Raw genomic sequence first — 56,181 nt, forward strand, 5'->3', positions numbered from 1 at the left:
CGACGATGACCACTGCTGTGATCCACCAGTTCTACCGGCTCGTCGACTCCGGCGACGTACCCGGTCTCGTCGCGATGTTCGCCCCGGACACCACGTACCGCCGTCCCGGTTACCCCCCGGTGCACGGCCGGTCGGGAATCGAGCACTTCTACACGCACGAGCGGGTCATCCGGGAAGGGCGACACGAGCTCGACTCCGTGGTGTCCACCGGCGACGAGGTCGCCGTGCGGGGCTCGTTCGAGGGAGTGCTGCACGACGGCACTCCCGCCGAACACCGCTTCGCCGAGTTCTTCACCCTCACCCCCGACAACCTGATCGGCCGGCGCGAGACATTCTTCTCCGCCCCGCTCGTCTGACCACGCCGCCCGCCCGTCCCGCCCCCGGTCCCAAGGAGATCATCATGACGTCGCTTCTGGAGAAGCCCGCCTCACCCGGCCACGGTGACGCCTTTACCCGGCACCTCTACACCATGAGGTACTCCCCCGAACGCGGGTGGTACGACGGCTCGCTGCGGCCGATGGAGAGCCTGTCGCTGCACCCGGCCACCATCGGCCTGCACTACGGGCAGGTGATCTTCGAGGGGATGAAGGCGTTCCGTCAGGCCGACGGGTCGATCGCGGTGTTCCGGCCCTGGGAGAACGCCCGCCGCTTCCGTCGCTCCGCCGCACGCCTGGCCATGCCCGAACTTCCCGAGCACCTGTACATGGCGGGCGTCGACCAGGTCGTCGCCGCCGACCAGGGCGAGCTCTCCGACCACCCCGACCACAGCCTCTACCTGCGTCCGCTGATGTTCGGCACGGACGTGAACCTCATGCTGCGGCCCTCGGAGGACTACCGGTTCCTGGTTCTCGCGTTCACGGCCGGCGGTTTCTTCGGGGACGAGGTGCGCCCGGTATCCGTGCTGATCTGCCGGTCGCAGAGCCGTGCGATGCCCGACGGTACGGGTGACGTCAAATGCGCGGCGAACTACGCTCCGTCGTTCGTCGCCCAGCGCCAGGCCCAGGAAGCCGGCTGCCAGCAGGTGGTGTGGCTGGACTCCGCCGAGCGGCGCTGGGTGGAGGAGATGGGCGGCATGAACCTGTTCTTCGTACGAGGCAGCGGTCCCGACGCCGAGGTGTCCACCACGCCGCTGACCGGCACCCTGCTGCCGGGGGTCACCCGCGACTCGCTGCTCCGCCTTGCCGCACGCCTCGGCCACCGGGTCAGCGAGCGCCCCGTGACGGTCGACGAGTGGCGCGCGGGATGCGGCTCCGGCGAGATCACCGAGGTGTTCGCCTGCGGCACCGCCGCGGTCCTCACCCCGGTCGGCACCGTACGCGACGGCGACCGCGGCGACTGGACCGTGGGAGACGGCGAGATGGGCCCGGTGACCCGGACACTGCGTCAGGCGCTGGTCGACCTGCAGCACGGCCGTGCCGCTGACCCGGACGGCTGGCTGCACCACTTGCGCTGACCCTTCGTTCACGTCCCGTGGCGGGCAGCACGACCGTCCGCGAACGTGCCTCGTGCCGGAGGCACGGTTCGCGTCCCGGGTCGCGCCGACCGCGTCGCAACGACCGCTCGCGCAGCATGCCGAACGGTTTGGTGCGGACGCCGACGACGTGGATGGTGTCCCTTGCCGTGGCGCAAGCGATCAGCGGTCGGGAGTGCGCGGGCCTCTGCCCGGGGTGGCTTCCACAGGTGAGTGCCGCTCCCCGAACACGGGCGGGCCGTGGTGCTCCGAGCCCGGCCGCCCTCGGGCCGCCGGGCTCGGACTCCGGGCTGCTCCCCCCGCTCGGACTGCCCAGGGGAGGCGTCGACCGCAACGCGGGAGAAGTCCGGACGGCCCGTCGCCCGCGACCGGTCCGGCAGCACCCCCTGGAGTTCCTCCCGCATCCCGGCCTCCTGCCATTCGGCCGGCCGACGCCGGCAGGCAGGCCCGGAACCGGGGCCCACCTCGTGCGCGGGTACTCACCCTGGACGCCGGTGCAGAGGACGAACAGCAGACCCCGCAGTGTCCTGCGGTCAGGGAGATCAGCGCGTCGGCCAAAACCCCCGGATCCCCCCAGGGCCGACCGTGGCCGACTTCTCGGAGCACGGGGGTCTTGGGGAGGTCATGGATTGCAAGGTCAGGAGATCGCGTAGCCTGGCGAAATGTTGACCGAGGTCACCGCCACTCGCTACATCACACCCCTGCGCGAGGGCGGCTCGCTGCCGGGACTGATCGAGGCCGACGACCTCGGCGCCTACGTGCTGAAGTTCACCGGCGCGGGCCAGGGCCGCAAGACGCTCGTCGCCGAGGTCGTCTGCGGGGAACTCGCCCGGCGGCTGGGATTCCGGGTGCCACGCCTGGTGACGGTCGAACTCGATCCGGTCCTGGGGCTGGGCGAGCCGGACGAACAGGTTCAGGAACTCCTCAAGTCCAGCGGGGGCACCAATCTGGGCATGGAGTTCCTCTCCGGCGCGCTCGGCTTCGACCCGCTCGCCTTCGAGGTGAGTCCCGAGGAGGCCGGGCGGGTCGTCTGGTTCGACGCGCTGGTGAACAACGTCGACCGTTCCTGGCGCAATCCCAACCTGCTCCGCCGGCGCGGTGACCTCTGGCTCATCGACCACGGCGCGACCATGATCTGGCACCACAACTGGCCCGGCGTGGAGCGCTCCGTCGCCCGGCCCTACGACGCCTTTGACCATGCCCTGAAGACCTTCGGGCCGGACGTGGCCGCCGCGGCGGCGGAACTCGCGCCGCACGTCACCGCGGACCTGCTCGCCGAGGTCACCGCGGAGATCCCCGACGCATGGCTGGCCGGTGAACCCGGATTCGACACACCGGACGAGCTCCGCCGGGCCTACGCGCGTGCCCTGCTCGCCCGGGCCGGCACCGTCCACGAGCGCGTCCGCGGCCTCGGGGAGGAGGACCAGTGAGCGATCGCGGCGACCGGACCGGCCGCCATGTCTTCGAGTACGCGCTGCTGCGGGTCGTGCCGCGGATCGAACGGGGCGAGTGCGTCAACGCCGGGGTGCTCGTGTACTGCCGTCACGAGGCGTTCGTCGGGGCCGGTACGCACCTCGACGCGTCCCGGCTGCTGGCACTCGACCCGCACGTGGACCTGGCCGGCGTCCGGGCCGCGCTGCGTGCCGTCGAGGGGGTGTGCGCGGGCGGGGACGCGGCGGGGCAGGCCGCCCGCGACGACGCCGGCCGGCGTTTCCGCTGGCTGATCGCCCCGCGTTCCACCGTCGTCCAGCCCGGTCCCGTGCACACCGGGCTCACCGCCGATCCGGCGGCCGAGGTGCAGCGGCTGCTCGACCTGCTCGTGCGCTGACCCGGCGGGCCGGCACGGCGAATCACCACGGCGAATCACCACGGCGGGCCGCCGCAGCAGGAGGCTGCGGCGGCCCGCCGCTCACAGGTGTCCGGGAGCGGGGGCGGCGTACGGAGGTACGGGTGCCGGCCCGCGCGTCAGCTGCGACGACGCTTCACCAGGTAACCGGTCGCGGCGAGGGCGCCGGCCGCGAAGGCCAGGCCGATTCCCGTGTCCCAGCCGCTCGGTCCGGTGGCCGACGAGCCGCCCAGCCCGCCCTCCACACCGCGCGTCGGCGCGATCGTGGCGGGGGCGGCCGCCGCGGGGGCCGTCGTCGACGCGAGGGGAGTCGCGGGTGTGGAGGGTGCGGTCGGAGTCGCGGATGCGGTGGTGGCCGTCGGACGGGGAGCACTGGTGGAGGAGGTGAGGGAGCCGTCACGGCGGGGGAGTGCCTCGCAGGCGACGTTGTCGTCGGGGCCCTGGTCCTCGTCGAGTCGGTTGGGATCGCTCCGGTCCAGGTTGAACAGGGCCTGTGCTTCCTCCTGGTAGGTGAAGTCCGCGCAGTCCAGGTCCTGGGCGTGAGCGGTGTGGGCCACCGGCAGTGCCGCGGCGAGCGCGACGAGTATGCCGAGGGCACCGGTGCGTCGGCGCATGACGCGCCTCCTTTCCGGCCACGAATGGCTCGCGCTCCGACGCTAGGCGCGCCCCCGTGCCGGGGCGCGCAGCTGTGGGCCGATCGGGTGATGAACGCGGGATCCGGGCAGGGGGCGGCACCAGGTGGACGCAGTCCGCCCGGGGCCCGGCGGGCCGGGGAATGGATCACACGGCAGGGCGGACCGTTGACACCGGGTGCCAGGGCTTCTAGCGTCACGTCTGCTGAAGGTACTAAGCGGTCGCTCACCCATCTGGGCGGGTCGCAGGAGCCGCATCCCAAGGTCGAGGAGAAGCAGCGATGTCCACCACTGAGCAGCAGCGGGTCGCCGTCGTCACCGGTGCCGCGCGCGGTATCGGCGCCGCCACCGCCGTACGACTGGCCGCCGAGGGCCGCGCGGTCGCCGTGATCGACCTCGACGAGGGAGCCTGCAAGGACACCGTAGAGAAGATCACCAACGCCGGCGGCAGGGCGCTGGCGGTCGGCTGCGACGTCTCGGACGAGGCGCAGGTCGAGGCCGCCGTCGCCAGGATCGCCGAGGAGCTCGGCGCGCCGACCATCCTGGTCAACAACGCGGGCGTGCTGCGCGACAACCTGCTCTTCAAGATGAGTGTCCCGGACTGGGACACGGTCATGAACGTGCACCTGCGCGGTGCCTTCCTGATGTCGAAGGCCTGTCAGAAGCACATGGTGGACGCCGGCTTCGGCCGCATCGTCAACCTGTCCTCCTCCTCCGCGCTCGGCAACCGCGGACAGGCCAACTACTCCGCCGCCAAGGCGGGCCTGCAGGGCTTCACCAAGACCCTCGCCAAGGAACTCGGCAAGTTCGGCGTGACCGCCAACTCCGTCGCCCCCGGCTTCATCGCCACCGAGATGACCAAGGCCACCGCCGACCGCGTGGGCATGGGCTTCGAGGACTTCAAGGCCGCCGCCGCCACCCAGATCCCGGTGGCCCGGGTCGGCGAGCCGGAGGACATCGCCAACGCCATCGCCTTCTTCACCGGTGAGGCCGCCGGATTCGTCTCCGGCCAGGTGCTGTACGTGGCGGGCGGACCGCTCGACTGAGGAACACCGCGACCCGGGACCGCTCCAGCTCGCGCACGACCGCGCTGCGCGGCCCGGGACGGTCAGGGCCCGCCCGCGGGCGGGCCCGGGGACGACAAGGCACGACTAGGGGACAGGGAACATGACTTCAGTGGAACTCTCGGGCAAGGTCGCTCTGGTCACCGGGGCCAGCCGCGGCATCGGGCTCGGCGTCGCCGAGGCGCTGGTGGCGCGCGGTGACCGCGTCTGCATCACCGGCCGCAACGAGGACACCCTCAAGGAGGCCGTCGAGAAGCTCGGCGCCGACCGGGTCATCGGCGTCGCCGGCAAGGCGCACGACGAGGAGCACCAGGCCGTCGCCGTCGAGCGCACGATGGAAGCCTTCGGCCGGGTCGACTTCCTCGTCAACAACGCCGGCACCAACCCGGTGTTCGGGCCGATCGCCGACCTCGACCTGAACGTGGCGCGCAAGGTGTTCGAGACCAACGTGATCTCGGCGCTCGGCTTCGCCCAGCGGACCTGGCACGCCTGGCAGAAGGACAACGGCGGGGCGATCGTCAACATCGCCTCCCTCGCGGGCGTCGCGCCCTCGCCCTTCATCGCCGCGTACGGCGTGAGCAAGGCGGCGCTGATCAACCTGACCGGGCAGCTGGCGCACGAGTTCGCGCCGCTGGTACGGGTCAACGCGATCGCCCCGGCCGTGGTGAAGACCAAGTTCGCCCAGGCGCTGTACGAGGGCCGGGAGGAGGAGGTCGTCGCGTCGTACCCGCTGGGCCGGCTCGGTGTGCCGTCCGACATCGGCGGGGCCGCCGCGTTCCTCACCTCGGACCAGTCGGACTGGGTCACCGGCCAGACCCTGGTGGTCGACGGCGGCATCCTCCTGAACGCCGGCGTGGGCTGAGTCCGGCGGGCGGTGTGCCGGCGGGCGGTGCGCCGGCACGTGTGGAGCCCGCGTGCGCTGAGCCGTTGTGGTGCGGGCCACAAAGAATTCCGGTACGGGTGTCCGTTGACGAAACGGCGCCCGTTCCGGTGTTTTCGAAGACGGGTGGACCGATGACAACGTAGTCAACGCAGAGTAACAACATGATCTACAACGAGTTGATCTCAACGAGCGTACGAAGGAGGGTGCGAGAACGGAATACCGCGGTATCGTCTGCCGACTCTTGGGACGGCAGATCGAGGAGCGTGCGCGTGTTCAAGCGGAACCGATGCCTGCGAGGGGTGGCGGCCATCGCGTCCATCGCGTCGATATCGTCCTTGGCCACCGGCTGCGGTGTGCTGACGTCCGACACTGCGGACGACGGCAAGCCGATCGTCGTGGGGACCACCAGCTCGCCGAGCACCCTGGATCCCGCCGCCTCCTGGGACAGCTCCTGGGAACTGTTCCGCAACATCTACCAGACGCTGCTGAGCTACCCGGTCGGCGCGAGTACGCCCCAGCCGGACGCCGCCAAGGGCTGCGAGTTCTCCGACGAATCCCACCAGGTGTTCCGCTGCGAACTGCGTGAGGGGCTGAAGTTCTCCGACGGCAGCACGCTCGACGCCAAGGCGGTCAAGCACTCCGTCGACCGTATCCGCAAGATCAACGTCAACGGCGGTCCGGCCGGTCTGCTGGGCAGCCTCGAGCGGGTCCAGGCGCCGAGCAGCCGCGAGGTGGTCTTCCACCTCAGCAAGCCCGACGCGACGTTCCCGTTCGTGCTCGCCACGCCGGCTCTGTCGATCGTCTCCCCGAAGGCCTACCCGGCCGACGCCCTGCGCGAGGACTCGAGCATCGTCGGCTCCGGGCCCTACGGCCTCCAGTCCTACGACGAGGGCAAGGAGGCCCGGCTCGTCCGCAACGAGCAGTACAAGGGCTACGCCGAGCGGCAGAACAGCGCCGTGACGATCCGCTACTTCCAGGACTCCGCCGAGATGGTCAAGTCGCTGCGGGAGGGCGGGGTCGATCTCACCTACCGGGGCCTCGCCGCGGACGACGTCGTCGAATTCCAGGGCAAGGCCTCCAAGGAGGAGGAGATCAGGCTGGTGGAGGGCACCAGCACCAGCATCAACTACCTGGTGTTCAACCCGAAGGACCCCTGGGCGGGCAAGAAGCCGGTGCGCCAGGCCATCGCCCAGGTCGTCGACCGGAGCGCGATCGCGCACAAGGTCTACCGGGACACCGTCGATCCGCTGTACTCGATGGTCCCCAAGGGGCTGACCGGCCACACCACCGGCTTCTTCGACGACTACGGAGACCCCAGCGTCGACAAGGCCCGGCGGATCCTCACCGAGGCGGGCATCACCGAGCCGGTGCCGCTCACCCTCTGGTACACCACGGACCGCTACGGCTCCGAGACCAAGCTGGAGTTCCAGGAGCTGGAGCACCAGCTGGAGGCCTCCGGGCTGTTCGAGATCACCCTCGAGAGCCGCCCCTGGAAGACGTACGTCGAGGGTTACCAGAAGGGCGAGTACCCGGTCTTCGGGCGCGGCTGGTCCCCCGACTTCCCGGACGCCGACAACTTCATCGCCCCGTTCATCGGCGAGCAGAACGCGCTCGGCACGCCCTACGAGGCGCGCGAGATCAGCAACGTCCTGCTGCCCCGGTCCCGTCGGCAGAGCAACCGCGGCAACGTCGTGAAGGACTTCGAGGACGCCCAGCAGATCCTCGTGAACGACGCGCGGCTGCTGCCGCTGTGGCAGGGCCGGCAGTACGTCGCGTCGAGCCGGGACATCTCGGGCGCGGAGCGGGCGCTGGACCCGTCGACGATCATGATGATGTGGCTGCTCTCCCGCAAGACCAGCTGGTAGACGGTCCAGGGAGCGGATTGTCAGTGGTCGCCTGTAGGTTCTGAGGCCTGAAAGCGACCGCAAGCGTGAGGACGTTGACGTGACCGACACCGCCATGCTGCCCGAGTCCTGGCGCGGGATTCTGGGCGACGAGCTGCAGCAGTCCTACTTCGAGGAGCTGACCGAGTTCGTCGAGGAAGAGCGGGCGAAGGGTCCCGTCCACCCTCCCCGCGAGGAGGTCTTCGCCGCGCTCGACGCGACGCCGTACGACAAGGTGAAGGTCCTGATCCTCGGTCAGGACCCCTACCACGGCGAGGGCCAGGGCCATGGGCTGTGCTTCTCGGTGCGTCCCGGCGTGCGGATCCCGCCGTCGCTGCGGAACATCTACAAGGAGATGCACGCGGAGCTGGGCACCCCCGTCCCGGACAACGGCTATCTGATGCCGTGGGCCGAACAGGGCGTGCTGCTGCTCAACGCGGTGCTCACGGTGCGCGGCGGCGAGGCCAACTCGCACAAGGGGCGCGGCTGGGAGCGGTTCACCGACGCGGTCATCCGCGCCGTGGCCGACCGGCCCGACCCGGCGGTGTTCGTCCTGTGGGGCAACTACGCGCAGAAGAAGCTGCCGCTGATCGACGAGAGCCGCCATGCAGTGGTCAAGGGGGCGCACCCGTCGCCGCTGTCGGCGAAGAAGTTCTTCGGCTCCCGTCCGTTCACTCAGATCAACGAGGCGGTGGCGGCACAGGGCCACGAGCCGATCGACTGGACCATCCCGAACCTGGGCTGACGCCCGCCGGCCCGGGGCACGCCCGGTCCCCGGTGGCAGGGGCGGTCCGGTGCGTCGCGGAGCGGCTCGGCCCGGATCGTCCCCGCCTGCCGTAGCGTCGGCAGCGACGATCCGGCGAGCGGTGCGGAGGGCGTGGTGGCGGACGGACAGGAGCAGGCGGCGCTGGATTCCGTACTGACGCGGATCGGGCAGGTCGTGATGCTGCACCACGCGGGGGACCGGGAGGAGGCGAGGCACCGTCTCCTCGGGCTGTGGACGGAGATCGGCGCCCACGGCGACGCCCTGCACCGCTGCACGCTCGCCCATTACCTGGCCGACACCCAGGACGATCCGGAGGACGAACTCGCCTGGGACCTGAGGGCGTTGGCGGCGGCGAACGAGGCCGAGGGCGAAGCCGCCGGTGACCGCTCCGCCGGGTACGAGGGCATGCCCGCGGTGCGCGCCCTCTATCCCTCCCTGCACCTCAACCTCGCCGCCGACTACGCCCGGCTCGCCCGCCCCGACGCCGCCCGCACCCACCTCCACCGGGCCCGCGGCGCCGCCCGCGTCCTCGCCGACGACACCTACGGCGACAGGGTCCGGGCCGCCATCCGGCGCATGGAGATCCGACTGGAGGAGGAAGGCGGCCCGGCCGGGGGGTGGGGGCCGCCGAGACAGCGTTCGTAGGGCAGGGCAGGCCCTGCGACGGTCAACGCCCGTAGGTCTCCTCGCAGATGGCCGCTTCCGGGCTGTCCGCGGGCCAGCGGCCGTATTCCCTGCCCAGGGCGCAGACCTCCGCCCGCCCGCGCAGGTCGCGGCGGACCGCATCCGCGACCTCGGAGACCTCCGCGGCGGGTGTCCGGGGTGAGGTGGCCCTGCCGTCGGCCGGACCACCGGGGGCCGGCCGACGGTTCCGGCCGTCCTGCGGAGCGGCCCCCTGCGGCGCGGGTGCCGTGGGGGCGGCACGGTGCGAGGGGGACGCGGGCGACTTCGTGGGACGCGACGGATCGATCATCTCCAGGGCCTCGCGCGCGGGCGCCTGGACCACCTGCCGCGTCCGGGCGTCCGGGCGCGGCTCCGACCACCGGGCCGCGCCCGCGTCCGGGCCGGGCGCGGGGGGACGCTGAACCGTCACGCAGCCCGCGAGAGCGGAGACCGCCACGGTCACCAGCAGTACTGCTCTGGTCGTCTTTCGATGCACCCACGTCACTCTGCTCCCTCCGGCCGCCCGGGCGCCGGAGGACGGGCGGAGGATGCCCCGCAAGGGTGATCTCCGACCCCGTACGGGGGTCATGGGAGTGCCGAGGGTGACGCGCGGTCGGGCCCCGGCCGGGGAACGGAGGGGGCGGGCGCACCGCGATCAGGGGCGCACCCGGCCGGTCCGGTGCCGCCGTCAGTCGCCGGTGGCACCGTCGAGCCGCTCGCGGAGCAGGTCGGCGTGACCGTTGTGACGCGCGTACTCCTCGATCATGTGGGTGTGGATCCAGCGCAGGGTGATCCGTTCGCCGGACCGGTGCCGTCCCTTGGCGAGATCGTCCAGACCGAAGCCGGCCGCGTTGCGCCGGGCGATGTCGATCTCGGCCTGCCAGGTCGTGTACACCTCCTGCCAGGTCTCCGTCCCGGTGAGGTGGAACTCGCCGTCCGGGTCGGCCTCGTCGTAGTGGAGCGGGTCGGCGTCCTCGCCCGCGAGCACCCTGCGGTACCAGCCGCGCTCGACGTCCGCCATGTGCCGTACCAGCCCCATCAGGGACAGCTCGGACGGCGGCACCGAGGCGGTGCGCAGTTGTTCGTCGGTCAGGTCCTCGCACTTCCAGGCGAGGGTCTGGCGGTGGTAGTCGAGCCAGCCCTCCAGCATGGTGCGGTCACCGGCGTCCATGGCGGGTTCGTGGCGCTGAGTCGTCATGCACACATCCTTTCCGGTCGCGGCGGCCCGACGCCAGAGCTTTTCAGCCGTCGGGCGCTCGGCGGGGGGTGAGCATCCCGTCCAGCAGTTCCCGCAGGCTCGCCCGCACCTCCTCCAGGGTGGGCACGCGCGCGCTGAACGAGCCGGCCACGCAGGAGAACATCAGCCCGTCCGCCCAGGCGATCAGCGACAGCGCGTGCCGGTCCGGGTCCGTGGAGCCGAGCCCGGTGACCAGGCCGGTGAGCAGGTCGCGGAACTGGGCGCCGACCGCGTCGAAGTGGGTTCGCAGCTCGGGGCGGCGGGTGGCCTCCAGGGCCAGTTCGTAGCGGGCGAGGGTCAGTTCGCGGTTCCGGGTGAGGGCGCGGTGGGCGGCCAGCGCCATCGCGTCGGTCAACGGGCCCGCCCCGGCCCGCGGGTCCGGCATCTCGTGCAGTCCGAGCACCCGCGCTTCCCGCTCGGCGAGCCGCCGCACCGCCAGCTCCAGCAGTGTCTGCCGGGTACGCGCCACGTTCGAGGTGGACCCCTGGGGGAGCCCGGCCGCCTCGTCGACCGCCCGGTGGGTGAGGCCGCGCATCCCGCGCTCGGCGAGCAGGGCGAGAGCGGCGTCGGCGACGAGATCGGCGCGGGAAGCGCCCGCGGTGCGTGCGGTGCGTACGGACATGATGGTCAAACTACCCGCTTCACTACGGCTGTAGTACAGTCGGTCCCGGTGGTTACTACAGGTGTAGTGACCGTGTGCGGGAGCCGGCCGACCGGGAACCGAGGAGGAGCCATGGCGCAGGCACAGGTGGAGCGGGCTGTCGTGATCGGCGGGGGGATCGGTGGCCTGACCGCGGCCGCCGCCCTGCACCGGCGCGGGACGAGGGTGACCGTGCTGGAGCGGTCCGGCTCCCTGGAGCCGGTCGGCTCCGCCATCTCCCTCGCCCCCAACGCGCTGCGCGCACTGGACGTCATCGGGCTCGGCGACGACATCCGCGCCCTGTCCGCCTGGCAGGGCGACGGGGGACTGCGCGCACCGGGCGGGCGCTGGCTCGCCCGGACCGGCGCGGACGCCGCGGCCGAGCGCTTCGGCGGACCCCTCGTCCTGCTCCACCGCGCCACCCTCATCGACCACTTGGCGGGACGGCTCCCGGCGGACACCGTCCGCACGGCCGCCGCCGCGCACCTCGTCGATCCGGGAGACCCCGGCGACCCCGCCCGGCCCGCCCGGGTGGGCACCGCCGACGGCGAACTCGAGGCCGACCTGGTGGTGGCCGCCGACGGCATCCACTCCGCCGTGCGCCACGCGCTCTTCCCGCACCATCCCGGGCCGGTGTACTCCGGCTTCACCACCTGGCGGACGGTGGTCCCGCTGCCCGGCGTGCGGTTCGCCTCGCACGAGACCTGGGGCCCGGGCCGTCTCTGGGGCACACATCCGCTCAAGGACGGCCGTGTCTACGCGTACGCCGCCGCCCTGGCCCCCGCCGGGGAACACGCCGCCGACGACGAGCGTGCCGAACTGCTGCGCCGCTACGGGGACTGGCACGATCCGATCCCCGCCGTGCTGGACGCCGCCCGGCCCGGGGACGTGCTGCGGCACGACGTCCACCACATCACCGAGCCGCTGCCCGCCTACCACCACGGCCGGGTCGCCCTGGTCGGTGACGCCGCGCACGCGATGCCGCCCACCCTGGGCCAGGGGGGAAACCAGGCCGTCGAGGACGCGGTCACCCTCGCCCACCACGCCGGCGACCTGTCCGCGTACACCGCCGACCGGCTGCCCCGCACGACCGGCATCGCCCGCCGGGCAGTGCGGGCGGCCCGCCTCAACCTGATGACCAACCGTGCCGGGATCGCCGTACGCGACACCGCGATCACCGTGCTCTCGAGGACCGTCCCGGCACTGCTCCTGCGAAGCTTCGACGAGGTCGCCTCCTGGCGGCCGCCGACGTCGGACGCCGTATCCTTCGGGGCAGAACCACGACAGTGATCACGGCGGTGACGATCACGGCGGAGCCGGTGACCGCCGGCCGTGCCCATGCCCGTGACAGGCAACCGCTGGAGGAGAACACCCCGTGAAGGTCGGCTGCATCGGACTCGGCGACATCGCGCAGAAGGCCTACCTTCCGGTGCTCGCCACCCGGCCCGGCGTGGAGCTGCACCTGCAGACCCGCACCCCCGCGACGCTCACCCGCGTCGCCGACGGCCTCCACCTGCCGCCCGGACAGCGGCACGCCGACCTCGACGCCCTGCTCGCCCAGGATCTCGACGCCGCCTTCGTGCACGCCCCGACCCGGGTCCACCCGGAGATCGTGACCCGGCTGCTCGAGGCGGGCGTGCCGACGTACGTCGACAAGCCGCTCGCCTACGAACTCGCCGACTCCGCCCGCCTCGTGGCCCTCGCCGAGGAGCGGGGAACGAGCCTCGCCGTCGGCTTCAACCGGCGCTACGCCCCCGGCTACGCGCAGTGCGCCGGCCACCCGCGCGAGCTGATCCTGCTGCAGAAGAACCGGACCGGGCTGCCGGAGGAACCGCGCACGATGATCCTCGACGACTTCATCCACGTCGTCGACACCCTGCGCTTCCTGGTTCCCGGCCCGGTCGACGACGTGACCGTGCGGGCCCGCACCGAGGACGGGCTGCTGCACCACGTGGTGCTCCAGCTCGCCGGGGACGGCTTCACCGCCCTCGGCGTGATGAACAGGCTCAGCGGCTCGGCCGAGGAGGTCCTCGAGGTCTCCGGCCAGGACACCAAGCGGCAGGTGGTCAACCTCGCCGAGGTGATCGACCACCAGGGCCGGCCCACCGTGCACCGGCGGGGCGACTGGGTGCCGGTGGCGCGTCAGCGCGGAATCGAGCAGGCGGTGCTCTCCTTCCTCGACGCGGTCGGCGAGGGCAGGACGCTCAGTGCCCGGGACGCGCTGGCGACCCATGAGCTGTGCGAGCGTGTGGTGCGTGAGGTCCAGGAGCGGGCCGCCGCCTGAGCCGCACGGCCCGTACGCCCTCGATGGCCCCCCACGCGGCCAGGACCAGCAGTGCCGCGTGCAGCGGCCAGTCGCCGAAGCGGACGTAGGGCGTGGTGCCGTGGGCGAGCGGGACGTCGTACACCCGCGCGGTGCTCGCGTCCGTGCCGAGCCACGGGCCGACCCGCCCGCCGTCCGGGCCGTGGACGGCGGAGACACCGGTCAGCGTCGCGTGCACCATCGGCCGCCCGGTCTCGGCGGCGCGCAGCGCGGCGAGCGAGGCATGCTGCCGGGGCGCCCAGCTCTGCTGGAACGTCGACGTGGACGACTGGGCGAGCAGTACATCGGCACCGTCCTCGGCCAGATTCCGGCTCATGTCCGGGAACGCGGACTCGAAGCACACCATCGGGCCGATCCGCAGCCCGCCGCCCGCGTCCATCACCACCTGCTCGGTGCCGCGCCTGCGGTCCTCGCCCGCCGCCTCACCCACGGACGTCGCCCAGCCCAGCAGGGAGCGGGCCGGGACGTACTCCCCGAACGGAACCAGGCGCATCTTGTCGTACCGGTCCCCGGTGAGACCGTCGGGGCCGACCAGCACCGAACTCTTGTGGATGCCGGGCCGGTCGGAGCGCCGCGCGTCCACGTTGACCAGGATCCCGGCGCCCGTCGCGCGGGACAGCGCGGCGAGCCGCCGCGCCAGGCCGGGCCGGGCGCCGAGGTCGAATCCGACGCTGCTCTCGCCCCAGACGACCAGGTCGACGCCTTGGCCCGCGAGCCGGCGGGTGAGCCGCTCCTCGCGGTCGAAGCGCCGGTCCGCGCTGTCCGGCCCGGAGACGACGCCCGGCTGGACGACCGCGATCCTCGTCCGGCCGTCCGTCTGCGCGACAGGCGCTCCCACCCAGGCGACGGACGTGACCACGCCCGCGGCGACCAGACCGGCCACGGCCGGCACCCTCGCCCGCCGCACCGCGCACAGCACGGCCACGGCGACGTTCAGCAGCACCACCAGGAAGCTGAGCAGCCACACCCCGCCGACCGACGCCAGCCGCAGCGCCGCCGTCACCTGCCACTGACTCGCACCGAGCACGCCCCACGGGCCGCCCAGCGCCTCCCAGGAACGGACCAGTTCGGCGGCCAGCCAGGCCGACGGCAGCACGACCAGGGCGACCGCGACCCGTCCCCGCGAGGGCACCCCGCCCAGCAGCCGTCGTACCAGCCACCCCCAGGGCGCCCACAGCACGCCGAGCAGGGCCGCGAGGACGAACGTGAACACATGCAGGTTCGGCAGCAGCCAGTGGTGCATCGCGAGCATGAAGCCGAACCCGCCCCACCAGCCGTCGAACGCGGCACGCCGGCCGGTGGGCGCGGTGCGGGCCAGTGCGGTCCACGGCACCAGCGCGACGTAGGCGAACCACCACAGGGACGGCGCCGGGAAGGCCAGCACGGGCAGGGCACCCGCGACCGCGGCGACGGCCGAGCGCCGCCACGGGGAGACGAGCCAGTGGCCGAGCGTCTTCAACGGCGCCTCCCTACCCCTCCCGCCCCGTGCGTGCCTCCAGTGTGCGCCCCGGACAAGATCCGGAACAGGGCGCGTCGGCTCAGTGGACCACGGGTGCCGCGGACCGGGCGGGGGGACGCCGCCACTTCTCGCGCACGATCACCTCGTTCAACCGCCAGCCCTCGTCCGTGCGCAGCATCCCGAACGCGTACCGCCCCCCGCACACGAAATCCGGTGCGGCCGGCCCGTCCCCGTCGCCTGCAGCCGCACCCATCGGGTTCACGTAGTCCGCCTGCACCCGGGCCGTGTCACCGGCGTCCTGCTCCCAGACCCCGAAGCGCACCCGCCGGTTCACGATCAGATGCTGCCGCACCGGAAACCCCCGCAGGCTCTCCGCGAGCCAGGCCGCCACCCTCCCGGCGTCGCCCTCGATGCCGCCGGCCGAGCGGTAGTCGGCCCGCCCGTCCGACGTGAACAGTCCTCGATACGTCTCCCAGTCCCCGTCGTCGACCGCCACCGCGTACTCGGTGACGATCTCGTCCACGGCCAGCCTGTCCCGCACGGTCGCAAGCTCCACACGCTGCGTCATCGGCTCAGTGTTGGCCATCGCAGGCCCGGAACCAAGAGCCCTGCGCAGTTGTTCACCCGGCGTGAAGGTCCGCTTCCCCCCACCCGGCAGCGGGTACGGGCCCGGCCGGGCGTGTGTCAGGCTGTGGATCTTCGGTAGGCGGGGCGGGCTGGTGTTCGGAGGTCGGCGTGAAGAGAATCGTCACGGTGGTGACCGGTGGTGGCCGGGGGATCGGGGCCGCTGTCTGCCTGCGGCTCGCGGGGGAGGGGCATGACGTGGTGGTGGGGTACGTGCGGGACGCCCCGGCCGCGGAGCGGGTGGCGGAGGGAGTGCGTGCGGCCGGGGCGCGGGCCGTCACCGTGCGGGGGGACACGTCCGACGAGGTGGATGTCGAGCGTCTGTTCGATGCTGCGGAGCGGGAACTGGGGCCGGTGACGGGGCTGGTGAACAACGCGGCGGTGACCGGGCCGCTGGGGCGGTTCACCGATGTCGACACCACGACCCTGCGCCGGGTCGTCGACGTCAACCTCATGGGAACCCTGCTGTGCTCGCGCCGCGCCGCACAGCTCATGACACCCCGGGGCGAGGGGACGATCGTGAACATCTCGTCGGGGGCCGCCACTCTCGGCAGTCCCGGCGAGTACGTCCACTACGCGGCGACCAAAGCCGCCGTCGACACCCTCACGGTGGGACTCGCCAAGGAACTCGGACCGGTCGGCATCCGCGTCAACGCGGTCGCGCCGGGCGTGATCGACACGGAGATGCACGCCGCCATGGGCGCCCCCGACCGGGCCCGACAGGCCGGCGCCGCGGTGCCGCTGCGCCGCCCGGGGCAGCCGGAGGAGATTGCCGCGGCCGTCGCCTGGCTGATGTCACCGGACGCCTCGTACACGACGGGGGCGGTGCTGCGGGTGGCGGGCGGGCGCTGAGCGAGGGCCTGCCCAAAGGCATGGACGGGCCGACGCGACGGCGGGGCTCAGGCCGCCTTGACGACCTGGTCGCGGATCGCCGCCGCCCACTCGACCACCAGGAGTTCGTACTCCGCGCGTTCCTGGGCCGACAGGGAGCCGCCCGCACGCAGCCACAGTGCTCGGATGTGCTCGTTGACCTCGGCGGCCGACCGCACGGAACCAGGGGTCACGCAATCGGGGGACATACCGAACAGCCTAGGGCCACGCACTGACAGCGCGCTACCGGACGGCTACCCGCCACCTATGGGTTCGGTCACGTCCCCACGGACGGCCGGAACACGGACGGCCGGAGCACGGACGGCGGGTCACGAACGTCAGGTCCCGGACGTCAGGTCCCGGACGCCGGGGCAGGGACGGCGGGTCAGCTCGCCGACTCCGCCGCGTGCGGGCTGAGGACGCCCATGCTCACCAGGACGAGGATGACGATGCCGAGCGCGATGCGGTACCAGACGAACGGCATGAAGCTCTTGGTGGTGATGAACTTCATGAACCACGCGATCACCGCGTAGCCGACCACGAAGGCCACGACCGTCGCGAAGATCGTCGGGCCCCAGGTGACATGGCCGCCCTCGGTGGCGTCCTTCAGCTCGAAGAGGCCCGAGGCGAGGACGGCGGGAATCGCGAGCAGGAAGGAGTAACGGGCTGCCGCCTCGCGCCTGTACCCCATGAACAGGCCGCCGCTGATGGTCGCGCCGGAGCGGGAGACACCCGGGATGAGCGCCAGGGCCTGGCAGAACCCGTAGATCAGGCCGTCCTTGACGGTCAGGTTGTCGAGCGACTTGAGCTGCTTCGGCGAACGGTGCCGTCCCCCCTGCTCGTCCCGCGCCGCCAGCCGGTCGGCGACACCGAGGACGATGCCCATGCCGATCAGCATTGCCGCGGTGAGCCGCAGGTCGCGGAACGGCCCCTCGATCTGGTCCTTCAGCGTCAGGCCGAGGACTCCGATCGGGAGCGAGCCGACGATGACGAGCCAGCCCATCCGGGCGTCGGGGTCCCGGCGCATCTCCTTGTTGGTGAGCGAGCGCGTCCAGGCCGACAGGATCCGCGCGATGTCCTTGCGGAAGTAGATCAGCACGGCGGCTTCCGTGCCGATCTGGGTGATCGCGGTGAAGGCCGCGCCCGGGTCCTCCCAGCCGGAGAAGGCCGCGGTCAGCCGCAGATGCGCGCTGGAGGAGACGGGGAGGAACTCGGTCAGCCCTTGGACGAGTCCGAGGATGAGGGATTCAAACCAAGACATGAGGCAGCGGTGTCCAAGTGCCGATCGCGGGAGGGGACGACGTGGGCACGCCGAAACGCCATGTGCGGTGATCGATGATCAGGCGTGCCGAGTCGGAAGAGTAGCGCCCCAAGATGAACGCTGGATGCCGGGTGCCGGGCCGGTTCGTCGGCCCGGCACCCGGCCTGTCCTCACCGTGCCCGCAACTGGTGCCGCTTGCGCCAGGCCACCACCCCACCCACCAGACCCGGCACGGTGATGCAGGCCAGCGCGATCAGGAAGGCCGGGGACGTCGGCGTGGAGGCGCGGGCACCGGCGACGACGTAGGCGGCGGTGTTCGGGATCGAGCCGAGCCCCGTCGCCAGCAGGAACGGCAGCAGACCCATCCGGGAGACGGCGGCGCAGTAGTTCGACGCGGCGAACGGCACCCCCGGGAACAGTCGCGCCGCCAGCATCGAGCGGAAGCCGTGCCGGCTCAGCTGGTGGTCCGCCGCCTTCAGCCAGCGCCCTCGCAGCAGCGGACGCAGCGCGTCCTGGCCGAGCGCCCGCCCGAGGCAGAACGCGAGCCCGGCACCGAGCACCGTGCCGCCCAGAGCGGCGCCGAGCCCCAACTGACTGCCGAACAACGCGCCCGCGGCGAGGTTCAGGATCGGGCGTGGTACGAACGCCACCGTGCACACCCCGTAGGCCACCGCGTAGGCGACGACCGCCGCGGCACCGCCGAGCTGCGACGGCAGGCCGTCGGTCAGCAGCTTCTGCGGCTCCAGGAGCAGCATGGCCGAGGCCGCGGCGGCGAGCAGCACGACCAGCAGGGACAGGCGCGACCAGGGGGACAGCAGGACTCTGGCGCAGCGGGCGGCGACGCCCGCCGCGGGTGCCGCCGCGGGTGTCGCCGCAGGGGCGAGGACGGCGGTGGTGAGCTGTGCGGCGGAGGCCCGGGGAGAGGCCGTAGCGGTGCCCCCAGAGCGGTTGGTGGCATCGAGCATTCGGTGACACTAACCGACGAATGCGACCGGCCGCCGTAGTGTGCGTCTCAGACGTGCCACAGCGGCCGGAACTCCCGGGGCGCGACGCACCGCGTGCGAGGGCCGACCGCGTACCGCGGAAAACCATTCGACGCCGGGCGCCGTGCCCGCCAGGATCGACGACATGTTCCGGCACGCAGCCTTCCTCCTCGCAGCATCCGCCACCGCGGATGCCCCGAAGGCTGCCGTCCGTGTCCTCGCAGTTCTCGCAGCCGCAGCCGCTGCCGCTGCCGTTGCCGCAGTCGCTGTCGACGGCGCCCGAAGCTGACCCTCCCCGGATCGTCCGGCGGACCCCCCAGGGGGAGGGTCGGCAGGTTCCCAGGGGTCCCCGTCCCGGCCGCGCGCCCATCCGGCCGCACCGGGGCCGATCACGCGTCATCACCGAGAGACTTCGAGGTACCGCCATGTCCAAGACGGCGTACGTCCGCACCAAACCGCATCTGAACATCGGCACGATGGGACACGTCGACCACGGCAAGACCACCCTGACCGCCGCCATCACCAAGGTCCTCGCCGAGCGCGGATCCGCCGGCTTCGTGCCGTTCGACCGCATCGACCGGGCGCCCGAGGAGGCGGCGCGCGGCATCACCATCAACATCGCGCACGTCGAGTACGAGACCGACACCCGGCACTACGCGCACGTCGACATGCCCGGCCACGCCGACTACGTCAAGAACATGGTCACCGGCGCCGCGCAGCTCGACGGGGCGATCCTCGTGGTCTCCGCGCTCGACGGGATCATGCCGCAGACCACCGAACACGTGCTGCTCGCCCGGCAGGTGGGCGTCGACCACATCGTCGTCGCCCTCAACAAGGCCGACGCGGGCGACGAGGAGCTGACCGACCTGGTCGAGCTGGAGATCCGCGAGCTGCTCTCCGCGCACGGCTACGGCGGCGACTCCGCGCCCGTCGTACGGGTCTCGGGGCTGAAGGCGCTGGAGGGCGACCCGCGCTGGACGGCGTCGGTCGACGCGCTGCTCGACGCGGTGGACACCTATGTGCCCCTGCCCGAGCGGTACGTGGACGCGCCGTTCCTGCTGCCGGTGGAGAACGTGCTCACCATCACCGGCCGGGGCACCGTGGTCACCGGCGCGGTGGAGCGCGGCACGGTCCGTCCCGGCGACCGCGTCGAGGTGCCCGGTGCCGGGGTGGAGTCGGTGGTGACCGGCCTGGAGACCTTCGGCAAGCCGATGGAGGAGGCGCAGGCCGGGGACAACGTGGCACTCCTGCTGCGCGGGGTGCCGCGGGACGCGGTGCGGCGCGGGCACGTGGTGGCCGCGCCGGGCAGTGTGGTGCCGAGCCGGAGTTTCACGGCGCGGGTGTACGTGCTGTCGGCCCGCGAGGGCGGCCGTACGACTCCGGTGTCGACCGGCTACCGGCCGCAGTTCTACATCCGCACCGCGGACGTCGTCGGCGACGTCGACCTCGGGGAGACGGCGGTCGCGCGGCCCGGCGACACGGTCACGATGACCGTGGAGCTGGGGCGTGAGATGCCGCTCGAGCCGGGGCTCGGCTTCGCGATCCGCGAGGGCGGCCGCACGGTCGGCGCCGGGACGGTGACGGCGGTCGGCTGATCCCGGATCCCGGATCCCGGATCCCGGATCCCGGATCCCGGGTCCTGGAGTCCGGGCTCCGGAGTCTGGGGCAGTCCTGGGCGGCACGCCGGGCGCCCGCCCCCGCACGGGGCGGGCACCCGGTCGTGCGACGGCACAATGGGACGGTGAACGAGCCGATACCCGTGACCCGTGCCGTCGGTCACGGCACCGCGAAGCTGATGCCCGACGTCGACCGGGAGCGGGCATGGCTGCTGACGGTCGACGGGGCACCGCAGTCGTACGTCGACCTGGACGAGCCGGCCCATCTGGAGTTCGAGTACATCCGGCGGCTCGGACACGTGCTGGACACCCTCGCCGAGCCGGGGCACCCGCTGGACGCGCTGCACCTCGGCGGCGGCGCGCTCACCCTGCCCCGCTACCTGGCCGCGACCCGCCCCGGCTCCCGGCAGGACGTCGTCGAGTTCGACCGGGAGCTGCTGGACCTGGTCGCCGAGCAACTGCCGCTGCCGGAGGGGGCGGACGTCACACTGCACGCGGCGGACGCCCGCGCCTGGCTGGAGGCCGCCCCCGACGCCTCGGCGGACGTCCTGGTCGCCGACGTCTTCGGCGGCTCACGCGTCCCGGCGCACCTGACCTCCGTCGCCTACGCCCGTGAGGCCGCCCGGGTCCTGCGGGCCGACGGCGTCTACCTCGGCAACCTCGCCGACACGGCCCCCTTCGCCTTCCTGCGCTCCCAACTGGCCACCCTGGGTACGGTGTTCGAGGAACTGGTGCTGATCGCCGAGCCGGGAGTGCTGCGCGGACGCCGTTTCGGCAACGCCGTCCTCGCCGCCGCGCACCGCCCCCTCGACATCGCGGCCCTGGCCCGGCGCACCGCCGCCGACGCCTTTCCCGCCCGCGTCGAGCACGGCGCGGCCCTGCGGGACTTCACCGGCGGGGCGCGGCCGGTGCGGGACGCGGACGCCGTACCGTCACCCGAGCCCCCCGACGGGACGTTCGGCATCGGCTGACTCCTTGCCGCCGGCGTCCGGGGCCGCCCCGGTGACGGATACCGTCCGGCGCCGCAGATTGCGTACGTCCGGTACGCACAGCACCGCCGCCGTGACCACGACGACCAGCACGGCGCAGCCCCACAGCGCCTCCGTGCGCCCGAACGCGGTCTCAGCGGGACCCGCCAGTGCCATCGTGGCCGGCACCAGGGCGACGGACCCGAACCAGTCGTAGGCCGACACCCGGGACAGCTTCTCCTCCGGGATCTCCTGGTGAAGCGCCGTCATCCAGGAGACTCCGAACACCTCCACGGTCACTCCGGTCACGCACATCACCGCGCACAGGACCGCCACCGGTACCGGCACGGCGAGCGCGGCGGACGGCAGGGCCAGCGGGAACACGCACAGGGTGCCGACGAACAGCAGGCGGCGCGGTTTCCAGCGGGTCATCAGCAGCGCGCCCAGTACCGTGCCCGCGCCGAAGAAGGCGAGGGCCAGGCCCCAGGGTGCCGCACCGCCCAGATGGTCCCGGGCGACGAGCGGACCGTAGACCGCGTCGGCCGCGCCGACCACGGCGTTGGCGATGGAGAACTGGATGACGATGCCCCACAGCCAGGGCCGGCCGGAGAACTCCCGCCAGCCGTCGCGGAGGTCGGAGAGCAGACCGCCGCCCGGGGCGCGCGGCGGTATGTGTTTCACGTCGAGGAAGGCCCGCAGCGCCGCCGCGACCGCGAAGGCCGCCGCGTCCGCCGCGAGTACCCAGCCCGGCCCCATCGCCGCGATCATGAGGCCGCCGAGGGCGGCGCCGCCGAGTGTCGCGCCCTGCATCGCCATCCGGAACACCGCGAACGCCCGGCCGGCCTGCTCGCCCTCGACCGAGGAGAGCAGCATCCCCTCGGCGGCCGGCCCGAAGAACGCCTGGCCGACCCCGCCGAGCGCGCTGAGCAGCATCATCTGCCACAGCTGGGCCTCGCCTGCCAGGACCAGCACCGCGAACGCGGCCTGCGAGGCACAGTTGAGGACATTGGCCGCGACCATCACATGGTGGCGCGGCAGCCGGTCCGCGACGGCGCCGCCGATCAGCAGGAACAGCACCAGCGGCAGGGTGCGGGCGGCGGCCACCAGTCCCACGTCGCCGCCGTCCCCGCCCGCGCCCAGCACCGCGAACGCGGAGGCGATCAGGGAGCCGTGACTGCCCAGGCTCGTCACCACGGCGGAGGCGGTCAGCAGGGTGTAGTTGCGGCCCGCCCAGGCGGGACGGCGTGAGGAGGAGGCGGTGGTCGGCACCCCGTGACTATCGCCGGGGCGGGGCCGACTTGCCAAATGTGTTGCCGCATGCGCCGAGGGCTCCTCCGGCCGCTTCCGCCTCCGGGCGGAGGGAAGCGGCCGGAGGAGCCCTCGGCTCTCTCCTGCCTGCTACGACTCGGTCGGTGCTTCCTCGGTGAGGCGTACCGTGCTGAGGATCTTCTGCACGGTCTCCTCCGGGATCTCGTCCTTGACGCCCTTGGCGCCGTACAGGTTCCAGGTGACGAAGTCCCCGGCACCGTTCTTGAACCCGAAGGCGATCGCCTTGCCCTCGCTGTCGCACTTGCCGTTCTGGGGCGTGTTCTCCGAGTACGCCGTGGCGACGCTGCCCTTGATGCCCGAGGCGGTCGTGTACGCCTTCGGCTTCTCGGTCTTCACGCTCTTCTTGTCGGGCTGTGTGTAGCCGCCGTAGATCCACCAGGGCACCCGGGTCTCCGCGGCCTGGTCCGTGGTCTTGGCGCCGTTCTCACCCCGGGTGCCGGCGGTGACGAGGGAGGTGTCGTCCTCGCGGCCGTCCTTGTCGTCGTCGCTCGTGCACCACTTGGACTTCAGGTAGGCGGGGGCGGTGACGGTGGTGCGGTCCAGCTCACCGTCCTTCTCCTCCCATTCGAAGCCCACGCTGGTGCCGGGGTTCTCGATCTCCCAGTCGGCGGGGACGTCGAACTTGGTGCCGAAGCGCGTGTTCGTGACGACCTGCCAGCCCGGGATCGTCGCCTTCTCGGCGTCACCGCCCCGCGGGTTGTCGTCGGAGCCGGAACCGGAGGCGCTCGGCTCCGTGGAGGGCTCCTCGGACGCGCTCACGGACGGCTTCGCGTCCTTCTTGTCGGCGGTGTCGTCCTTGTCACCGCCCAGCACCAGGAAGCCGGTGACACCGGCGGCCACGACCACGGCCGCCGCGGCCACGACGGCCACGATCTTCGTCTGCTTCCCGCCGCCCCCGCCCTGCGGCGGCTGAGGTATGCCCACAGTGTCCGGCGTCCCCCACTGCGGCTGCTGCTGCGCGTACGGGTTCGGCTGCTGGGTGCCGGGCTGCTGGTACGGATTCGGCTGTTGGTACCCCGGCTGCTGGTACGGATTGTCGGACTGCGGGTTCTGCTCGCCCCCGGGCGGCTGGTTTCCTGGCCACATGGTCAGTCACCCTAGCCCGGCCAGTGACACGATTCGGTCACTGCCCGTTGACGGGGACGTAGCAACCCGGAGCCGGAAACGGTCCGCGGGCAACCCGGAGCGGCCGCGCCGCGTCGGATTCCCGTACGGCGGCGCCCCCTCGTCGCTCTCCGCCGGTCCGGTTTCGGCCGCACGGTACGGGGGAGCGGCGCGGGGGTGTGGCGGCGCACGACCGGCCACCGACTCCGCTACCTGGCCAGAGATGCCTACCCGTGAGTAACATGCGGTCATGAGCCACGATCGGATGACCATCGGCGAGATGCTCGCCGCCACGGTGCCCATGGCCCGGACCCTCAACCTCGAGTTCCTGGAGACCACTGCGGAACGGGCCGTGGTGTCCCTGCCGGACCAGGACGACTACCACAACCACGTGGGCGGCCCGCACGCCGGCGCGATGTTCACCCTCGGGGAGTCGGCGAGCGGCGCCGTCGTGCTCGCCGCGTTCGGGGAGCAGCTCGCACGGGCCGTGCCGCTCGCGGTCCGGGCCGAGATCGCCTACCGGAAACTGGCGATGGGCCCCGTCACCGCCACCGCGACCCTGGGCCGTCCGGCCTCCGAGGTCGTGGCCGAGCTGGACGAGGGACGGCGCCCGGAGTTCCCGGTGTCGATCGAGATCCGGCGCGAGGACGGCGCCGTGACCGGCGAGATGACGGTCGTCTGGACCCTGCGCCCGGGCGGCTGACACCTGCCCGCGGCGGTCTGCCGCACCGGGTCACGGGTCCCGGGTTGTCCGCCTCAGATGCCGCTGCCCGCCCCGTAGGGCCCGTACAGGTCGAGCAGCCGGACCCGGGCGGAGTGCAGCCGGTGGGCGACCACATTGCCCACCCACTGGGCGAGGTCCCGCCCGAGGGCCGGTTCCTCCTCGCACAGAGCGCGGACCGCCGCGGCGTCGAACTCGTAGGCCCGCACCGGGGTGGCCGCCTCCGCGCCCAGATGCCAGACGTGCGGGCTGTACAGCCAGGACCAGCCGACGAGTTCGTTGTGCCCGAGACGCTCGATGACGGCGGCCCGGCGGCCGGGGACGTGCATGTCGAGCTCGACGGTGCCGGTACGCAGGACCCAGAACCGGTCCGCGTGGCCACCCTCCTCGAACAGCCGGGCCCCTTGCGGGAAGGACACCTCCCGGGCGGTCTCCAGGAGCTTCGCCCGGTGCTCGGCGGGCAGGGCGCGCGGCATGCTGGGGGACGGGGGAGCGAACATTGCGGGCCTCCCTTACGGAACGGGTGGACTGCCGATGGATGTGCCGGACGGTCCGATGCGGTTCCAGCCTCCTGCGGAACCCCGGCCGGAGCCATGGGCCGTACGGCCCTGATCGAGGGCGCCCGTCCCCTTTCCCGGTGACGCCGGTGCGTCCCCGGGCCGGGGCGGGCCCGTCGGCACCCGGACCCGGCTCCGTGCCCCGGGGCGGGACCTTCGGCCCGGGCGGGGACCTGTGGCCCATGTCGGCCGGCCGCCCGGCCCGCCGATACTGAAGGTGTTCGCAGCGACAGCAGTCCCGACAGCGGATCCGGCAGCAGCTTCGGCGGCAGTTCCGACAGCAGCTCCGACAGCAGGAGGTACGCGCATGCCCCGCACCATCATCATCGGCCTCGACGGTTCCGCCGAGAGCCGGGCCGCGGCCGAGTGGGCGGCCCGCGAGGCGAAGCTGCGAGGTCTGCCGCTCCGGCTGATCGAGGTCCGGGAGCCCCTTCCGGAGCCGGCCGCCCGGGCACCGCTCCCCGGCGCGGAGACCGGTCGGCAGCGGAACGGGGGCGGCGAGACGGAGGCGTCTCCGGCCGACGGCCGGGGGACGACGCCGGATGAGACCGCGGCCGGACTGCGGCTGCGCCACCCCGGGGTCGGGGTCACCGCGGAACAGGTCGCCGGCCGGCCCCACGAGGTGCTGGTCAAGGCCGCAAAGGACGCCGAACTGCTCGTGCTGGGCTCCCGCGGGATGAGCGGCTTCGCCGGATTCCTGGTCGGCTCCGTCGGCCTCGCCGTCGTGGCCCGCACCGAGCGGCCCGTCGTCCTGGTCCGCGCCGGGGAACAGGCCGCCGACGAACACGAGCCGGACCCCACGGGCATCCCGTCCGCCGCGACCCGCTACCGGCCGGTCCTGCTCGGCGTGGACGCCGACCGGCCCGACGACGCGGTGATCCGCTTCGCGTTCGCCGAGGCCGCCCGGCGGGGCACCGGGCTGCGCGTCCTGCACGGCTGGAACCTGCCGCCCTACTACGTCCACGGACTGCCGGCCGCCCCGGAGGTGTACCGGGCGGTCGCCGACCAGCAGGCCGCGACGCTCGCGAAGACGCTCAGCCCCTGGCGGGCGGAGTTCGGGGACGTCGACGTCGTGGAGGAGTCCTTCGGCGGCAGCCCGTCCATCCGGCTCATCGACGCGTCACGGGAGGCCTCGCTCGTCGTGGTCGGGCGGCGCGTCCGCCGCAACCCGTTCGGCATCCGCATCGGGCCGATCACCCACGCGGTGCTGCACCACTCCGCGGCCCCGGTCGCGGTCGTCGCACACGACTGATCCGGTCGTCCGGAGGAAGGGCGCGGGACGGGAGGGGGAGAGGACGGGAGTTTCCCGTGCTCCGATTGCGCCATCTGCCGTCGTCCGGCCTCCCGGGGGAATGGGGAGGGCGGAAACTGGTACCCCCCTCCCTGACACCGTCCCTGATCCCGTGCGAGTCCCCTTCTTCCGCCACCCCGCTTCTCCCGCCACCCCGCCCGTGCTTCCCACCGCCATTCGTCCCGCACCCCGGATCGCCTCGATCACCCGGATCCCCCCCGTCGATCACCCACGGAGCCAGCCATGCCCGAGGACCAGGACACCCGGACCGCACCGACCGACGAGGAGCTGCGCACGCTGGACGCCCACTGGCGGGCCGCCAACTACCTGGCGGCGGGGCAGATCTACCTGCTGGCGAACCCCCTGCTCACCGAGCCCCTCAAGCCCGAGCACATCAAACCGAGGCTGCTCGGGCACTGGGGCACCTCACCCGGGCTGAACCTGGTGTACACCCACCTGAACCGGGTGATCGGCGCACGCGGGCTGGACGCGCTCTGCGTCTGGGGGCCCGGCCACGGCGGCCCCTCCGTGCTGGCCAACTCCTGGCTGGAGGGCAGCTACGGCGAGAAGTACCCGGACGTCGGCCGGGACGCCCCGGGCATGGCACGGCTGTTCCGGCAGTTCTCCTTCCCCGGCGGCGTCCCCAGCCACGTCGCCCCGGAGGTCCCGGGCTCGATCCACGAGGGCGGCGAACTCGGCTACTCCCTCGCCCACGCCTACGGTGCCGCCCTCGACAACCCCGGTCTGCTGGTGGCCTGCGTGATCGGCGACGGTGAGGCCGAGACCGGGCCGCTGGCCGCGTCCTGGCACTCCAACAAGTTCCTCGACCCGGTGCACGACGGTGCCGTCCTGCCGATCCTGCACCTCAACGGCTACAAGATCGCCAACCCGACCGTCCTGTCCCGCCTTCCCGAGGCCGAACTCGACGCGCTGCTGCGCGGCTACGGGCACGAGCCGGTCCATGTGGCGGGCGACGACCCCGCCACCGTCCACCGGGCGATGGCCCGCGCCATGGACACCGCCCTGGACCGCATCGCGACGGCGCAGCGCGCCGCCCGTGAGGACGGCGCGACCGAACGGGTGTCCTGGCCGGTGATCGTGCTGCGCACCCCGAAGGGCTGGACCGGTCCGGCCGAAGTGGACGGCGTACCCGTCGAGAACACCTGGCGCTCCCACCAGGTGCCGCTGCCGGGCGTCCGCGAGAATCCGGAGCACCTGCACCAGTTGGAGGCCTGGCTGCGGTCGTACCGGCCCGAGGAGCTCTTCGACGCCGAGGGCCGGCCCGTCGCGGACGTCCTCGCCTGTGTTCCCGAAGGCGCCCGCAGGCTCGGTGCCACCCCGTACGCCAACGGAGGGCTGCTCGTCCGCGAACTGCCGATGCCGGACCTCGACGACTTCGCCGTCCCCGTCGACAAGCCCGGCACCACCCTCCACGAACCCACCCGCGTCCTCGGCGACCTCCTGAGGCAGGTCATGAAGGACACCGCCGGCCGGCGGGACTTCCGGCTCGTCGGCCCCGACGAGACGGCGTCCAACCGGCTGCAGGCCGTCTACGACGTCAGCGGCAAGGCCTGGCAGGCCGGCACCCTCGACGTCGACGAGGACCTCGACCCGCACGGCCGGGTGATGGAGATCCTCTCCGAACACCTCTGCCAGGGCTGGCTCGAGGGCTATCTGCTCACCGGACGGCACGGCCTGTTCTCCTGCTACGAGGCATTCGTGCACATCGTCGACTCGATGGTCAACCAGCACATCAAGTGGCTGAAGACCTCCCGCGAACTGCCCTGGCGCGCCCCCATCGCCTCCCTCAACTACCTGCTCACCTCGCACGTGTGGCGCCAGGACCACAACGGCTTCTCCCACCAGGACCCCGGCTTCGTCGACCACGTGCTCAACAAGAGCCCCGAGGTCGTCCGGGTCTACCTGCCGCCGGACGCCAACACCCTGCTGTCGGTCGCGGACCACGCGCTGCGTAGCCGCGACCACGTCAACGTCGTCGTGGCCGGCAAACAGCCCTGCTTCGACTGGCTGTCCATGGACGAGGCCCGCGTCCACTGCGCGCGCGGCGCCGGGGTCTGGGAATGGGCCGGCACCGAGAACGGCGGCGCGCCCGACGTGGTGCTGGGCTGCGCGGGGGACGTGCCCACCCAGGAGGTGCTGGCCGCGGCACAGCTGCTGCGCCGCCACCTTCCGGACCTGGCGGTCCGCGTCGTCAACGTCGTCGACCTCACCCGGCTGCTGCCCCACGGGGAACACCCGCACGGCATGACCGACTTCGAGTACGACGGCCTGTTCACCACCGACAAGCCCGTCATCTTCGCCTACCACGGCTACCCGTGGCTGATCCACCGCCTCGCCTACCGGCGCACCGGGCACGAGAACCTGCACGTCCGCGGGTACAAGGAGTCCGGGACGACCACCACGCCGTTCGACATGGTGGTCCGCAACGACCTCGACCGCTACCGGCTGGTCATGGACGTCATCGACCGCGTCCCGGGCCTCGCGGTCCGAGCCGCCGCCGTACGTCAGCGGATGGCCGACGCCCGCACCCGGCACCACGACTGGATCCGGGCCCACGGCACCGACCTGCCCGAGGTCGCCGAGTGGAGCTGGAACGCCTGAGCGCCCCGGTCCACCCGCCACTGTCCCCGCCAGGTCCTAAGGCGCACCGTGCACATCGCGGTGCGCCTCGGCCAGCTCCGCGTACATCGTCCCGTTGAGCGTCAGCCCCGCGCGCTCCTCCTCGGTCAGCTCCCGCCGGACCTTCGCCGGGACCCCTGCGACCAGCGAGCCCGGCGGCACCTCCATGCCCTGCGGCACCAGCGCCTGCGCGGCCACCAGGGAACCGGCGCCGATCACCGCGCCGTTGAGCACCGTGGCCCCCATGCCGATCAGGCAGTCGTCCCCGACCGTCGCCCCGTGCACCACGGCGTTGTGCCCGACGGAGACCCGCTCGCCGACCGTGACGGGGAAGCCCGGGTCGGCGTGCAGGGTGCAGTTGTCCTGGACGTTGCTGCTCGCGCCGACCGAGATCGTCTCCACGTCACCGCGCAGGACCGCGCCGTACCAGACGCTCGCGCCCGCCCCCAGCGTCACGTCCCCGATCACCGTGGCCGTGGGTGCCACGAAGGCGGTCGGGTCCACTTGCGGTTGCCTGCCGCCGATGCCGGTGATCAGCGCCTTGTGCGTCATCGTCGCCTCCTGGTCGGGTGATGACAGGCACCGTACGCCAGAGTGGTGGGGTGAAGATCACAGGGCGTACGACGCATGGGTGCCACACCCGGCGACTACGGTGAGCGGGTGCCGAAAAGCAGGAACACGTTCTCGTCCTGGCCGCGCCGCCTCGCGCAGCGCGCGGTCCACGCGGGCTGGGCCTGGGTGCAGCGCACGGGCTCGGTGACCGCCGAGCACCCCGGCCGCCTCCGCTTCGGCGCGATGGGCACGGGTACCAGGCTCGCCTTCCCGCTCGGCACCGTCTTCGGCGAACCCTGGATCCACCTCGGCGCCCACTGCATCATCGGCGAACAGGTCACCCTGACCGCCGGTCTGATGCCCGGCCTCGAGCTGGGCCCCCACCCGATCCTCCGCCTCGGCGACGGCGTCGTCCTGGGCCGGGGCAGCCATGTCATCGCCGACACCACCGTCACGATCGGCAGCGACTGCTACTTCGGGCCGTACGTCTACATCACGTCCACCAATCACTCCTACGACGATCCGCACGAGCCCATCGGCAAGCAGTGGCCGCGGATGGACCCGGTGGAGATCGGCCCCGGCTGCTGGATCGGCACCGGGGCGGTGATCCTCCCGGGCGCGCGGATCGGGCGGAACGTGGTGGTGGCCGCGGGCGCGGTGGTGCGGGGCACGGTGCCCGACCACGCCGTGGTCGCGGGCGCCCCGGCCCGGGTCGTACGCCGCTGGACCCCCGACGAGGGGTGGCAGCCGCCGCTGCGCACGCCGGCGCCGGTGCCGATCCCCAAGGGCGTCACACCGGAGCAGCTGCGGGCGCTGTCGGCGCTGGACGAGGAGGCCGTGGCCCGGCTCGCCGAGCTGGACGAGGAAGGCCCGCGCCGGCCGGCCGGGGACGGCGCGAACCGGCTGGTCGAGCTGGAGCCCGGGAGCTGAGGCCGGTCCCGCCCGTGCGCCGGGACACCCCGCCGGCGGCCGCCGCCCGGCTGTTACCGTGCCGCCATGCGCGCACCCATCGGCACCTTCGACCACGCCACCCCGGCCCCCGACTGCCTCGACGAACTCGCCGCGCCGGTCGCCGCGGCCGTCCGCGCCTGGAGCGGCAGCGTCCCCGCCGAGCAGATCCTCTACGTCGACACGGACCCGCGCTGGGCCGACACCGCCGTCTTCGTCGAGCACTACGGCCAGGACCTCCTCGAGCGGTCGGCGAACTGCGTGGTCGTGGCGGGCAAGCGGGGCGGTGGGAGCACCCTCGCCGCCTGCGTGGTCCTGTCCACCACCCGGGCCGACGTCAACGGCGTCGTGCGCCGCCGACTCGGCGCCCGCAAGGCGTCGTTCGCCCCGATGGACACGGCGACGGGGGAGAGCGGCATGGAGTACGGCGGCATCACCCCGATCGGACTCCCCGCCGACTGGCCGGTGCTCGTGGACGCCGCCGTCGTCGACCTGCCGTACGTGCTCGTCGGCAGTGGGCGCCGACAGGGCAAACTCCTGGTGCCGGGCAAGGCCTTCGCCGAACTGCCCGGCGCGGTCGTGCTGGAAGGGCTGGGAGTGGCCTGATCCCCGGTCGCTCACGGGGAGCGCGCCGGCCGGGTCGCGTCGGCCGTACCGGTCATGCCACCGCGTGGTGGGCCAGGGGAAGGTGCGGGTCGTGCTCACCCGGGACGGGTGCCGGGTCGGCGTGGACCAGGGCCGCGGTCAGCCGGGGTACGGCGTGCAGCAGGGCGTGCTCGGCGTCGACCGCGATGCGGTGGGCCTCCCGCACGGTCGCCCCGCCGTCCACCACGACCGCCACCTCGGCCCGCAGCCGGTGTCCGATCCAGCGCAGCCGCAGCTCACCCACCCCGCGCACCCCGGGAACCTGCCGCAGCGCCTGTTCGGCCCGGTCCACGAGCGCCGGGTCGACGGCGTCCATCACCCGCCGGAACACCTCCCGCGCCGCGTCCCGCAGCACCAGGACGATCGCCGTCGTGATCGCCAGCCCCACGACCGGGTCGGCGAGCTGCCACCCCAGGGCCGCCCCGCCCGCGCCCAGCAGCACGGCGAGTGAGGTGAACCCGTCCGTCCGGGCGTGCAGTCCGTCGGCGACCAGCGCGGCCGAGCCGATGGCCCGGCCGACCCGGATGCGGTAGCGGGCCACCCACTCGTTGCCCGCGAACCCGACGAGTGCGGCGACGGCGACCGCCGGTACGTGGTTTACCGGACGCGGGTCGAGGAGGCGGTCCACCGCCGTCCAGCCCGCGAAGACGGCGGAGGCGGCGATCGTCAGGACGATCGCGATGCCCGCCAGGTCCTCGGCCCGGCCGTAGCCGTAGGTGAAGCGGCGGGTGGCGGCCCGCCGGCCCAGCACGAAGGCGATGGCGAGCGGTACGGCGGTCAGCGCGTCCGCGGTGTTGTGGACCGTGTCGCCGAGCAGCGCGACCGAACCCGAGAGAGCCACCACGACCGCCTGGGCCAGCGCCGTCGCGCCGAGTGCCGCCAGGGAGATCCACAGCGCCCGCAGACCGCGGGCCGAGGACTCGAGGGCGGAGTCGAGTCTGTCCGCGGTCTCGTGGGAGTGCGGGGCGAGCAGATGGCGGAGCCGGCGGCCGGGCCGGAGACGGCCGTGGCGGCGTGAGGGCGCGCCGGGGTGCTCGTGGGGGTGCCCCGGCGGCTGCTCATGGCCGTGGCTGTGTCCGTGCCGGTGTCCGGACTCCTGGTCCTGGCCGTGCTCGTGCCGGTCGCTCACGTGGTCCCCTTCCGGTGCGCGAGGTGGACGGGCCGCCGCCCACGGGGCCATTATGTGCGTATGAGCGCACGCATGCACCTGTCACCTGCGCACGATGCGCACCCACGCACTCCCGGCGACGAACAGTTCGCGCTCGCCGCGGAACTCCTGGCGCTCCTCGGCGACCGCACCCGGCTGACCCTGCTGCACGCGCTGACCGGCGGCGAGGCCGACGTCAGCACGCTCACGGAGGTGTGCGGGGCGGCGCGGCCCGCGGTCAGCCAGCATCTGGCGCGACTGCGCCTCGCGGGGCTGGTGGGCACGCGGAAAGAGGGCCGCAGGGTGATCTACTCGCTGCGCGACGGACATCTGCGGCGGCTGGTGGACGAGGCGCTCAACGTCGCCGATCACCGGCTGAGCGACCGGCCCCCGCACGACTGACGGCATCAGCGGGGCGCCCCGTGCCGTTCCAGTGCCGCTCAGTGCTCAGTGCTCAGGGGTCAGTGCACAGGGGTCAGGGGGCAGGGGTCAGGGGGCAGGGTTGCTCGGACCGGCAACGGGTGTGGGTGAGACCAGTGACGACTGCCCGTCAGCTCCTGGTGAGGGAGGCCGTACTGCCGCTCCCCGCCGAAGCGGAACCCGCGCTGTGCAACTCGACCCTGCCCGGCAGGTTCCGCGGCGGGTCCCGCCGTCCCGGCGGGACCCGCACCCGCGCTGGGCCAAAGCCGCTCCCGGGCGTGCGGGCAAGGAGCACACTTGCAGGAGAGGGATGTGCAGTGAGGCAGTGCATGTCCGCTGGAGGTGATCCGGATGCCCAGGACCCGGTCGCAGTCGCGGTACGCCTCGGACCGAGGACTCACCACCCGCATGGTGACGACGATGTTCCTGATCGGGCTGCTCTATGTGGTCTTCGTCGGCGTTCTGCTGGCCCTCCTGAAGAACGCGTGGCCCGTCATCCTGCTGATCGCGGGCGTCCTGTTCATCGCGCAGTTCTGGTTCAGTGACCGGATCGCGGCCTTCAGCATGGGCGCGCGCGAGGTCACCCCCGAGCAGGCTCCCGGGCTGCACGGCACCGTGGACCGCGTCTGTGCCCTCGCCGATATTCCCAAGCCGCGGGTGGCGATCGCCGAAAATGACCTACCGAACGCCTTCGCCACCGGCCGAAACGAGAGAACGGCCCTTGTATGCGTCACCACGGGTCTGCTCCGGCGCCTGGAACCGGAGGAGCTGGAGGGCGTCCTCGCCCATGAGCTGTCGCACGTCGCCCACCGGGACGTCGCCGTGATGACCATCGCGTCGTTCCTGGGTGTGCTGGCCGGTGTCATGACCCGCGTCGCGTTCTACACCGGGCTCGGCCGCACCAGCCGCGACAGCGCCACCGCCCTCATGGCACTCCTGATCCCCCTGGTCAGTGCCGTCGTGTACGTGATCAGCTTCCTGCTGACCCGACTGCTGTCCCGCTACCGCGAACTGTCCGCCGACCGCTCCGCCGCGTTGCTCACCGGCCGTCCGTCCGCACTCGCGTCCGCGCTCACCAAGGTGACCGGCGAGATGGCGAGGATTCCGACCAAGGATCTTCGCCGGGCAGAGCCGTTCAACGCCTTCTGGTTCGCACCGGCCTTCTCCTCCAAGGAGAGCCTGAGTCGGCTGCTCTCCTCCCACCCCACCCTCGAACAGCGCCTCGACCAGCTCGGCCGGATCTCGGCCCAGCTCGGCCAAGCCTGACGATCCATGAAGGTGCCGTGCCATGGGACTCCTGGACACCATCCTCGGCCGCAGCAAGCCGGTCCGCCCGGACCTCGACCAGCTCTTCAGCCTGCCCTCGGCGGCGATCACCGTGCAGGCGGGGGCGGGGTTCACTCCGACCGGGACCGGATCGGTCTGCTTCGCGAGCGTGGAGGGCGGCGCATTCGACCGGCTCCAGCAGGAGGTACGGGAACTGCTCGACGCCGACACCGGCCGGGGCGGCACACCCGTCGAGTACACCAAGGACGCGTACGGGTACACGTGGCTCCTCGTCCATCACACAGCCGACGACACCGCCTCACTGGTCAACGATCTGCACGCCGTCAACACGCTCCTCCAGGACGCGGGTTTCGGCCCGCAACTCCTCTGCTCCCTGGTCGGGTTCCGGGCCACATCGGACCACCGGGCCCTGGCACTGGTCTATCTCTACAAGCGCGGCACTTTCTACCCCTTCGCGCCGCTCCCCGACGGAACGGAGCGGCGCGACAACGCGTTGGAACTCCAGATCAAGGCGCTCCTCGCGGAGGACCTGCGCATCGAGGCCGATCTGGCCCGCTGGTTCCCGGTGTGGGGTGCCCCAGGCCTCACGGGGCCCCGGCCCTGAGGCCTGTCGCCGGCACGGCCCCGGCCGGCCCGGTCCCAGCTAGCCCAGGCGCGGTATCTCGATCGCCGGGCAGCGATCCATCACCATGGCCAGGCCCGCCGCACGGGCCCGCTCGTAGGCCGCCTCGTCGACGACGTCGAGCTGGAACCACACCGCCTTCGCGCCCTTGGCGACGGCCTCGTCCGCGACCGCTCCGGCCAGTTCGCTGTTCACGAACACGTCGACGACGTCCACCTCGAAGGGGATGTCCGCGAGCGAGGCGTACCCCTGCTCGCCGTGCACCGTCTCGGCCTTCGGATGCACCGGCACCACCCGCTTGCCGAAGCGCTGCAGCACCTGGGCGACGCCGTACGCCGCGCGCTGCCGGTTCGACGACAGGCCCACCACGGCCCAGGTGTCGCCGAGCCCGGTGAGGATCTTGCGGACCGCTGCCTCGTCGCCGTACACCGGGGCCTCCTGGAGGGTCGTAGTCGTGAGGGAGCTGTCCTGCGGACAACGAACCGGAGCGCGGGGTGATTCCCGGCGCCGCGGGTACGCCCAATGCCACGGCGTTCCCGAAAAGCGTGCGAGATGACTGCGCGGGCCCGCTTGTGCGCCTACGCTCACCTCGTGCTGCGCATCACCGACGCCCGGACCGGCGAACTCGTGGACGCCACCCCCGCCCGGCGGGGCCTCACCCGTGTCGAGGCCCACACGCGCGGGTTCGATCCGACGAACCTGCGCGTGCTGCTCGTCGCCGACCTGCTCGTGCGCGCCCTGGAACTCGGCGGCACCCCGGTGTGGGCGCTGCTCGACGGAGAACGGGATCTGCCCGAACTGCGCGCGGCGGGCGCCGCCCTCGGCGTACGGCCCTTCGAGGACGGCCGGGACGCCGGCACCGGGCTGGGGGAGGCCCAGGTCCTGCACGTGGTGAGCGAGGGAGGCGAGACACCCGACGGAGTCCGTGTCACCGTCGCACCCGTCCACCAGGAAGGGCTGGGTGACGACGCACCGGACGGCACCGACACCACCGGTCCCGCCGGCCTCACCGCCCCGAGCCACCCCACCGAGCCGGCCGTCCTGCGGCTCGCCCTGCTCACGCACCCCAGGAGCAGCCCGCTGAGGCTCGATCCGGCCGCCCTGGACGAGGCCGCGGACACCCTCGGGCGCTGGCGCGGCGCGGTCGCCGCCTGGGCGCACCGGCCCTCGCGGCCCATTCCCGACACGGTGCGCGTGGACCTGCGCACCGCCTGGGAGGACGACCTGGACGCGGCCGGGGTGCTCCGCGTGCTCCGCGCGGTGGAGCAGGATCCGGAGGTGCCGGACGGCGCCCGCTTCGAGACGTACGCCTACGCCGACCGGCTGCTCGGCCTCGACCTCACCCGGGCCCTGGGATCCCCGGCATGACCGGGCTCCCCGGCGAACCCGGACCCGCGGGACGCACCGGGTCCACCGGGCGGGGCGAGGCCGCTCCCTTGCGTCGGCTGGTCGTGCTGCGGCACGCCAAGTCCGCCTGGCCCGAGGGCGTGCCCGACCGGGACCGTCCGCTCGCCGCGCGGGGCGAGCGCGACGCACCCGCCGCCGGACGCGCGATCGCCGACGCCGTCGGCCCGCCCGGCCTCACCCTGTGCTCCACCGCCGTACGCGCCCGCCGGACCTGGGAACTGGCGGCGGCGGAGTGGGACACGTCCCCGCCGGTCCGGTACGAGTCCCGGCTGTACGCGGCCGGGGTCCCCGGACTGCTGGCCGTGGTGCGCGAGGCGCCCGCCGACGTCGGCACCCTGCTGCTGGTCGGCCACAAACCGGGCCTGGCCGATCTCGTCCTGACCCTGGCCGGCGACGGCGCGGACGACCTGCTCGACCGGGTCCGCACGAAGTTCCCGACCTCGGCGGTCGCCGTGCTGTCCTGGCGCGGCACCGCATGGCCGGACCTCGCCCCCGGCACCGCCCTGCTGACCGCGATGACCGTGCCCCGGGGCCCCGCGCGGTAGCCGCTTTCCGCCCGCCCCCGGCCGGGGCGGCCCGCCCGGACGGCTGCGCATAGGCTGGCCGGATGCAGGACGAGTACCGCACCGTCGCCCGCGCGGGTGTGCACGAGACCGAGATCAACCGCTCACGCTTCCTGTGCGCGCTCGCCCCGGCGGCCACCGAGCAGGAGGCGCAGGAGTTCGTCGCCGCCGTCCGCAAGGAGCACGCCGACGCCACCCACAACTGCTGGGCGTACGTCATCGGCGCGGACGCCTCCGTCCAGAAGGCCAGCGACGACGGCGAACCCGGCGGCACCGCGGGCGTCCCCATGCTCCAGATGCTGCTGCGCCGCGACATGCGGTACGTCGTCGCCGTCGTCACCCGCTACTACGGCGGGGTCAAACTCGGCGCCGGCGGGCTCATCCGCGCGTACGGCGGGGCCGTCGGCGAGGCGCTGGACACCGTCGGCACGCTCACCCGGCGCCGGTTCCGGCTGGCCACGGTGACCGTCGACCACCAGCGGGCCGGCAAGGTCCAGAACGACCTGCGCTCCACGGGGCGCGAGGTGCGGGACGTGCGCTACGACGAGGAGGTCACGATCGGGATCGCCCTCCCGGACGCCGACGTGGACGCCTTCCGGTCCTGGCTCGCGGACGCGACCGCCGGGACCGCCCGCTTCGAACCGGGCGGCGAGACGTACGGCGACGTGTGACCCCGGCCGCGTGAACCGCGCGCCTCATCGACTCATGACGTCATATCGGTTGCTTCTCGTGCAGAACGGGCGTAAGCGGCTTCGGTCATGACGGGGCGATACAGGAGTTTCCGGCCGTGCTGTCGGACCCGGCCGTTACTCTCGGGGGTCATGAGACTGCTGCACACTTCCGACTGGCACCTCGGCCGGGCGTTCCACCGGGTCGGCATGCTCGGTGCCCAGGCCGAGTTCATCGGCCACCTCGTGGCGACCGTGCGCGAGCACGCCGTCGACGCGGTGGTCGTGTCGGGAGACGTGTACGACCGGGCCGTGCCGCCGCTCGCCGCGGTGGAGCTGTTCGACGACGCCCTGCACCGCCTCGCCGGCCTGGGCGTGCCGACGGTGATGATCTCCGGCAACCACGACTCGGCCCGCCGCCTCGGCGTCGGCGCCGGACTCATCGGGCGCGCGGGCATCCACCTGCGGACCGCCCCCGCGGCGAGCGGCACCCCCGTGATGCTGTCCGACAGCCACGGGGACGTCGCCTTCTACGGACTGCCCTATCTGGAACCGGCCCTGGTCAAGGACGAGTTCGGGGTGGAGAAGGCGGGCCACGAGGCAGTGCTCGCCGCCGCCATGGACCGGGTCCGCGCCGACCTCGCCGCCCGCCCGCGCGGCACCCGCTCGGTCGTCCTCGCGCACGCCTTCGTCACCGGCGGCACACCGAGCGACAGCGAGCGGGACATCACCGTCGGCGGGGTCTCCGCCGTACCCGCCGGAGTGTTCGACGGTGTCGACTACGTGGCGCTCGGGCATCTGCACGGCTGCCAGACCCTCACCGAGCGCGTGCGCTACTCCGGCTCCCCCCTCCCGTACTCCTTCTCCGAGGCGGACCACCGCAAGAGCATGTGGCTCGTCGACCTGGCCGCCGACGGCGGCGTCACCGCCGAGCGGATCGACTGCCCGGTGCCGCGCGCCCTCGCCCGGATCCGCGGCCCCCTGGAGGAGTTGCTCGCCGACCCCGGGCTCGAGCCGCACCGCGAGGCGTGGGTCGAGGCCACCCTCACCGACCCGGTCCGCCCGGCCGACCCCATGGCCCGGCTCACCGAACGCTTCCCGCACACCCTCAGCCTCGTCTTCGAACCCGAACGCGCGCCCGGCGACCCCGCGATGTCCTACGCCCACCGCCTCGCCGGCCGCGACGACCAGCAGATCGCGGAGGACTTCGTGGCCCACGTGCGCGGCGCCGGCCCCGACGAGCGGGAGCGGGCCGTCCTGCGGGACGCCATCGACGCGGTCCGCGCCGACGAGGCCGTACGGGAGGTGGCGCGGTGAGACTGCACCGGCTCGCCCTCACCGCCTTCGGGCCCTTCGGCGGCTCGCTCACCGTCGACTTCGACGAACTGTCCGCCGCGGGCCTCTTCCTGCTGCACGGCCCCACCGGCGCCGGCAAGACCTCCATACTCGACGCGGTCTGCTACGCCCTGTACGGATCCGTCCCCGGCGCCCGGCAGAGCGGGCAGGGCATGACGCTGCGCAGCGACCACGCCGCCCCCGCCGTCCGCACCGAGGTCACCCTCGACCTCACCGTCGCCGGACGCCGGCTCGAGGTCACCCGGCAACCGCCCTGGCAGCGCCCGAAGAAGCGCGGCACCGGCACCACCCTCGACAAGCCACAGACCTGGCTGCGCGAGTACGACCCGGCGGCCCGGTCATGGAAGGACCTCAGCCGCTCCCACCAGGAGATCGGCGAGGAGATCACCCAACTCCTCGGCATGAGCCGGGAGCAGTTCTGCCAGGTCGTCCTCCTGCCCCAGGGCGACTTCGCACGGTTCCTGCGCGCCGACGCCGAGGCGCGCGGCAAGCTGCTCGGCCGGCTCTTCGACACCCGCCGCTTCGCCGACGTGGAGAAACACCTCGCGGAGCGCCGCCGCGCCACCGAGTCCCGGGTGCGGGACGGCGACGCGGACCTGCTCGCCGACGCGCACCGGATGCAGCAGGCCGCGGGCGAGGCGATGCGGCTGGACGACCTGGCGCCGGGCGAACCGGGACTGGCCGAGAACGTGCTGACCGCGGCCGCCGTCGCCCGCAGCACCGCCCGCGAACAGCTCACCGTGGCCCGGTGCCGTCTCGCCGCCGCCGAATCCGCGCAGGCCGCCGCCGACCGGTCACTGGACGACGTACGCGAACGGGACCGGCTGCAACGGCGGTTCGCCGGGGCGCGGGAGCGCGCGGCGCGGCTGGCGCAGGAGGCCGGCGCCCGGCAGGAGGCGCAGACGCTCCTGGACCGCTCCCGCAGGGCCGAGGCGGTCGCCCCCGCGCTGGAACTGCGGGAGTCCGCCGACGCCGAACACCGGGAGGCGGCCGACGCCGAGACGCGCGCGCGTGCCTCGCTCCCCGAGGGGCACCAGGAGGCGGGCGCGGCCGGGCTCACGGCCGCCGCGCGCCGGGCCGCCGAGGAACTGGGCGGCCTCGAGTCGGCCCGCCGCGCCGAGCGACGGCTCGCCGAACTCCTCGACGAACGGGTCGGCCTGGACCGCCAGGAGCGCGCCGACGACGACGTGCTGGACGAGTCGGACGCCTGGCTCACCGGATGGGAGGAGACCCGGAGCGGACTCCAGGCACGCATCGAGTCCGCGCAGGAGGCCGCGACCAGGGCCGGTGAACTCGCGGTGCAGCGCGACCCCGCGCACAAGCGGCTGAACGCCGCACGGCTGCGGGACCGGCTGGCCGGGGACACCGACCGCGCCGCCGAGCAGGCCCGCACGGCCCAGGAACGGGCACTCGCGGCCAAGCAGCACTGGCTCGACCTCAAGGAACAGCGACTGGCCGGCATCGCCGCCGAACTCGCCGCGAACCTCACCGACGGCACACCCTGCACGGTCTGCGGCGCCGTCGAACACCCCGCCCCCGCCCGCAAGGACGCCGGCCATGTCGACCGCGAGACGGAGGAACGCGCCCTCGCCGCCCACCAGAGCGCCGAGGAACGCCGTGCCGACCGCGAACGGCGCCTAGGCGTCGTCCGCGAGGCACTGGCCGCAGCCGGAGCGGAGGCGGGGGACACACCGACCGACCGACTCGCCCACGAGGTGGAGGAGTTGGAAGGGCAGTACGCACGAGCCCGGGACGCGGCCTCCGTACTGCACTCCGCGCAGGAGCAGCTGAGGCAGGCGGAGCACGAGCACGAGCGGCGGCTGACCGCGCAGCGCGAGGCGGCGGTCCGGACCGCCGCGCGGACGGGTGTCCGCGAGCGCCTCGACCAGGAACAGGCCGCACTGGAGGAGGAGTTGGCCAAGGCGCGGGGCGCCGCGGACAGCGTGGCCGCACGCGCCGCCCAACTGGAGCGCGACGCCGAGCGGTTCGCCGACGCCGCCGACGCCGTCCGGCTCGCCGAGGGCACCGCGCAGCGGCTCAAGCACGCCGACGCCAGGCTCGCGGACGCCGCCTTCAAAGCCGGCTTCGACACCCCGGGGGAGGCGGCCGAGGCACTGCTCGACGCGGCCACCGGCCGCGCACTGCGGCACCGGCTGGACGCCTGGCAGCAGGAGGAGGCCGCCGTACGCGCGGTGCTCACCGAGCCCGGCACCGAGGCCGCCGCCCAGCAGCCCCCCGCCGACCTCGCCGCCGCGCAGCGCACCGCCGAGGACGCGGACCGCAGAGTGCGGGAGGCGGCCTCCGCGCGCGACGCCGCCGCCCGCCGCTGCGCCGAACTCGACCGGCTCTCCGCGCGGGCCACCGCCTCGGCGCGCCGGCTGGCACCGCTGCGCGACGAGTACGACCGGGTGGCCCGCATGGCGGGCCTCACCGCCGGCACCTCGGCCGCCAACGAACGCAGGATGCGCCTGGAGTCCTACGTCCTGGCCGCCCGCCTGGAACAGGTCGCCGCCGCGGCGACCGCACGCCTGCACCGCATGTCGTCCGGCCGCTACACCCTGGTGCACTCCGACGACCGCACCGGGCGCGGCCGCAGCGGCCTCGGGCTGCACGTCGTGGACGCGTGGACCGGCCGGGAGCGGGACACCGCGACCCTCTCGGGCGGCGAGACCTTCTTCGCCTCGCTCGCCCTCGCCCTCGGTCTCGCCGACGTCGTCACCGACGAGGCCGGCGGGGTCCGGCTGGACACCCTCTTCATCGACGAGGGCTTCGGCAGCCTCGACGACCAGACCCTCGACGAGGTGCTGGACGTCCTGGACTCCCTGCGGGAACGCGACCGCAGCGTGGGAATCGTCAGCCACGTCCCCGACCTGCGGCGGCGCATCCACGCCCAACTCGCGGTGGTGAAGGGCCGCTCGGGTTCGACGGTACGGATACACGGCGTGGGCTGAGCCGAGCGCAGCCGGGTCGAGTGGGGGGCGGGCGGGGTGGACGTGGAAACGTGAGCGACGGCCGGACGCGGGCAGCCGGGCGGTCGGCGTCACGGTGGGGGCGGGGCCGCGATATCGGCGTGCGCCGGGACCTCCGCCCCGCCATCATGGCTGACCATGCCCCCACTTCCGCACCCCGCACCCGAAGCACTCCGCCGTGACCCCCTGCCCCTGCGAGGCCGGACCGCGCTGGTCACCGGGGCCAGCCGGCGCGAGGGCATCGGACACGCGGTCGCCCGGCGTCTCGCCGCCCACGGAGCGAGCGTCTACCTGCACCACCACGTGCCGCACGACGCGGCGATGCCCTGGGGCGCGGACCGCCCCGAGGACGTGGCCGCCTCCGTGCGGGAAGCTCTCGGCGACCCCTCGGCGCGGGTGATGTCCGGGCCGGGTGACCTCTCCGACCCGTCCGTGCCCGCCGAACTGTTCGACCGGGCCACCACCGCACTCGGCGGACGGCTCGACATCCTCGTCGCCAACCACGCCCTCAGCGGCGGTGACGGCACTCTCGACACGATCGACACCGCGATGCTCGACGCCCACTGGGCCGTCGACACACGCTCGGTGATCCTGCTCGTCCGGGCCCATGCCCGGCACCGGGCCGCTCTGCCCCCGTGCACCCCGGGCGGGCGCGTGATGATGATGACGTCCGGACAGGACATCGCCGGCGGGATGCCGGGCGAGATCGCCTACGCCCTCCAGAAGGGCGCGCTCGCCTCGATCACCCGCTCCCTGGCGACCACGCTGGCCCAGCACGCCGTCACGGTGAACACCGTCAACCCCGGCCCGGTGGACACCGGTTACCTCACCGGAGAGGCCCACGAGGCCGTCGCCGCGCGCTTTCCCGGCGGGCGGTGGGGGATGCCCGACGACCCTGCCCGCCTCATCGCGTGGTTGGCCACGGACGAGGCGGACTGGGTCACCGGTCAGGTCATCGACTCCGAGGGAGGCTTCCGGCGCTGACGCCGGCGGAGCCGTCCCGGCGCCGGCCGCCGACGGCCCGGCTCACAGCGCCGACAGCTCGTCCACCAGGTCGTCCAGGCCCAGCGAGCCCTGGGACAGCGCCGCCATGTGCCACGCCTTGAGGTCGAAGGCGTCGCCGTGCCGCTTGCGGGCGTTCTCCCGGCCCAGCAGCCAGGCCCGCTCGCCGAGCTTGTAGCCGATGGCCTGCCCGGGAATCGTCAGATAGCGGGTCATCTCGCTCTCCACGAAGTCCGCGGGACGGCTGCTGTGCGCCCCGAAGAACTCCTCGGCCAGTTCCGGCGTCCAGCGCTCGCCCGGATGGAACGGCGAGTCCGCCGGAATCTCGAGTTCCAGGTGCATGCCGATGTCCACGATCACCCGGGCGGCCCGCATCATCTGCGCGTCCAGGTAGCCGAGCCGTTCCTCCGCGTCCGCGAGGAAGCCGAGTTCGTCCATCAGCCGCTCCGCGTACAGCGCCCAGCCCTCCGCGTTGGCGCTGACCATGCCGACGGAGGCCTGGTAGCGGGACAGGTCCTCGGCGACGTGCGCCCACTGCGCCAGCTGGAGGTGATGGCCGGGGACGCCCTCGTGGTACCAGGTCGACACCAGGTCGTAGACCGGGAAGCGGGTCAGTCCCATGGTCGGCAGCCAGGTACGGCCGGGCCGGGAGAAGTCCTCCGACGGAGACGTGTAGTACGGCGCCGCCGCGCTGCCCGGCGGGGCGATCCGCGACTCCACCTTCCGTACCCGCTCGGCGAGTTCGAAGTGGGTGCCGTCGAGCGAGTCGATCGCCTTGTCCATCAGGCCCTGCAGCCAGTCACGGACCTCGTCGACGCCCTCGATGTGCCGGCCGTGCTCGTCGAGGTGCGCCAGCGCCACCCACGGCGTGCCGGCACCCGGCAGGACCCTCTCGGCCTCCTTCTTCATCTCGCCCAGCAGCCGGTGGTACTCGGCCCAGCCGTAGGCGTACGCCTCGTCCAGGTCGAGGTCGGTGCCGTTGTAGTAGCGGGACCAGCGGGCGTAGCGTTCCCGGCCCACGGTGTCGGGGGCGCCCTCGATCGCCGGCGCGTACACGTCGCGCACCCAGTCCCGCAGCTCCACCACGGCCGCGGTCGCGGAACGCGCCGCCTCGTCCAGCTCCGCGCGCAGCGCGTCCGGACCCGGCGAGGCGAAGTCCTCGAACCAGCCCCGGCCCTCGCCGGTGTCCGCCCATTCGGTGAGCTGCTCGACGAACGTGGCGGTCGGCCGCGGCGCCGCGTACAGCTTGCGCTCCAGGCCGAGCGCGAGGGACTCCCGGTAGCCCGCCAGCGCGGCCGGTACCGCGCGCAGCCGCTCGGCGACCGCGGCCCAGTCCTCCTCGGTCCGCGTCGGCGTCACGGTGAACACCTCACGCACCGAGTGGGCGGCGGTGCCCAGGTTGCCGACCGAACGCAGACCCTCGTCGGCCTCGTGCACGGCGAGCTCCGCGGTGAGCCGCTCCCGCAGCAGCCGGGCGCAGCGGCGCTCGATGTCGCTGTCCGCGCCGGGCCCGGCCTCGGCCTCGTCGAGCCGGGCGAGCGTGGCCCGCTGAAGCTCCGCGAGCGCGGCCTGGCCCGCGGGGGAGAGGTCGGGCAGGCGGCGGTAACTCTCCTGCACGCCAAGATACGTACCGGTGACCGGGTCGAGGGCGATGAGATCGTCGACGTAGGCGTCGGCGACCTCGCGGGGCAGCGGGCTGTTGGTCTCAGACATGGCGACCATCCTGGTACGCGGCCCGCCGGACGTCACCCGGATTGAGCCGAGGGCGAAGAGGGCAGCAGCGGACCGCAGTCCCACTGCTGGAAGATCAGCCGCGTCTCCACGCGTGCCACCTCCCGCCGCGACGTGAACTCGTCCAGCACCAGCCGTTGCAGATCCGCCATGTCCGCGACCGCGACATGGATCAGATAGTCGTCCGGTCCGGTCAGATGGAAGACGGTCAGCGACTCCGGCAGCGCCCGGATCCGCTCCACGAACGGCCCCACCAGCTCCCGCCGGTGCGGCCTGACCTGAACCGACAGCAGCGCCTGGAGTCCTCGCCCCAGCTTGGCCGGGTCCAGCTTCAGCCGGTGCCCGAGGATCACGCCGGAGCGCCGCAGCCGGGCCACCCGGTCCAGACAGGTCGACGGCGCGACCCCCACCTGCGCGGCGAGGTCCCGGTACGTCGTCCGGGCGTCGTTCTGCAACAGCCGCAGCAGATGAAGGTCCACCGGATCCAGTACGACAGAATCGGCCACCGGCCGAACGTAACACGGAGACCGGCCCCCGCAGCCCGGCCGGTGTTCACCCTTCGGGGCATGGACGTACGCATGGGCACGCGCAGCACCACGAGAGCACTCGACACCGAGGCCGTGCACGCCGGCCGGGACGACCTGGCCCGGCAGGGACTGCACGCCCCGCCGATCGACCTGTCCACCACCTACCCCGCCTACGACAGCCGCGGTGAGGCCGCCCGGATCGACGCCTTCGCCGCCACCGGCGCGGAACCGGAGGGCCCGCCCGTCTACGGCCGGCTCGGCAACCCGACCGTCGCCCGCTTCGAGACCGCCCTGGCCCGCCTGGAGGGCACGGAGACCGCCGTCGCCTTCGCCAGCGGCATGGCCGCGCTCAGCGCCGTCCTGCTGGCGCGCGGCTCCACGGGCCTGCGCCACGTCGTCGCCGTACGCCCCCTGTACGGATGCAGCGACCACCTGCTGACCGCCGGGCTGCTCGGCTCCGAGGTGACGTGGACCGACCCGGCGGGGGCCGCCGACGCACTGCGTCCCGACACCGGTCTGGTGCTGGTGGAGTCACCGGCCAACCCGACCCTGGCCGAGGTCGATCTGCGGGCGCTCGCCCGGGACTGCGGCTCCGTGCCGCTGCTCGTCGACAACACCTTCGCCACGCCCGTCCTCCAGCGTCCGGCCGAGCACGGGGCGCGACTGGTGCTGCACAGCGCCACCAAGTACCTCGGCGGGCACGGGGACGTCCTGGCCGGCGTGGTGGCCTGCGACGAGGAACTCGCGGGGCGGCTGCGGCAGATACGGTTCGCCACCGGTGGCGTACTGCATCCGCTGGCCGGCTACCTGCTGCTGCGGGGGCTGTCGACGCTGCCGGTACGGGTCCGGGCGGCCTCGGCGAGCGCCGCCGAACTCGCCCGCAGACTGACCGCCGACCCACGGGTGGCCCGGGTGCACTACCCGCGCATCGGCGGGGCGATGGTCTCCTTCGAGGTGCACGGGGACCCGCACGAGGTGATCGGCGGCGTACGGCTGATCACCCCGGCGGTGAGCCTCGGCAGCGTGGACTCCCTCATCCAGCACCCGGCGTCCATCAGCCACCGCATCGTCGACGCCGGCGACCGCAGGGCCGCGGGAGTCGACGACCGGCTGCTGCGGCTCTCCGTCGGCCTGGAGGACGTCGACGACCTGTGGGCCGATCTGGACGGGGCGCTGGGCTGACCGGACGGGGCGGCCGGGCCGCTCCGCCGGCTTTTCGCGGTGCGACGGCCTACGACCGGCGGCCGATCCGGGAGCCGCCCTGCTGCTGCTCGCCGTGCCCCTCCCGCACGCGGCGGGCCGGCCGCTGGTCCAGGCGGGCGGTGATGACCAGGGTGCCCTCCTCGATCTGGTAGTCGAGGGGGAGCTCCAGGCCGCGCATCGCGGCGACCATGCCGGTGTTGGACGCCTGCGTCACGGCGTAGACGTGGGCGCAGCCCGCCTCGCCGGCCATCGCCACCAGCCGGGCGAGGAGCTCGCCGCCGATGCCCCGGCGCTGCCAGGCGTCCTCGACGAGCAGAGCCACCTCGGTCTCGTCGCCGTCCCACAGCAGATGGCCGAGGCCGACGACGCGCCCCGACGCCGTCCGCACGGCGAGCGTGCGGCCGAAGCGCGGACTGAGCAGGTGGTTCAGGTAGCGGTCCACGTCGCCGACCGGCCCGTGGTAACGCAGGCGCAGGGTCTCGGGCGAGCACCGCTCGTGCATCGCCCGCGCCGCCTCCAGGTCACCGGTGTCCGCCCGGCGCACCGTGATGTCGCTGCCCTCGGGCAGCGTGAGGACGTCCTGGCCGCGGGGCACCCGGGGGCCGAGCCGGGTGTCCAGCTCCACCAGGGCCCTGGCCCGGGCGAACTCGGTGGGCGTGAAGGGCAGATACGGCCGCTCCACGGTGATCACACCGCCCTCGGGGGCGCGCAGCCGCATCACGGTGTCCTCCAGGGTCCCCTCGGCCGGCACATCCTCCGGCGCCCGCCGGCCGGCACCCGGCGCGGCGGGCAGCGAACGGATCGTGCACCGTCCCAGCAACTGCCGGAGTGCCAGGGGGAGCTCAGCCGCGTCCAGTGCCGTACGCGTGGCGAGGCCCAGCACCCGGGTCGGCGCGTCCACCAGGTCGTGGGCGTCGGCCCGCTCGATCCAGGTGTCGGTGCCACCGGCGCCCGACACCGCCGCCGTGAGACCGGTGCCGGCCAGGTCGGCGGGGGCCCGCAGCAGGAACTCGTCGACCGTGGCCGTGCCCAGCGGGTGCGTCTGCAGGCTCAGGATGTCGACGCCCTTCCCGGCCAGTGCCGTGCACAGCGCGGCCAGCGCGCCCGGTTCGTCCCGCACCGTCGTCCGCATCCGCCACAGGGAGCTCTCCGCCGGGGCGCTGCGCACGGCCCCGCCGGCGGACGCGGCCGGCAGCCCGTCCCACGACGCGGCGGCCGGGGGCCGGCCGCCGCCTGTATCGGAGGCGGGAGGCGCGTGACCGTGGCGGCGTGCCCGCCAACTGTGGAGCGCCGCCGTGAACCGTGCGGTCGGTCCGCCTCTCGACTGCCCCTGTGGGGAACGGCCCTGGCGGTCACGCGTCTCGTCCGGCATGTCTCGGCTCATGCAGCCACTGTGAAGGAAATGTGTTTCGTGATCACTAACGCGCCATGGCTGACGAGTAAAGAGTTCTTATGGTACCTATGATCCTTTTGTCGCCCTGCCGGTCGGCGAGTTGTCCGTCGACCGGCTACTGGCCGACCAGGCCCGGCCGCAACCGCTTCGTGTACAGCACGGTGCCGTCCTGCTCCCGCAGCCGTACGGTCAGTTCCCCGCTGCCGCCGTCGATGTCGACCTCGCCGAAGAACTGGTAGCCGCCGGCGGGCGAGACGTTCGCCGCGGCCGGCGCCTTCACGAACACCCGCTCCGGGCCGAAGGTGCCGTCGAGCGTGCTCGCCGGGAAGGCGCCCGCGTTCAACGGCCCGGAGACGAACTCCCAGAACGGCTCGAAGTCGCCGAACGCGGCCCGCGCGGGCTGGTAGTGCTGGGCCGAGGTGTGGTGCACGTCGGCCGTCAGCCACACCGTGCCGGTGATCCGCCGGTGCTTGATGAACCGCAGCAGCTCGGCGATCTGCAGCTCGCGCCCCAGCGGCGCGCCCGGATCGCCCTGGGCCACCGCCTCGACGTGCTGGGCACCCTCGCTGGTGTCGGACACGATCAGGCCGAGCGGCATGTCCGCGGCGATCACCTTCCACACCGCCCGCGACCGTGCCAGTTCCCGCTTGAGCCACTCCAGTTGCTCGCGCCCGAGGATCCCCTGCGGGTCCACGGTCTGGTCACCGGTGGAGTTGGCGTTGCGGTACGTCCGCATGTCCAGTACGAACACGTCCAGCAGCGGCCCCTGCCGCAGCACCCGGTGGACCCGGCCCTCGCGACCGCCCGGCCGCAGCGTGGACATCGGGAAGTACTCGCTGAACGCGCGCCGCGCCCGTGCCGCCAGTACGTCGACGTTCTTCTCCGTGTACCGGCCGTCGGTGTCCGCGATCCGCTGGCCCGGGTACCAGTTGTTGCGCACCTCGTGGTCGTCCCACTGCACGATCGACGGCACCCGGGCGTTGAACCGGCGGAAGTGCTCGTCGAGCAGGTTGTACCGGAAGTTGCCGCGGAACTCGGCCAGGGTCTCGGCGACCTTGGACTTCTCCTCCGTGGTGATGTTCCGCCAGACACCGCCGTCCGGCAGCGCGGCGGTCGCCGGGACGGGCCCGTCGGCGTAGACGGTGTCGCCGCTGAACAGGAAGAAGTCGGGATCGGTCCGGGCCATCGCCTCGAAGATCCGGTAGCCGCCGAAGTCGGGGTTGATGCCCCAGCCCTGCCCCGCCAGGTCGCCCGACCACACGAACCGCACACCCTCGCGCCGCCGCGCGGGCACCGTCCGGAACGTACCGGTGACCGGCTCGCCCGAGCGGCGCGGGTCGTCCGGGTCGGTGAGCCGCACCCGGTAGTGGATCTGCTCGCCCGCCGGCAGTCCGCGCAGCCGGGTGGTTCCCGTGAAGTCCGTGCCGGGGCCGAGCAGCGGGCCGTGCCGGCTCTGCGTGCGGCGGAACGACTCGGTCGCCGACGTCTCGACGATCATCCGGGCCGGGCGGTCGGAGCGCACCCACACCAGCCCGGAGTCGTGCGTCACGTCACCCGTCTGCACACCCCACTTCGCCTCCGGACGCCCGGACCGGGCGAAGGCGGGCGCCGACCCGACGGCGGCGGGCAGGGCCAGGGCCGCCGAGGCCGCGAGCGAGCCGCGCAGGACGGCGCGGCGGCCGGGGAGCGAACGGGGTGACATGAATGCGCCTCCAGAGGGGGAGAACCGGCCGGTGTGCGCTGCCACAAGTACTCGGGCGGCGCGGCTCGCACGCAAACCCCAAGTGAACAACTCGACGCGGGCCTGAGGAAAACGGCGCGCCGCCGGTGCTGCTCACCGCATTCCGGTGCACTCCGTCGCCTCCCTTCGCGTCACGTCCCGTCGCGCCGTGTCCGGCCGCTCACGCCGGCCGGGTCACGTCCCGTCGCGCCGCATCGCGCAGGTCCGCGCGGCCCCGTTCAGCGGCTGCCGTCGAGGAGGACGCGGGCGACCAGGGCGGGATCGTCGTTCATCGGGACGTGACCGCAGCCGGGGAGCCGGATCAGCCGCGCCCCGGGGATCGTCCGCTTGGCGCGGACCCCCTGACGGGGGACGAGCAGCCGGTCGCGGGCGCCCCAGGCGACAGTGACCGGGATGCCGGGCACGTCGTCGGTGAACCGCACGGCGGTGCCCGCCCGGAGGGTCTCGGCGAAGCCGGCGGCACCGGCGAGCGCGAGCGTCTCGGCGATCACCGCCTCGGGCGAACGGCGGCCCGGCCGGGCGTAGATGGTGCTGGTCAGCGCCGCGCGTCCGGCCGCCGAACGGGCGAGCCGTTCGACCAGGGACAGCGGCATGCGCTCCGCGATCCGCCGCATTCCGATCAGCACACCGAAGGCGTACCGCCGCTCCGCCGGGGTCCAGAACCCGGCCGGGGACAGGGCGGTGACGGACCGTACGAGCTTCTCGCGGCCGAGCTCCAGGGCCAGCAGACCGCCGAGCGAGTTGCCCGCGACATGGGGCCGGTCGAGCTCCAGCTTCCCGCACAGGGCGGTGAGGGCGGCGTTCATGGTGGGCAGGTCGTGGACGAGGCCGCCCGGCAGCGCCGGGGAGGCACCGAAACCGGGGAGGTCCACGGCGATCACCTCGCGCTCGGTGGCGAGGATGTCCACCACCGGGTCCCAGGCCTGGCGGTGGTGGCCGATGCCGTGCAGCAGGAGCAGCGGTTCGCCGTGACCCGTGCGCGCGTAGGAGAGGGTCACGGTCTGCGGGCCGTGCGGAGAGGTGACCTCGAAGGAGACGGTCGCGGACATGGGGTGCTCCTCGTCTGGGACTCGGGGTGTCCGGGTTCGCGGTGCCGGAGGACACGCGGTGCCCGGGACGCCCGGTGGGACACCGACGTCGACGTCGCCCGACATCGTAGACAGCTTGTCAGCAATCGCTACCGACGGGTAGCCCCCGGAGGGCCGGGGCCTGCCCGCGGCGTCCCGGTTCCGCGACGCGCCGAATCCGCCTGGACACGCCCGCACGGGTCGGCTGGGATGGAGGGGTGAGCACCGACACCGTGACCGACGCCTTCGAGGAACACCGCCCCGTCCTTCTGGGGGTGGCCTACCGCATGCTCGGCCGGGTGGCCGACGCCGAGGACGTGGTCCAGGAGGCGTGGCTGCGCTGGGCGGGCGGCGACCGGTCCGAGGTCCGCGAGCCACGCGCCTACCTGGTGCGCGTCACCACCCGCCTCGCCATCGACCGGCTGCGTCAGATCAAGGCACGGGGCGAGACGTACGTCGGCCCGTGGCTGCCCGAGCCCTACCTCACCGACTTCGGCGACACCGCCCCGGACACCGCCGAGCAGGTGGTGCTCACCGACTCGGTCTCGCTCGCCGTCCTGGTCGTCATGGAGTCGCTGTCTCCGCTGGAGCGCGCGGTGTTCGTCCTGCGGGAGGCGTTCGGCTACCCCTACTCCGGCATCGCCGCCATGCTCGACCGCGGTGAACCGGCGGTGCGCCAGCTCGCCGCGCGGGCCCGCAAGCACGTCGAGGAGCGCCGCCCGCGCTACGACGTCGACCCCGCCCGGCGCCGCGATCTGACCGAGCGGTTCCTGGCGGCGGCGGCCGGCGGCGATCTGGAAGGGCTCATGAAGCTGCTCGCCCCCGACGTACGGCTCGTCGGCGACAGCGGTGGCAAGTCGCGTGCCCCGCTGCGCGTCCTGGAGAGCGCCGACAAGGTGGGCCGCTTCCTCACCGGTATCACCCGTAAGGGAATCCAGGACTTCTCGGTCCGTGTCCTGGAGCTCAACGGCGGCCCTGCGGTACTGGTCCTCGCCGGCGGCAGGCCCGACGCCGTCTTCCAACTGGACGTCGTCGACGGGCGGGTCCAGACGGTCTACATCATCCGCAACCCCGACAAGTTGCGCTCGCTGGGGGCTGCCGGGTAGGAACCGTCCACCCGCGCACGGGGCCCGCGCCGACCGGCGCGGGCCCCGTCGCCCTGTCCGATTGGTATTGACCAAGGGTGAGGGCCGCCCTATGGTCGCAGAGAAGTGAAACAACCTTTAATAAACAAGGGCGCTAAAACGCCACCGGACCCGACGGACGCGGAGGACAGGGTGGGGACCACGCAGTTGGAAACGGTGCCGGAACCGAAGTACTGGCATCTCAGGACCGTGCTCAGCGAGGCCCTGGACTCGGAGTTCTCGGTGGGCGAGATCCTGCCCAACGAGCGCGATCTGGCTGCCCGCTTCGGCGTCGCCCGGGCCACGCTCCGCCAGGCACTGGAGCAGCTGGAGCTGGAAGGCAGGCTGCAGCGACGCCGGGGCGTCGGCACCACGGTGGCCCCGCCGCGCATGGGCGTGTCCGTGGGCGCGGCACAGCACGCCTGGCCCGGCGGACCCGACGACGCCTGGCAGGCCGTTGACTGCACGCTCGAAGTGCCGCCCGCGAGCGTCGCCAAGACCCTGGTGACCGGCCGGGAGGAACCCGTGCACACCGTACGGCGGTCCCGGGTCTCGCAGGGCCAGCCCGTTGCCGCCGAGCTGCTGTACATCCCCGCTTCCTCGGTGCCCGACCTCTCCGCCATCGACACCCCGTCGGGCGTGGCCCGCGCGCGTGCGGTCCTGCGCGAGCTGCAGCACCTGGAACTGGAGCGGCACGAGAACGCGGTGGAGCTCGGCTCGGCCCGCGCGGACGACGCCAAGGAGCTGGACCGCCTGCCGGGCGCGCCCGTCCTCGTCGTCACCACCTCCTTCATCGCCCGGGGCCGCGTCGCCGCGCTGTCCGTCGCCACCTACCGTGCGGACACCTGCCGGCTGACCTTCGGCGACTTCGGAGGCGTGGAGATCCACCACGGTCCCGAGCGCCACGCCTCCTGAACACCGGCCCTCGGGGGCGCCGTCCGTCGCGGGCGGGACGTACGCGACCGACGGGGTGTGCGCTGCGGGCGGGCTGAGCAGACCGGCGGGGCACGCCGACCGCCGCCGGGGTCGGGCACGCGGAGACGCGGGGCGCCGCGCGAGCGGTGCGCCGCCTACCGACGGGCCGTCACCGTGCCCTCCACCGCGAAGAGCTGCTCCTCCACATGGTCCAGGGCGAGCCGCACCGCGCCCGTCGCCACCGCCGCCTCCCCGAGGAGGGACAGGGCGACCCTCGGCGGGCGCAGACAGTAGCGGGCCAGTTCGCGCCGCAACGGCTCCAGCACGCCGTCCAGCCCGGCCGCCCAGCCGCCGATCACGACGAGTTCCGGGTCGAGGGCCAGCACCAGCGCCGCCACGTCGTGCACCAGCCGCTGAATGAAGCGGTCCATGGCCGCGAGGGCCCGTGTGTCGCCCTCGCGGGCCCGGGCGAAGACCTCGGCCACCGCCTGCTCGTCGAGCGGATGCAGCGGCTCGTCCGTGGTGGACAGCAGCTTCTCGGGAGTCGCCTCGCGCCCCAGCAGATGCAGCGCGCCGATCTCGCCGGCCGCCCCGCCGTACCCCCGGTGCAGCCGGCCCCCGATCAGTGAACCGGCGCCGGGACTCAGCCCGGCCAGCACGAACACCACGTCGTCGGTCCCGGTGGCGACGCCCTTCCAATGCTCGGCCACGACCGCCGCGTTGGCGTCGTTCTCCACCAGCACCGGGCACGTGAAGGACCGTCTCAGCCGCTCGCCCAGACCCAGTCCCGTCCACCCGGGCAGCGCCGTGCCCAGCCGTACGGTGCCGTCCGCCTCGACGATCCCGGGCGTCCCCACGCCCACGGCCCGCAGCGCGTCGCGCGGCACCCCGGCCCGGCGCAGCAGCTCGGCGACGGCGGCGCGCAGCCGTTCCAGCCGCTCGTCGGCATCGGCCGTCTCCCCGATGTCCTTGGCCTGGGCGCCGATCACCCGGCCGTCCAGGTCGGCCAGCAGCGCCGCCACCCGGTGCGGCCCGATCTCCAGGCCCAGCAGATGCCCGGCCTCCGCCCGGAAGCGGAACCTCCGGGCCGGTCGCCCCTGGCGCCGCGCCGCCCCCTCCTCGGCCGCCTTCTCCACGACGAGGCCCGCCTCGATCAGCCCCTCCACGACGCCCTCGACGGTGGGCCGGGACAGCCCCGTCACCCTCGTGACCTCGGTCAGCGTGGCACAGTCGGTGGCCCGCAGCGCGTGCAGTACCACCGCGGAGTTGATCCTCCGCAACAGCGAGGGATCCCCGCCGGTCAGCCGACTCACCGTCCGTCCTCCCCGCTCGTGCGCGTGTGGGGCGGATCGTACTCGGCGCGGCGGGCCCCGGCGACCACCGGGCACGACCACCCCGGACCACGACCGGAACCCGCCGCGTCCCGCCCCGGCCGCTCACGCGATCCGTCCCACGCGTCCCGTCACGTGGCCCGGCTCCGACGGGCCCGCCTCACCCGGGCGCCACGAACCCCGACTCGTACGCCGTGATCACCGCCTGCGTACGGTCCCGCGCCCCCAACTTCGCCAGCACGGCGCTCACATGCGACTTCACCGTCTCCACCCCCACCACCAGCCGGCCGGCGATCTCCGCGTTCGACAGACCCCGCGCCATCAGCCGCAGCACTTCCGCCTCCCGCCCGGTCAGCCCCGCCCGGTCCAGCACGGCCCGTGCCGCACGGTTGCCGCCGCTCTCGCCGTACTCCGCGGCCAACTGCCGGACCGATACGGGGAACAGCAGCGACTCGCCCTCGGCGACCAGCCGCACCGCGTGCACGATCTCGGCGGGCCGCGCCCGCTTCAGTAAGAACCCGTCGGCACCCACGCGCAGCGCCTCGTACACGTACTCGTCCTGCTCGAACGTCGTCACCACGATGATCTTCGGCGGGTCCTCGACCGTCCGCAGCACGGCGCGGGTGGCCTCGATGCCGTCCATGAGCGGCATGCGCACGTCCATGGCGACCACATCCGGCCGCAGTCGCCGTACCAGCGGGATCACCGCCGCCCCGTCGGCCGCCTCCCCGACCACCTCGATGTCCGGCTGCGCCTCCAACACGGCCCGCAGACCCGCACGTACGAGGGGTTCGTCGTCGACGAGCAGAACGGTGATCGGCATCCGGTCAGCCTAGGTCAGCACGCCCCTGTGCGGCCCGCACGCCCCTGTTCAGCCCAGCGGCAGCTCGACCCGGACTCGCCAGTCGCCCTCGTCCGGGCCGGTCCGCGCCCGGCCGCCCAGCAGAGCGGCGCGCTCGCGTATGCCGCGCAGCCCGCTGCCGCGGCCGGGGCCCGGCACCCCCTCGGCCAGCGGATTGCGGATCTCCAGCAGCAGTGTGCCGTCGGCGACGCACACCCTCGCCCGCACCGGAACCGGCCCCGCGTGCCGCAGCGCGTTGGTCAGGGACTCCTGGAGGATGCGGTACCCCTCGCGTGAGACCGGGCCCGGCACGGTGTCCAGGGGGCCGGTCACCTCGGCGTCGAGCTTCACCCCGGAGGCACGGGCGGACTCCAGCAGGCGGTCGGCGTCCACGAGCGTCGGCCGGCTGCTCACGGGCCTCTCCGGCTCGCGCAGGATGCCGAGAACCCGGTCCAGGTCCTCCAGAGCGGTCCGGCCGGTCTCCTCGATGGCTTCCAGTGCCCGGTCGGTGAAGGCGGGGTCGTCCGCGGCCCGCGCGGCGCCGGCCTGAACCACGGCGATCGTCAGGGCGTGACCGATGGTGTCGTGCAGCTCGCGGGCGATGCGGGTCCGTTCCAGAAGCTTCTCGGTACGGCTCTCCAGCACGGCGAGGCGCTCGGCGGGGGAGGGGCCCAGCAGCCGCAGGGCGAGCACGGTGATGAGCCTGCCCGCCCCGACGACCAACCCGGCGAGCAGGAGGATCGGCAGGGGAACCAGCAGCGCGTGCCACCAGTGCTGCCCGGGGACCTGGACGAACGTCGAGGGGTCCGGTGTGCCGCCACGGGCCGTCGCCGCCAGGTCCGTGGCGAGCATGGGGAGGTGAATGGTCAGGATGGCGACCGCGGTGCCGAGGAACAGGCGGCACTGGAGCCACAGGACGGTCCGCCCGCGGTCGTTCCAGCTCGCGGCCGGCGTCGAGACGATCTCCGTGGAGCGCGCGCTTCCCGCGGCGCCGGGGTCTTCGGGGTTCCCCGCGCTCCCGCGGTCGCGGGGGAGGTCCACGCCGGGGCGTTTGCCGAGGAGCAGCACATCGGCCTGCATCCCCTCGATCGTCCGCATCGCGGGCACCAGCCCGGCGAGTGCCAGGACCACCACCGCCACGTACATGCGCGAGCTGTCGATGAGACCCCAGACGGTCGGCCACACGCAGGCGACGAACAGATGCAGCCACCGGGTGTACGTCACCGCCCGGGTGAACGGACGCAGCATGCGGACCATGCGGGACATCGTGGCATTCCCACCGGCAACGGACCTCCCCCGCAGGGGGGAGACGATCTCCCCTTCCGGGGGAGGCGCGGGTACCCTGCCTGCGGCCACGCTGGCGCACATGACCAGCATCCACGTCCACGACCTGACCAAGGAGTACGGCAGCCGGCGCGCCGTCGACCATCTCACCTTCCACGTCCCGCCCGGCCGTGTCACCGGTTTTCTCGGCCCCAACGGCGCCGGAAAATCCACCACCATGCGGCTGCTGCTCGGCCTCGACCGCCCGACGTCCGGCTCCGCCACCATCGGTGGACGCGCCTACGCCACGCTGCGCGAACCGCTGCGCCGCGTCGGCGCCCTGCTGGACGCGCAGGCCGCGCACGACTCCCGCACCGGTCGTGACCACCTGCGTGTCCTGGCCGCGGGCAACCGCATCCCGGACCGCCGGGTCGACGAGGTGCTGGAGGATACCGGCCTGGCCTCGGCGGCCACGCGCAGGGTACGGACGTACTCCCTGGGCATGCGCCAGCGGCTGGGCATCGCCGCCGCGCTGCTCGGCGACCCGGAGGTGGTCATGCTCGACGAGCCCTCCAACGGGCTCGACCCGGAAGGGATCGTGTGGGTGCGGCAGTTGCTGCGCCGGCTC

The 56,181-nt window shown here is 73.2% G+C and carries 56 protein-coding genes (2 of these 56 running past the window's edge); 33 read left to right on the plus strand and 23 right to left on the minus strand.

Going from position 1 to position 56,181, the window contains the following annotated elements; all coding sequences use genetic code 11:
- From ACIF80_RS12090 to ACIF80_RS12110, 5 genes are all read left to right on the plus strand, one after another.
- Positions 1-9: the final stretch of an amino acid adenylation domain-containing protein gene (locus ACIF80_RS12090; RefSeq protein WP_399802752.1), read on the plus strand. 3,831 nt of this gene lie to the left of the window's left edge; 9 of the gene's 3,840 nt are visible here — the last part of the coding sequence; its start codon lies beyond the left edge, outside the window; its stop codon occupies positions 7-9.
- Positions 6-356, plus strand: coding sequence for a nuclear transport factor 2 family protein (locus ACIF80_RS12095; protein ID WP_399802753.1), 351 nt, complete (start codon positions 6-8; stop codon positions 354-356). The genes ACIF80_RS12090 and ACIF80_RS12095 overlap by 4 nt, the downstream gene beginning before the upstream one ends.
- A 44-nt stretch (positions 357-400) precedes the next feature.
- On the plus strand, positions 401-1,453 hold the full coding sequence (locus tag ACIF80_RS12100; RefSeq protein ID WP_399802755.1) for a branched-chain amino acid aminotransferase: 1,053 nt from the start codon (positions 401-403) through the stop codon (positions 1,451-1,453).
- Between the two features lie 680 nt (positions 1,454-2,133).
- Positions 2,134-2,901 (plus strand): HipA family kinase, encoded by a 768-nt coding sequence (locus ACIF80_RS12105; protein ID WP_399802758.1) that lies wholly within the window; start codon positions 2,134-2,136, stop codon positions 2,899-2,901.
- Positions 2,898-3,299 carry a DUF3037 domain-containing protein gene (locus ACIF80_RS12110; protein WP_399802760.1) on the plus strand — a complete coding sequence of 134 codons (402 nt, stop codon included), beginning with the start codon at positions 2,898-2,900 and terminating at the stop codon, positions 3,297-3,299. Before ACIF80_RS12105 ends, ACIF80_RS12110 begins: the two co-directional genes overlap by 4 nt.
- Positions 3,300-3,436: 137 nt before the next feature.
- Here ACIF80_RS12110 and ACIF80_RS12115 read toward each other — a convergent pair whose 3' ends face one another.
- Positions 3,437-3,931, minus strand: coding sequence for an excalibur calcium-binding protein (locus ACIF80_RS12115; protein ID WP_399802761.1), 495 nt, complete (start codon positions 3,929-3,931; stop codon positions 3,437-3,439).
- Between the two features lie 299 nt (positions 3,932-4,230).
- Between ACIF80_RS12115 and fabG the strand changes: the two genes are divergently transcribed.
- From fabG to ACIF80_RS12140, 5 genes are all read left to right on the plus strand, one after another.
- On the plus strand, positions 4,231-4,995 hold the full coding sequence (fabG, locus tag ACIF80_RS12120; RefSeq protein WP_399802763.1) for a 3-oxoacyl-ACP reductase FabG: 765 nt from the start codon (positions 4,231-4,233) through the stop codon (positions 4,993-4,995).
- A gap of 121 nt (positions 4,996-5,116) precedes the next feature.
- The gene (locus tag ACIF80_RS12125; RefSeq protein ID WP_399802765.1) at positions 5,117-5,875 is read left to right on the plus strand and encodes an SDR family oxidoreductase; all 759 of its coding nucleotides are present in this window, start codon (positions 5,117-5,119) and stop codon (positions 5,873-5,875) included.
- Positions 5,876-6,165: 290 nt separating this feature from the next.
- Positions 6,166-7,761 carry an ABC transporter substrate-binding protein gene (locus ACIF80_RS12130; RefSeq protein WP_399802766.1) on the plus strand — a complete coding sequence of 532 codons (1,596 nt, stop codon included), beginning with the start codon at positions 6,166-6,168 and terminating at the stop codon, positions 7,759-7,761.
- 79 nt (positions 7,762-7,840) lie between these two features.
- The gene (locus ACIF80_RS12135) at positions 7,841-8,524 is read left to right on the plus strand and encodes a uracil-DNA glycosylase (protein ID WP_399802769.1); all 684 of its coding nucleotides are present in this window, start codon (positions 7,841-7,843) and stop codon (positions 8,522-8,524) included.
- A 135-nt stretch (positions 8,525-8,659) separates the two neighbouring features.
- Positions 8,660-9,190, plus strand: a complete 531-nt coding sequence (locus tag ACIF80_RS12140; protein WP_399802772.1) for a hypothetical protein — start codon at positions 8,660-8,662, stop codon at positions 9,188-9,190.
- Between the two features lie 22 nt (positions 9,191-9,212).
- Here ACIF80_RS12140 and ACIF80_RS12145 read toward each other — a convergent pair whose 3' ends face one another.
- The 3 genes from ACIF80_RS12145 to ACIF80_RS12155 form a co-directional block, all read right to left on the minus strand.
- The gene (locus tag ACIF80_RS12145) at positions 9,213-9,704 is read right to left on the minus strand and encodes a hypothetical protein (RefSeq protein WP_399802775.1); all 492 of its coding nucleotides are present in this window, start codon (positions 9,702-9,704) and stop codon (positions 9,213-9,215) included.
- 192 nt (positions 9,705-9,896) lie between these two features.
- On the minus strand, positions 9,897-10,406 hold the full coding sequence (locus ACIF80_RS12150; RefSeq protein WP_399802777.1) for a DinB family protein: 510 nt from the start codon (positions 10,404-10,406) through the stop codon (positions 9,897-9,899).
- A 43-nt stretch (positions 10,407-10,449) separates the two neighbouring features.
- Complete coding sequence (locus tag ACIF80_RS12155) at positions 10,450-11,067, minus strand: TetR/AcrR family transcriptional regulator (RefSeq protein WP_399802779.1); 618 nt, start codon at positions 11,065-11,067, stop codon at positions 10,450-10,452.
- A gap of 111 nt (positions 11,068-11,178) precedes the next feature.
- On the opposite strand from ACIF80_RS12155, the gene ACIF80_RS12160 reads away from it, so the two are divergent.
- Together ACIF80_RS12160 and ACIF80_RS12165 are read left to right on the plus strand one after the other, a co-directional pair.
- Complete coding sequence (locus tag ACIF80_RS12160) at positions 11,179-12,375, plus strand: FAD-dependent monooxygenase (protein WP_399802781.1); 1,197 nt, start codon at positions 11,179-11,181, stop codon at positions 12,373-12,375.
- A gap of 85 nt (positions 12,376-12,460) precedes the next feature.
- Positions 12,461-13,369, plus strand: coding sequence for a Gfo/Idh/MocA family protein (locus ACIF80_RS12165; protein WP_399802785.1), 909 nt, complete (start codon positions 12,461-12,463; stop codon positions 13,367-13,369).
- Here the strand turns inward: ACIF80_RS12165 and lnt are convergent.
- Positions 13,290-14,867, minus strand: coding sequence for an apolipoprotein N-acyltransferase (lnt, locus tag ACIF80_RS12170; protein WP_399802786.1), 1,578 nt, complete (start codon positions 14,865-14,867; stop codon positions 13,290-13,292). The two genes, ACIF80_RS12165 and lnt, sit on opposite strands and share 80 nt — an antisense overlap.
- A 79-nt stretch (positions 14,868-14,946) precedes the next feature.
- Positions 14,947-15,435, minus strand: a complete 489-nt coding sequence (locus ACIF80_RS12175) for a nuclear transport factor 2 family protein (protein WP_399802789.1) — start codon at positions 15,433-15,435, stop codon at positions 14,947-14,949.
- A 167-nt stretch (positions 15,436-15,602) separates the two neighbouring features.
- On the opposite strand from ACIF80_RS12175, the gene ACIF80_RS12180 reads away from it, so the two are divergent.
- A complete protein-coding gene (locus tag ACIF80_RS12180; RefSeq protein ID WP_399802791.1) occupies positions 15,603-16,343 on the plus strand; it encodes an SDR family NAD(P)-dependent oxidoreductase in 741 nt (246 codons plus the stop codon).
- A 47-nt stretch (positions 16,344-16,390) separates the two neighbouring features.
- Here ACIF80_RS12180 and ACIF80_RS12185 read toward each other — a convergent pair whose 3' ends face one another.
- From ACIF80_RS12185 to ACIF80_RS12195, 3 genes are all read right to left on the minus strand, one after another.
- The gene (locus ACIF80_RS12185) at positions 16,391-16,570 is read right to left on the minus strand and encodes a hypothetical protein (protein WP_055595367.1); all 180 of its coding nucleotides are present in this window, start codon (positions 16,568-16,570) and stop codon (positions 16,391-16,393) included.
- Positions 16,571-16,746: 176 nt separating this feature from the next.
- Positions 16,747-17,622 (minus strand): undecaprenyl-diphosphate phosphatase, encoded by an 876-nt coding sequence (locus tag ACIF80_RS12190; RefSeq protein ID WP_399802795.1) that lies wholly within the window; start codon positions 17,620-17,622, stop codon positions 16,747-16,749.
- A 170-nt stretch (positions 17,623-17,792) separates the two neighbouring features.
- Positions 17,793-18,587 carry a TVP38/TMEM64 family protein gene (locus tag ACIF80_RS12195; protein WP_399802798.1) on the minus strand — a complete coding sequence of 265 codons (795 nt, stop codon included), beginning with the start codon at positions 18,585-18,587 and terminating at the stop codon, positions 17,793-17,795.
- 443 nt (positions 18,588-19,030) lie between these two features.
- Between ACIF80_RS12195 and tuf the strand changes: the two genes are divergently transcribed.
- Together tuf and ACIF80_RS12205 are read left to right on the plus strand one after the other, a co-directional pair.
- Positions 19,031-20,200, plus strand: coding sequence for an elongation factor Tu (gene tuf, locus ACIF80_RS12200; protein ID WP_399802801.1), 1,170 nt, complete (start codon positions 19,031-19,033; stop codon positions 20,198-20,200).
- Positions 20,201-20,346: 146 nt separating this feature from the next.
- Complete coding sequence (locus ACIF80_RS12205) at positions 20,347-21,192, plus strand: spermidine synthase (protein WP_399802803.1); 846 nt, start codon at positions 20,347-20,349, stop codon at positions 21,190-21,192.
- On the opposite strand, the gene ACIF80_RS12210 is transcribed toward ACIF80_RS12205, so the two are convergent.
- Both ACIF80_RS12210 and ACIF80_RS12215 read right to left on the minus strand, forming a co-directional pair.
- The gene (locus ACIF80_RS12210; RefSeq protein ID WP_399802806.1) at positions 21,154-22,458 is read right to left on the minus strand and encodes an MFS transporter; all 1,305 of its coding nucleotides are present in this window, start codon (positions 22,456-22,458) and stop codon (positions 21,154-21,156) included. The genes ACIF80_RS12205 and ACIF80_RS12210 overlap by 39 nt on opposite strands.
- 129 nt (positions 22,459-22,587) lie before the next feature.
- Positions 22,588-23,604: a hypothetical protein gene (locus ACIF80_RS12215; protein ID WP_399802809.1), complete on the minus strand. Its 1,017-nt coding sequence runs from the start codon at positions 23,602-23,604 to the stop codon at positions 22,588-22,590.
- 283 nt (positions 23,605-23,887) lie between these two features.
- Here ACIF80_RS12215 and ACIF80_RS12220 point away from each other — a divergent pair, with 283 nt between their 5' ends.
- The gene (locus ACIF80_RS12220; RefSeq protein ID WP_399803916.1) at positions 23,888-24,325 is read left to right on the plus strand and encodes a DUF4442 domain-containing protein; all 438 of its coding nucleotides are present in this window, start codon (positions 23,888-23,890) and stop codon (positions 24,323-24,325) included.
- 53 nt (positions 24,326-24,378) lie between these two features.
- Here ACIF80_RS12220 and ACIF80_RS12225 read toward each other — a convergent pair whose 3' ends face one another.
- A complete protein-coding gene (locus ACIF80_RS12225) occupies positions 24,379-24,843 on the minus strand; it encodes a Crp/Fnr family transcriptional regulator (protein WP_399802811.1) in 465 nt (154 codons plus the stop codon).
- Between the two features lie 364 nt (positions 24,844-25,207).
- On the opposite strand from ACIF80_RS12225, the gene ACIF80_RS12230 reads away from it, so the two are divergent.
- Complete coding sequence (locus tag ACIF80_RS12230) at positions 25,208-26,152, plus strand: universal stress protein (RefSeq protein ID WP_399802813.1); 945 nt, start codon at positions 25,208-25,210, stop codon at positions 26,150-26,152.
- A gap of 282 nt (positions 26,153-26,434) precedes the next feature.
- Complete coding sequence (locus ACIF80_RS12235) at positions 26,435-28,813, plus strand: phosphoketolase (RefSeq protein WP_399802815.1); 2,379 nt, start codon at positions 26,435-26,437, stop codon at positions 28,811-28,813.
- Between the two features lie 36 nt (positions 28,814-28,849).
- Here the strand turns inward: ACIF80_RS12235 and ACIF80_RS12240 are convergent, their stop codons facing one another.
- Positions 28,850-29,383, minus strand: coding sequence for a gamma carbonic anhydrase family protein (locus ACIF80_RS12240; protein WP_399802817.1), 534 nt, complete (start codon positions 29,381-29,383; stop codon positions 28,850-28,852).
- 108 nt (positions 29,384-29,491) lie between these two features.
- Here ACIF80_RS12240 and ACIF80_RS12245 point away from each other — a divergent pair, with 108 nt between their 5' ends.
- Both ACIF80_RS12245 and ACIF80_RS12250 read left to right on the plus strand, forming a co-directional pair.
- Positions 29,492-30,313 carry a DapH/DapD/GlmU-related protein gene (locus tag ACIF80_RS12245; protein WP_399803919.1) on the plus strand — a complete coding sequence of 274 codons (822 nt, stop codon included), beginning with the start codon at positions 29,492-29,494 and terminating at the stop codon, positions 30,311-30,313.
- 66 nt (positions 30,314-30,379) lie between these two features.
- Positions 30,380-30,937 (plus strand): YbaK/EbsC family protein, encoded by a 558-nt coding sequence (locus tag ACIF80_RS12250; RefSeq protein WP_399802820.1) that lies wholly within the window; start codon positions 30,380-30,382, stop codon positions 30,935-30,937.
- 52 nt (positions 30,938-30,989) lie between these two features.
- On the opposite strand, the gene ACIF80_RS12255 is transcribed toward ACIF80_RS12250, so the two are convergent.
- Entirely contained in the window at positions 30,990-32,105 is a 1,116-nt protein-coding gene (locus ACIF80_RS12255) for a cation diffusion facilitator family transporter (protein ID WP_399802822.1), read from the minus strand.
- Between the two features lie 60 nt (positions 32,106-32,165).
- Here ACIF80_RS12255 and ACIF80_RS12260 point away from each other — a divergent pair, with 60 nt between their 5' ends.
- From ACIF80_RS12260 to ACIF80_RS12270, 3 genes are all read left to right on the plus strand, one after another.
- Entirely contained in the window at positions 32,166-32,525 is a 360-nt protein-coding gene (locus ACIF80_RS12260) for an ArsR/SmtB family transcription factor (protein ID WP_399802825.1), read from the plus strand.
- 369 nt (positions 32,526-32,894) lie between these two features.
- Positions 32,895-33,809, plus strand: coding sequence for a zinc metalloprotease HtpX (gene htpX, locus ACIF80_RS12265; RefSeq protein WP_399802828.1), 915 nt, complete (start codon positions 32,895-32,897; stop codon positions 33,807-33,809).
- A gap of 22 nt (positions 33,810-33,831) precedes the next feature.
- Positions 33,832-34,434: a hypothetical protein gene (locus ACIF80_RS12270; protein WP_399802831.1), complete on the plus strand. Its 603-nt coding sequence runs from the start codon at positions 33,832-33,834 to the stop codon at positions 34,432-34,434.
- A gap of 39 nt (positions 34,435-34,473) precedes the next feature.
- On the opposite strand, the gene ACIF80_RS12275 is transcribed toward ACIF80_RS12270, so the two are convergent.
- Positions 34,474-34,881, minus strand: coding sequence for a CoA-binding protein (locus tag ACIF80_RS12275; protein ID WP_399802833.1), 408 nt, complete (start codon positions 34,879-34,881; stop codon positions 34,474-34,476).
- A gap of 123 nt (positions 34,882-35,004) precedes the next feature.
- Between ACIF80_RS12275 and ACIF80_RS12280 the strand changes: the two genes are divergently transcribed.
- The 6 genes from ACIF80_RS12280 to ACIF80_RS12305 all read left to right on the plus strand — a co-directional run bounded on the left by ACIF80_RS12280 (position 35,005) and on the right by ACIF80_RS12305 (position 42,399).
- Positions 35,005-35,820 carry a hypothetical protein gene (locus ACIF80_RS12280; protein WP_399802836.1) on the plus strand — a complete coding sequence of 272 codons (816 nt, stop codon included), beginning with the start codon at positions 35,005-35,007 and terminating at the stop codon, positions 35,818-35,820.
- Positions 35,817-36,404, plus strand: a complete 588-nt coding sequence (locus ACIF80_RS12285) for a SixA phosphatase family protein (protein WP_399802838.1) — start codon at positions 35,817-35,819, stop codon at positions 36,402-36,404. The genes ACIF80_RS12280 and ACIF80_RS12285 overlap by 4 nt, the downstream gene beginning before the upstream one ends.
- 62 nt (positions 36,405-36,466) lie before the next feature.
- The gene (locus ACIF80_RS12290; RefSeq protein ID WP_399802840.1) at positions 36,467-37,093 is read left to right on the plus strand and encodes a YigZ family protein; all 627 of its coding nucleotides are present in this window, start codon (positions 36,467-36,469) and stop codon (positions 37,091-37,093) included.
- 150 nt (positions 37,094-37,243) lie between these two features.
- The gene (locus tag ACIF80_RS12295) at positions 37,244-38,407 is read left to right on the plus strand and encodes an exonuclease SbcCD subunit D (RefSeq protein ID WP_399802841.1); all 1,164 of its coding nucleotides are present in this window, start codon (positions 37,244-37,246) and stop codon (positions 38,405-38,407) included.
- Positions 38,404-41,397 carry an AAA family ATPase gene (locus ACIF80_RS12300; protein ID WP_399802843.1) on the plus strand — a complete coding sequence of 998 codons (2,994 nt, stop codon included), beginning with the start codon at positions 38,404-38,406 and terminating at the stop codon, positions 41,395-41,397. The genes ACIF80_RS12295 and ACIF80_RS12300 overlap by 4 nt, the downstream gene beginning before the upstream one ends.
- Positions 41,398-41,553: 156 nt before the next feature.
- Positions 41,554-42,399, plus strand: coding sequence for an SDR family oxidoreductase (locus tag ACIF80_RS12305; RefSeq protein ID WP_399802845.1), 846 nt, complete (start codon positions 41,554-41,556; stop codon positions 42,397-42,399).
- A gap of 42 nt (positions 42,400-42,441) precedes the next feature.
- On the opposite strand, the gene ACIF80_RS12310 is transcribed toward ACIF80_RS12305, so the two are convergent.
- Complete coding sequence (locus ACIF80_RS12310; protein WP_399802847.1) at positions 42,442-44,130, minus strand: DUF885 domain-containing protein; 1,689 nt, start codon at positions 44,128-44,130, stop codon at positions 42,442-42,444.
- A 32-nt stretch (positions 44,131-44,162) separates the two neighbouring features.
- Positions 44,163-44,654: an Lrp/AsnC family transcriptional regulator gene (locus tag ACIF80_RS12315; RefSeq protein WP_055596078.1), complete on the minus strand. Its 492-nt coding sequence runs from the start codon at positions 44,652-44,654 to the stop codon at positions 44,163-44,165.
- Between the two features lie 60 nt (positions 44,655-44,714).
- Between ACIF80_RS12315 and ACIF80_RS12320 the strand changes: the two genes are divergently transcribed.
- The gene (locus ACIF80_RS12320) at positions 44,715-45,857 is read left to right on the plus strand and encodes a trans-sulfuration enzyme family protein (RefSeq protein ID WP_399802849.1); all 1,143 of its coding nucleotides are present in this window, start codon (positions 44,715-44,717) and stop codon (positions 45,855-45,857) included.
- A 49-nt stretch (positions 45,858-45,906) separates the two neighbouring features.
- Here ACIF80_RS12320 and ACIF80_RS12325 read toward each other — a convergent pair whose 3' ends face one another.
- From ACIF80_RS12325 to ACIF80_RS12335, 3 genes are all read right to left on the minus strand, one after another.
- Complete coding sequence (locus tag ACIF80_RS12325; RefSeq protein ID WP_399802851.1) at positions 45,907-47,262, minus strand: GNAT family N-acetyltransferase; 1,356 nt, start codon at positions 47,260-47,262, stop codon at positions 45,907-45,909.
- A gap of 124 nt (positions 47,263-47,386) precedes the next feature.
- Complete coding sequence (locus ACIF80_RS12330; RefSeq protein WP_399802853.1) at positions 47,387-48,973, minus strand: alkaline phosphatase D family protein; 1,587 nt, start codon at positions 48,971-48,973, stop codon at positions 47,387-47,389.
- Positions 48,974-49,230: 257 nt separating this feature from the next.
- Complete coding sequence (locus tag ACIF80_RS12335; RefSeq protein ID WP_399802855.1) at positions 49,231-50,061, minus strand: alpha/beta fold hydrolase; 831 nt, start codon at positions 50,059-50,061, stop codon at positions 49,231-49,233.
- A gap of 236 nt (positions 50,062-50,297) precedes the next feature.
- Here ACIF80_RS12335 and ACIF80_RS12340 point away from each other — a divergent pair, with 236 nt between their 5' ends.
- Positions 50,298-51,185, plus strand: a complete 888-nt coding sequence (locus tag ACIF80_RS12340; protein ID WP_399802857.1) for an RNA polymerase sigma-70 factor — start codon at positions 50,298-50,300, stop codon at positions 51,183-51,185.
- 171 nt (positions 51,186-51,356) lie between these two features.
- Positions 51,357-52,118: a GntR family transcriptional regulator gene (locus tag ACIF80_RS12345; protein ID WP_399802859.1), complete on the plus strand. Its 762-nt coding sequence runs from the start codon at positions 51,357-51,359 to the stop codon at positions 52,116-52,118.
- A gap of 155 nt (positions 52,119-52,273) precedes the next feature.
- Here the strand turns inward: ACIF80_RS12345 and ACIF80_RS12350 are convergent, their stop codons facing one another.
- The 3 genes from ACIF80_RS12350 to ACIF80_RS12360 form a co-directional block, all read right to left on the minus strand.
- On the minus strand, positions 52,274-53,431 hold the full coding sequence (locus ACIF80_RS12350) for an ROK family transcriptional regulator (RefSeq protein ID WP_399802862.1): 1,158 nt from the start codon (positions 53,429-53,431) through the stop codon (positions 52,274-52,276).
- A gap of 178 nt (positions 53,432-53,609) precedes the next feature.
- Entirely contained in the window at positions 53,610-54,272 is a 663-nt protein-coding gene (locus ACIF80_RS12355) for a response regulator (RefSeq protein WP_399802864.1), read from the minus strand.
- 48 nt (positions 54,273-54,320) lie between these two features.
- Positions 54,321-55,547, minus strand: coding sequence for a sensor histidine kinase (locus tag ACIF80_RS12360; protein ID WP_399802866.1), 1,227 nt, complete (start codon positions 55,545-55,547; stop codon positions 54,321-54,323).
- Between the two features lie 109 nt (positions 55,548-55,656).
- Between ACIF80_RS12360 and ACIF80_RS12365 the strand changes: the two genes are divergently transcribed.
- Positions 55,657-56,181 carry the 5' portion of an ABC transporter ATP-binding protein gene (locus tag ACIF80_RS12365; RefSeq protein WP_399802869.1) on the plus strand. It continues 396 nt past the right edge of the window, so the window shows 525 of its 921 coding nt (coding positions 1-525); the start codon lies at positions 55,657-55,659; its stop codon lies off the right edge, out of view.

Origin of the sequence: Streptomyces sp. NPDC085927, assembly GCF_044540975.1 — a bacterium.
Taxonomy (GTDB): domain Bacteria; phylum Actinomycetota; class Actinomycetes; order Streptomycetales; family Streptomycetaceae; genus Streptomyces; species Streptomyces hirsutus.

Coding starts and splice junctions, on each gene's coding strand:
- ACIF80_RS12220 (WP_399803916.1), top strand. CDS start 23,888: ATGACCATCGGCGAGATGCTCGCCGCCACGGTGCCCATGGCCCGGACC.
- ACIF80_RS12355 (WP_399802864.1), bottom strand. CDS start 54,272: ATGCCGATCACCGTTCTGCTCGTCGACGACGAACCCCTCGTACGTGCG.
- ACIF80_RS12325 (WP_399802851.1), bottom strand. CDS start 47,262: ATGAGCCGAGACATGCCGGACGAGACGCGTGACCGCCAGGGCCGTTCC.
- ACIF80_RS12100 (WP_399802755.1), top strand. CDS start 401: ATGACGTCGCTTCTGGAGAAGCCCGCCTCACCCGGCCACGGTGACGCC.
- fabG (WP_399802763.1), top strand. CDS start 4,231: ATGTCCACCACTGAGCAGCAGCGGGTCGCCGTCGTCACCGGTGCCGCG.
- ACIF80_RS12160 (WP_399802781.1), top strand. CDS start 11,179: ATGGCGCAGGCACAGGTGGAGCGGGCTGTCGTGATCGGCGGGGGGATC.
- htpX (WP_399802828.1), top strand. CDS start 32,895: ATGCCCAGGACCCGGTCGCAGTCGCGGTACGCCTCGGACCGAGGACTC.
- ACIF80_RS12235 (WP_399802815.1), top strand. CDS start 26,435: ATGCCCGAGGACCAGGACACCCGGACCGCACCGACCGACGAGGAGCTG.
- ACIF80_RS12320 (WP_399802849.1), top strand. CDS start 44,715: ATGGACGTACGCATGGGCACGCGCAGCACCACGAGAGCACTCGACACC.
- ACIF80_RS12280 (WP_399802836.1), top strand. CDS start 35,005: ATGACTGCGCGGGCCCGCTTGTGCGCCTACGCTCACCTCGTGCTGCGC.
- ACIF80_RS12125 (WP_399802765.1), top strand. CDS start 5,117: ATGACTTCAGTGGAACTCTCGGGCAAGGTCGCTCTGGTCACCGGGGCC.
- ACIF80_RS12175 (WP_399802789.1), bottom strand. CDS start 15,435: ATGACGCAGCGTGTGGAGCTTGCGACCGTGCGGGACAGGCTGGCCGTG.
- ACIF80_RS12215 (WP_399802809.1), bottom strand. CDS start 23,604: ATGTGGCCAGGAAACCAGCCGCCCGGGGGCGAGCAGAACCCGCAGTCC.
- ACIF80_RS12290 (WP_399802840.1), top strand. CDS start 36,467: ATGCAGGACGAGTACCGCACCGTCGCCCGCGCGGGTGTGCACGAGACC.
- ACIF80_RS12240 (WP_399802817.1), bottom strand. CDS start 29,383: ATGACGCACAAGGCGCTGATCACCGGCATCGGCGGCAGGCAACCGCAA.
- ACIF80_RS12335 (WP_399802855.1), bottom strand. CDS start 50,061: ATGTCCGCGACCGTCTCCTTCGAGGTCACCTCTCCGCACGGCCCGCAG.
- ACIF80_RS12230 (WP_399802813.1), top strand. CDS start 25,208: ATGCCCCGCACCATCATCATCGGCCTCGACGGTTCCGCCGAGAGCCGG.
- ACIF80_RS12305 (WP_399802845.1), top strand. CDS start 41,554: ATGCCCCCACTTCCGCACCCCGCACCCGAAGCACTCCGCCGTGACCCC.
- ACIF80_RS12285 (WP_399802838.1), top strand. CDS start 35,817: ATGACCGGGCTCCCCGGCGAACCCGGACCCGCGGGACGCACCGGGTCC.
- ACIF80_RS12185 (WP_055595367.1), bottom strand. CDS start 16,570: ATGTCCCCCGATTGCGTGACCCCTGGTTCCGTGCGGTCGGCCGCCGAG.
- ACIF80_RS12295 (WP_399802841.1), top strand. CDS start 37,244: ATGAGACTGCTGCACACTTCCGACTGGCACCTCGGCCGGGCGTTCCAC.
- ACIF80_RS12190 (WP_399802795.1), bottom strand. CDS start 17,622: ATGTCTTGGTTTGAATCCCTCATCCTCGGACTCGTCCAAGGGCTGACC.
- ACIF80_RS12270 (WP_399802831.1), top strand. CDS start 33,832: ATGGGACTCCTGGACACCATCCTCGGCCGCAGCAAGCCGGTCCGCCCG.
- ACIF80_RS12105 (WP_399802758.1), top strand. CDS start 2,134: ATGTTGACCGAGGTCACCGCCACTCGCTACATCACACCCCTGCGCGAG.
- ACIF80_RS12330 (WP_399802853.1), bottom strand. CDS start 48,973: ATGTCACCCCGTTCGCTCCCCGGCCGCCGCGCCGTCCTGCGCGGCTCG.
- tuf (WP_399802801.1), top strand. CDS start 19,031: ATGTCCAAGACGGCGTACGTCCGCACCAAACCGCATCTGAACATCGGC.
- ACIF80_RS12115 (WP_399802761.1), bottom strand. CDS start 3,931: ATGCGCCGACGCACCGGTGCCCTCGGCATACTCGTCGCGCTCGCCGCG.
- ACIF80_RS12225 (WP_399802811.1), bottom strand. CDS start 24,843: ATGTTCGCTCCCCCGTCCCCCAGCATGCCGCGCGCCCTGCCCGCCGAG.
- ACIF80_RS12095 (WP_399802753.1), top strand. CDS start 6: ATGACCACTGCTGTGATCCACCAGTTCTACCGGCTCGTCGACTCCGGC.
- ACIF80_RS12360 (WP_399802866.1), bottom strand. CDS start 55,547: ATGGTCCGCATGCTGCGTCCGTTCACCCGGGCGGTGACGTACACCCGG.
- ACIF80_RS12150 (WP_399802777.1), bottom strand. CDS start 10,406: ATGACGACTCAGCGCCACGAACCCGCCATGGACGCCGGTGACCGCACC.
- ACIF80_RS12155 (WP_399802779.1), bottom strand. CDS start 11,067: ATGTCCGTACGCACCGCACGCACCGCGGGCGCTTCCCGCGCCGATCTC.
- ACIF80_RS12260 (WP_399802825.1), top strand. CDS start 32,166: ATGAGCGCACGCATGCACCTGTCACCTGCGCACGATGCGCACCCACGC.
- ACIF80_RS12310 (WP_399802847.1), bottom strand. CDS start 44,130: ATGTCTGAGACCAACAGCCCGCTGCCCCGCGAGGTCGCCGACGCCTAC.
- ACIF80_RS12195 (WP_399802798.1), bottom strand. CDS start 18,587: ATGCTCGATGCCACCAACCGCTCTGGGGGCACCGCTACGGCCTCTCCC.
- ACIF80_RS12250 (WP_399802820.1), top strand. CDS start 30,380: ATGCGCGCACCCATCGGCACCTTCGACCACGCCACCCCGGCCCCCGAC.